This is a genomic window from Pontibacter flavimaris, assembly GCF_001907195.1.
Lineage (GTDB): Bacteria > Bacteroidota > Bacteroidia > Cytophagales > Hymenobacteraceae > Pontibacter > Pontibacter flavimaris.
In genome coordinates this window covers 1-57,506 of the sequence record NZ_LVWA01000002.1, presented here as the reverse complement: position 1 = coordinate 57,506, position 57,506 = coordinate 1, and the positions used below count along the sequence as shown (strand labels likewise).

Genomic DNA, 57,506 nt, shown 5'->3' with positions numbered 1-57,506 from the left:
GACAATGTAGCCTATGGGGTTTTCAGTAAAATCATTAAAGGGCCAGCACCACGAACTGGCCGATCCCTCTTTTCAGCTAACCGTCCTGCAGGCACCTTCTCAGAATGGGGATCAATTTCCTGCCTTTGCCGGCAGGCTGCAGGAGCACGGGCTGTATCCTCTCAGGCCAACAGGCACCACCGTTCTGCAGGTGAACGTAGGCAAAATGTGCAACCAGACCTGCAGGCACTGCCACGTGGACGCCGGCCCGGACCGCAAGGAGATCATGACGCGCGAGACCATGCAGCTCTGTATAGATGCCCTGCAGCACTCCCCGCAGATAACGACGGTAGACCTGACAGGCGGCGCCCCGGAGATGAACCCGGACTTCCGCTGGTTTGTGGAGGAACTCTCCCAACTGGGGCGGCAGGTGATCGTGCGCTGCAACCTGACGATAATTCTGGCCAACAGGAAATACCACGACCTGCCGGATTTCTTCAAAAAATACAAGGTGCATGTGGTGTCGTCTCTACCATACTTCCAGGCCTCCCGCACCGATGCGCAGCGGGGAGAAGGCGTGTTCGATAAATCCGTAAAGGCCCTGCAGCTGCTGAACGGGGTAGGCTATGGCCAGGAGGGCACAGGCCTGCAGCTCGATCTGGTGTACAATCCATCGGGTGCCTTTCTGCCCGGCGGGCAAAAATCGCTGGAGGCGGAGTTTAAGCGGCGTCTGAAGGGTGGCTACAACATCGACTTCAACAACCTGCTCTGCATCACCAACCTGCCGGTAAGCCGCTACCTGGATTACCTGGTGCAAAGCGGGAACTACAGCAGCTACATGCAGAAGCTTGTGGAGGCCTTTAACCCGGCTGCCGCGGCGGGCGTGATGTGCCGCAACACGATCTCGGTGGGGTGGGATGGCTACCTCTATGACTGCGACTTTAACCAGATGCTGGAATTAAAGGTGGAGCAGGGTGCGCCGCAGCATATCCGCAACTTTGACAGAGCATCCCTGGACAAGCGGAGCATCATACTGAACCAGCACTGCTACGGCTGCACGGCCGGGGCGGGCTCCAGTTGCGGCGGCGAGACCGTCAAATAAGTAGCTTTTATACTTTCAGTCTGAAGGGAGCCGGCCGTAACTTCCACATACGTCTGTGCTGCCACACCGGCACCTTTGTCGTTCTGCTTTAGCTTGGTATGTAAAATCTGGCGGCCGTTAATTGTCATACTTTACACGTTTGCGGGAATAAACTTATGGTCGGCTAAGGTACTTTCAGGGTAAGCTTCTAATTTAGTGCCCCAACAAGAACCTTCACCGTTACCCCGTTATCATGTCTGCACCTTTGACTGCGTTAAGTATGAATGCTTTGAAAAAACACCTGCTGCTACCACTCCTCCTGCTCCTCCTGCTGCTGCTACCGGTAAAACGCGCTGCAGCCCAAGTCATGTACGAGGGTGGCTCTAACGTGCAGTTGCTTTACGGCAGGCACCTGAACCAATCCGGCGATCTGGCCACCATCACGTACGAACACTTCGGCATGGTGGGCGCCTTTGAGCATTTTGGGTTTGCTGACCTTTCTAACGATGTGAGCCTGGCTGGGCCGTCGCTGTATGCGGAGTGGTACCCAAAACTAAGCTTAAGCCGTGCCACGAAACGGGAGGTGGCACTGGGGCCAATCAGTGATGTGTTGCTGGGAGGCGGCGTGAACGTGCTGTTCGGCGGCGATGAGGACTTCTTTGTGTACTTGCTGGGGCCGGCCTTTAAGTTTCGCCTGCCGGGGCAGGGGTTGCTGCAGCTGGAGGCTTTCTACTACAAACAAAACGGTTCAGCGTACAAGGGCACCTACCAGCTTACCCCAAGCTGGGACATCCCTCTGCCCGCCTCCGAGAAGGTGCACCTGCGCTTCCGTGGCTTCATGGACTTCATCGGCGACCGTGGCCCGGGCACTACGCAGTACCTGGCGCAGCCGCAGTTGCTGCTGGACCTGGGCAACCTCCGTGGCAAGCCTGGAAAAGTATACGCCGGCTCCGAGTGGCGCTACTGGCACAACGTGGCTGGCCTGGAAGATCTGAACGAGTCTGTTTTGCAGCTGAATGTGCTGTTTCAGATGTAGTAGGGGACAGCCAGGTTTAACCACAAGAAGTTTTGCGCCTACATTTCCACAATGCCATCCTTTCGCTACCCAAGGGTGGCATTGTAGTGAATATACCTTGGTCGCCAGGCGGGGTGTGGTGGTTTATAAGGATGGCCAAACATTAATTTTAAGTGTTTCCTGCAAAACTTTACCAAGAAATATTTTAATTACTGATTACTCACTTGGTTTTCTGCATACTTTCAAATATATTGATTCCTTAAAATGCATACCTGTGGTTGGGCCTGATTCTCTTTTTGCCGTTTGGCTCTGAGGGTGATTCTCTCCCAGGAATACGTTTTAGTCTCATTCTTACATCAACTAAACACTCGGGTTTAAGACCTCACCCTTTCTTATGGCGGAAAATGTATATGACGCAATCGTAGTAGGCTCAGGAATATCTGGTGGCTGGGCTGCCAAGGAGCTTACGCAAAAAGGATTGAAAACGATAATGCTGGAGCGTGGCCGAAACGTCGAGCACATCAAGGACTACAAGAACGCAACAAAGGATCCCTGGGACTTCCCGCACCGCGGGCGCAGAACACAGCAGATGATCGCGGATTACCCCGTGCTGAGCCGTGATTATCCCCTCAACGAAACCAACCTGGAGTACTGGGTAAATGAGAAGGAGAGCCCTTATTCTGAAGTGAAGCGCTTTGACTGGTACCGTGGCTACCAGGTTGGCGGTCGTTCGCTGATGTGGGGTCGCCAGAGCTACCGTCTCGGCGATATCGACTTCGAGGCCAACGCCAAAGATGGCATCGCCGTGGACTGGCCGATCCGCTACAAAGACCTGGCACCGTGGTACAGCTACGTGGAACGCTTTGCCGGCATCAGTGGTGCCAAAGACGGTATTCCGCACCTCCCCGATGGTGATTTTATGCCTCCGATGGAGATGAACTGCGTGGAGAAAGACGTGGCCAGGCGCCTGAAAGACCACTATAAAGGCAACCGCCACATGATCATTGGCCGTGTGGCCAACATCACGCAGCCCCACCACGATCGCACCAATTGCCAGTACCGCAACAAATGCTGGCTGGGCTGCCCGTTCGGTGGCTACTTCAGCACGCAGTCGGCTACGCTGCCGGCGGCCATGGCCACAGGCAACCTAACCCTGCGGCCTTTCTCTATCGTGACCAAGGTGATCTACGACAAAGACACCAAACGCGCGAAAGGGGTGGAGGTGCTGGATGCCGAAACAAACCAGACCTATGAGTACTTTGCCAAGGTTATCTTCCTGAATGCCTCTACGCTTAACACTACCTGGGTGCTGATGAACTCCGCCACCGATGTATGGGATGGCGGCCTGGGCAGCAGCAGCGGCGTGCTGGGCCATAACCTGATGGACCACCACTTCCGCCTCGGAGCTTCCGGGGTGGCAGAAGGCTACGAGGACAAGTATGTGTACGGCCGTCGCCCGAACGGTATTTACATCCCGCGCTTCCGCAACCTCAACGGCGAGAAGCGTGACTACATCCGCGGCTTTGGGTACCAGGGCGGCGCCGGTCGCGAGGGCTGGGGACGCGAGATTGCCGAGCTGACGATCGGTGGCGACTTTAAGGACGCCCTGACCGAGCCTGGGAAGTGGACCATGGGCATCACCGCCTTCGGCGAGATACTGCCTTACCACGAGAACAAGGTGACCCTCGACAAGAACAAAAAAGACAAGTGGGGCCTGCCCGTGCTCGCCATCGACTCAGAGTTGAAAGAGAACGAGATGAAGATGCGCAAGGACATGATGGCAGATGCCAAGGAAATGCTGGAAGCAGCTGGCCTGAAGAACGTGAACTCCTACGATGCCGGCTACGCCATGGGGCAGGGTATCCACGAGATGGGCACGGCGCGTATGGGCCGCGACCCTAAATCCTCCGTGCTGAACGCACACAACCAGGTGTGGGATGCGCCGAACGTGTACGTAACCGACGGGGCGGCCATGACCTCCGGCGGCTGCCAGAACCCATCGCTCACGTACATGGCCCTCACGGCCAGAGCGGTAGACCACGCGGTAGGCGAGCTGAAGCGACAGAACATCTAAATAAGTATAAGCCGAAGTATAAAAGGCTGCTTCTGATAAAGTAAATGGATCAGGAGGCGTCCCTTTTATACTTTGGCCTTGCCTTTTGCCATACTTTTCTTTGTTCCACCTTACCCCAGAAAACTATGTCTGAGAAAGAGAGCAAGTCTTCTCCGAACAGCTCCAGAAGGAATTTCATGAAAGTCGGTGCGCTGGCCGCGGCGGGTTTCTTTATTGTGCCGCGCCACGTGCTGGGCAAGGGCTACATCGCCCCGAGCGACAGGCTGATCGTGGCAGGTATAGGCGCAGGAGGGATGGGCGGCAACGACATCAACGGCGTGTTTAACAGTGGCAAGGCTGATATCGGCTTCCTCTGTGACGTGGACGACCGCCGGGCGCAGAAATCGAGGGAGAAGTTCGCCCAAGCCAAGTACTACAAAGACTGGCGCGAGCTTTTTGAAAAAGAAGGGAAGAACTTTGATGCCGTCACCGTATCCACCCCGGACCACAACCATGCCGTGGTGGCTTTGGCTGCCATGCAGATGGGCAAGCACGTGTACGTGCAGAAACCGCTGACCCACGACATTTATGAGGCCCGCGTACTGACCGATGCTGCCAAGCGCTACAAGGTGGTCACGCAGATGGGCAACCAGGGCTCCTCCGGCGATGGGGTGCGGCAGCTGCGCGAGTGGTACGATTCAAAAGCCATTGGCAATGTGCACACCGTGTACTGCTGGACCAACCGCCCTGTATGGCCGCAGGGCATACCCTGGCCAACCACCAAAACAGAAGTGCCGAAGGAACTGGACTGGGACCTGTGGCTCGGTACCGCCCCGTACACCGATTATGTAGACAAGCTGGTGCCCTTTAACTGGCGCGGCTGGTGGGAGTACGGCACCGGTGCCCTGGGCGACATGGGTTGCCATATCATGGAGCCGGCCTTTAACGTGCTGAACCTGCAGTATGCCAAGGATGTGCAGGCCAGCGTGGGCAGCGTGTATGTGGACGAGTTTAAGCGCGGCTACTTCCCGGAAAGCTGCCCGCCGTCAAGCCACGTCACCCTCACTTTCCCTGAAACGGACAAGACCAAAGGCGATGTGACCGTCTACTGGATGGACGGCGGCATACAGCCGGCGCGTCCGGAGGAACTGGGCCCGGAGGAGGTGTTCGGGGATGGCGGGAATGGGGTGCTGTTTGTCGGCACAAAAGGCAAAATGATGGCTGGCACCTATGGCGAGAACCCACAACTGCTGCCAACTAGCCGCACCGCCGACTTCAAGGTAAAAGACAAGCATAAAATAACCCGCGTGCCGGGTAGCGCAGGCGGCCATTACAACCAGTGGGTAGAGGCCTGCATCGCAGGCTATGGCAATAAGGAGGTGAGCTCGCCTTTCGAGGTTGCCGGGCCGCTCACCGAGGCGCTGCTCATGGCTAACCTGGCCATCCGCGGCATCGACATCCGCACGCCGCGGGCAGATGGCAAGGGCTTCGACTACCCGGGCCGCGACCTGAAGCTGCTCTGGGACAACAACCAGATGCGCGTCACTAACTTTGACGAGGTAAACCAGTACGTGAAGCGGCAGTACCGCCCGGGCTGGACGCTGAGTGTATAAACCCGCAGCTCTGCAAGTATAAATAAAAGAACCAAATCGCTGTAACGACAACACAATGAACAGAAGAGAAGCATTAGGAGCCGTCGGCTGGATACTGGGGGGCGCCCTGATAAGCGCCGACCTGTTGGTGTCCTGCACCGCTAAACCGGTTAAGTATAACGACCTGTTCGACGAGAACCAGGTGGCTTTCCTGAACGAGGTAGGCGAAACCATACTTCCTGAAACCAGCACGCCCGGCGCCAAGGCCGCCGATGTGGGCGGGCTGATGGCCGTGATGGTGCAGGACTGCTACACCAAGGAAGACCAGCAGGTATTCCTGGACGGCATCAAGAAACTGGACGAGGCCAGCGAGGATAAGTTTGGCGACAAGTTCATGAAGCTGACCCCTAAGCAGCGCACCGAACTGCTGACCGCCATCGACGCCGAGGCCAGAAAGTACCAGTCGGAGAAGAAGCCGGAGGACCCGAACCACTACTTCCGTATGATGCGGGAGCTGACCCTGTTTGGTTTCTTCACCTCGGAGGCAGGCGCTACCAAGGCGCTGCGCTACATCGAAACGCCCGGCCGCTACGACGGCTGCGCTCCTTACAAAAAAGGCGACAGAGCCTGGGCCACCTAAGCCGGTCCGGTCTTGTATTCCCCTCCTCGGAGGGGGCAGGGGTGGATTTAGTTTTCGAGGTAAATCTGCCAGATCCAAAGTATAAACCGCTGCCCCGGAGCACGTGCTGAAAAGGCTGAGCCCGGGAACAGCAGCCAAAGTATGACAAAGTATAAATGCGGCCGTATAAGGCTGTATTTATACTTTGTTTATGTGTTTAATCCGCTCCTTGCAACGGGAGCTGAACTTGAGTAAAACTATGTCGAAGAAACTACGCTTAGGGATGATAGGCGGCGGGCAGGGAGCCTTTATAGGCGCTGTGCACCGGATTGCCCTGCAAATGGATGGAGAATATGAGCTGGTCTGCGGCGCCTTCAGCAGTAACCCCGAGAAATCGAAGGCCAGTGGCCGGGAGCTGGGCCTGCAGCCGGAGCGTGTTTATACTTCCTACCACGAGCTTTTTGAGCGGGAACTGCAGCTGCCGGAAGACCAGCGGGTGCAGGTGATCAGCATCGTGACTCCCAACCACGTGCATTTCGAGCCGGCCAAGCTGGCGCTCCAAAACGGTTTCCATGTGGTGCTGGACAAACCCATGACCTTTAGCCTGCAGGAGGCGTTGGAGCTGCGCGAGGTGGCCAAATCCTCCGGCAAACGCTTCTGCCTCACTCATACTTACACCGGCTACCCGATGGTGAAAGAGGCGCGCCAGGTAGTGGCTTCGGGCAAACTGGGTAAGATCCGCAAAGTATACGTAGAGTATCCGCAGGGCTGGCTCAGCCGCTTTGAGGAAGGCGAAGGAAACAAGCAGGCCTCCTGGCGCACCGACCCCAGCCAGAGCGGCGTGGCCGGCGCCATGGGCGACATCGGCACCCACGCCTTTAACCTGGCCGAATACGTGAGCGGCCTTTCCGTAACTAAAATCTGTGCCGACATCAACACCGTGGTTGAAGGCCGGCAGCTCGACGATGACGGGGCGGTACTGCTGAAATTTAATAACGGTGCCAGCGGAGTGCTGATTGCCTCGCAGGTAGCGGCCGGGGAGGAAAACAACGTGAAAGTGCGTGTGTTTGGCGAGCATGGCGGCGTGGAGTGGCAGCAAAGCGATCAGAACACCATGATGCTGAGGTGGCTCGACAAACCGGCTGAAGTATGGCGCACCGGCGGTGGCTACACCAGCTCCTACGCCCAGCACAACACCCGCACGCCTGCCGGACACCCCGAGGGCTATTTAGAAGCTTTTGCGAATTTGTACCGTAACTTTGCCCTCTGCATCAAGGCCGATATGGCGGGCGAGCAACCCAAACCCGAGTGGCTGGATTTTCCGGGCATTGAGGAAGGCGTGCGCGGCATGGCCTTTATCGAGGGCGTGATCGCCTCCGGTAAATCAGACCAGAAGTGGATGGACTTTAGTACAGAAGTATAAGCGGGCTCGTTTAAAGTATACTTTATACTTTAAACGAGCCTCTTTCCCATACTTAAAAACGAAATCATAAACGATGAACACGATAAAAGGACCGGCAGTTTTTATTGCCCAGTTTGTGCAGGACACGGCGCCATTTAACAACCTGAAGGACATCGCAAAGTGGGCGGCAGACCTGGGGTACAAGGGCATCCAGATTCCCACGCACGACCCCCGTTTTATTGACCTGCAGAAAGCCGCCGAAAGCAAGACCTACGCCGACGAGATAAATGGCATTGTGCAGGAGGCGGGTATCCAGATCACGGAGCTGTCGACGCACCTGCAGGGGCAGCTGGTGGCGGTGCACCCGGCCTATGATACCCTGTTCGACGGCTTCGCGCCGGAAGCATACCGCAACAACCCGAAAGCCAGGCAGGAGTGGGCCGTGCAGCAGCTCAAGTATGCCGCCAAAGCCTCCCAGAACCTGGGCCTTAACGCCTGCGCCACCTTTAGCGGTGCCCTCTTGTGGCCCTATGTATACCCCTGGCCGCAGCGCGCCGCCGGCCTGGTAGAGACTGGCTTTGAGGAACTGGGCAAACGCTGGACACCAATCCTGAACGTGTTCCAGGAGTGCGGGGTGGACCTGTGCTACGAAACCCATGCCGGCGAGGACATCCACGACGGCATCACCTACGAGATGTTCCTGGAGGCGGTGAACAACCACCAAAGCGCCTGCCTGCTCTATGATCCGTCGCACTTTATACTTCAGGCCCTGGATTACCTCGAGTTCATCGACATTTACCACGAGCGTATCCGGATGTTCCATGTGAAAGACGCTGAGTTCAATCCTTCGGGAAGGCAGGGCGTGTATGGCGGCTACCAGGGCTGGGTAAACCGTGCCGGCCGTTTCCGCTCGCTGGGCGATGGGCAGGTGGACTTCAATGGCGTGTTCAGCCGCCTCACGCAGTATGATTACAAGGGCTGGGCCGTGCTGGAGTGGGAGTGTGCCCTGAAGCATCCGGAGGACGGGGCCCGTGAAGGAGCTACCTTTATCAAAGACCACATCATCCGGGTAACCGAGCGGGCTTTCGATGACTTTGCCGCTTCCGGCATCGACCAGGGCATGAACAAAAGCATACTTGGCCTTTCCTGAACCAGACGAAACACTAACCATACTTCTAAACCATGAAAAAGAACCTGCTTATACTTGGCTGCCTGGCCTTTGCCTTCGCCTGCGGCGATGCCTCCAACAATAACAATAACAACAACGAGGAAGGCGGCAGCACCACCAGCTACGACGTCGGCGGCGAAATGGACTCTGCGGCCGGAGCGGCCGTCAGTGCCTCTGCCAGGCAATCAGAAGTAGACACGAACCGCATGAACATCGGTACCAACCGCAGCGCCGGAGGCGGCGGGGAGGCTGCCACGGCGGGAAACTTCGAGAAAGGCGCTAAGCTGATTGCAGGTTCCGACTGCCTTGCCTGCCACCAGGAACAGAAGAAACTGGTAGGCCCGGCTTACGCAGAGGTGGCCGAGAAGTATGAATCCAACGACAAGAACGTGGACTACCTGGCCGGTAAGATCATAGAGGGCGGCTCCGGCGTATGGGGGCAGGTACCGATGACACCGCACCCGAACATCCCCAAGGAAGACGCCCAGGAAATGGCCCGCTACATCTTATCGCTAAAAAAATAACCGCACATGCAGAAGAAATACATAGCCGGGCTGGCCCTGCTCACCCTGATGGGCTGCCAGTCAACAGAACAGGAAACGACAAACGCCATGGCCGATAACCCACAGAACCAGGAAACTGCCGCCAATACGGAGGGGGAGTGGATCTCGCTTTTTGACGGGGAAACCACCACCGGCTGGCACACCTACGGTAAAGACGCTGTGGGCAAGGCCTGGATAATTGACGACAGTGCCCTGCACCTGGATGCCTCTAACAAAAAAGACTGGCAGACCAGCGACGGCGGCGACATTGTAACGGAGGAGGAGTTTGACAACTTCCACCTGCAGCTGGAGTGGAAAGTAGCCGAGAACGGCAACAGCGGCATTATCTTTTACGTGAAGGAGGACACCTCCAAGTATAAGTATACCTGGAACACCGGCCTGGAAATGCAGGTGCTCGACAACAACGGCCACCCCGACGCCAAGATCAAGACGCACCGCGCCGGCGACCTCTACGACCTGATCGCCAGCAGCCCGGAGACCGTGAAGCCGGCCGGGGAGTGGAACCAGGTGGAGATCATCAGCGACAACGGCCAGCTGCAGTTCTTCCAGAACGGCGAAAAAGTGCTGGAAACCACCCTGTGGGATGATAACTGGCGCCAGCTGGTGGCCAAGAGCAAGTTTGCCGATATGCCTGACTGGGGCACGTTCAAGTCAGGCAAAATTGCCCTGCAGGACCACGGCGACAACGTGTGGTACCGCAACATCCGCATCAAACGACTCTAATACGCACCCTTCCTACACCCTTAAACAGCAGCTACCATGAATTCGGTGACCCGCTTTAAATTATCTTTCATGATGTTCCTGGAGTTCTTTATCTGGGGCGCATGGTTCGTAACACTTGGCACCTTCCTGTTCAACAACTTGAACGCGACGGAGCTGGAGACGGCGAGTGTTTTCTCTACGCAGTCCTTCGGGGCTATTATCGCTCCGTTCATCATTGGCCTGATCGCCGATAAGTACTTTAACGCCGAGCGCATACTTGGCGTGCTGCATCTGGTAGGTGCTTTCCTGATGTACCAGATGTACAACGCGGACAATGTAGCCGATTTCTACCCTTACGTGCTGGCCTACATGATCGCCTACATGCCCACGCTGGCACTGGTAAACTCGGTGTCGTTCCGGCAGATGAGGAACCCGGAAAAGGAGTTCTCGGTGATCCGCGTGTGGGGCACCATCGGCTGGATTGCGGCGGGTCTTTCGATCAGCTACCTTTTCCACTGGGACTCTGCCGAAGGAATCGGCGAGGGCTCGCTGCGCAACACGTTTATGATGGCAGGTATCGCCTCGCTCATACTTGGCGTGTACAGCTTCATGCTGCCTAAAACACCGCCGGTGAAGAGCCAGGAAAAGAGCAGTTCTATCTCTGAGATCCTGGGGCTGGATGCGATCAGGCTATTGCAGAACAGAAACTTCCTCATCTTTTTTATCGCCTCTATCCTCATCTGTATCCCGCTGGCCTTCTATTACCAGAACGCCAACCCCTTCCTGACCGACATCGGCCTGGAAAACCCGACGGGCAAGATGACGATCGGGCAGATCTCGGAGGCGCTGTTCCTGTTGCTGCTGCCCGTTTTCTTCACTAAGTTTGGCTTTAAGAAAACCATTCTGATCGGGATGCTGGCCTGGACGCTGCGCTACGTGCTATTTGCTTATGGCAACGCCGGGGAGCTTTCGTTTATGCTGATCCTGGGCATCGCGCTACACGGCATCTGCTACGACTACTTCTTTGTGGCGGGGCAGATCTACACCGATGCCAGGGCCGGGGAGAAGTATAAAAGCTCGGCTCAGGGGCTGGTGACGCTGGCGACCTACGGGGTGGGCATGCTGATCGGTTTCTGGGTGGCTGGCTTTATCAGCGAGTACTACCGGGCCGCAGACGTGGAGAACTTCTGGCAAAGCGTTTGGCTGGTGCCGGCTGGCATCGCGGCCGTGGTAGCTTTGCTGTTCATCATCTTCTTCCGCGATGATAAAGAGCCCGCCAACACCACTGCCAAGCCCTACGGTACCGAAACCGAGAGACAGGAATTGACAAGTTTACCATAACCAGAATATATTACGATGTCACAAAATACGAGCCGCAGAAGCTCTATTAAGAAAATCATGGCTGGGACAGCCACTATCACCGCGGCCAGCGTTTTGCCCGCACTTACCGCCTGTGCGCAGGAGCAGAAGGCCGCTGAAACCACGAAAAAATTGAAAGGAAACATTAACCACGCCGTCAGCCGCTGGTGTTTCGGTCACCTCTCGGTGGAGGAGCTTTGTAAAGAGGCCAAGGCGATGGGCATCAAAGGCATCGATTTGGTAGGTCCGGAGGATTGGCCCATGCTGCAGAAGTATGGCCTGGAGTCCTCGATGTGCAACGGTGCTGAAATTAACCTGGTAGACGGCTTTAACGACAGGCAGTTCCACGCGAAACTCATCAAGAGCTACTCCGATATGATTCCGCGGGTGGCGAAGGCCGGGTTCAAGAACCTCATCTGTTTTAGCGGCAACCGCCGTGGCAAAACCGATGAGGAAGGCTGGAACAACTGCGTGGAGGGCCTCAGACAGTTGATGCCGCTGGCCGAGAAGCACAACGTCACGCTGGTGATGGAGCTGCTCAACAGCAAAGTAGACCACAAAGATTACCAGTGCTCTAAAACCGCCTGGGGCGTGGAGCTGGCCAAAAGGCTCGGCTCGGAGAACTTCAAGCTGCTCTACGACATCTACCACATGCAGATAGACGAGGGCGACGTGATCCGCACCATCCGTAACAGCCATCCCTATATTGCCCACTACCACACGGCCGGCGTGCCGGGCCGCAACGAGATAGACGAGACGCAGGAGCTCTACTACCCGGCCATCATGAAGGCTATTGTGGAGACCGGCTTCAAGGGCTTTGTGGCGCAGGAGTTTGTGCCCAAGCGCGATGATAAGCTCGCCTCGCTTCGTCAGTCCATTGAGATCTGCGATGTTTAAGCTACACTCACAAGTATAAATTTATAAGTATAAATTTCCACTAACTGAACGATCCACTCCTAACGAGAAAATTATACATGACAACAAGACGAAGTTTTCTTCAGCAGGCTGGCTTGCTGACAGCAGGTATTCTCATTGCCCCAAGCTGCATGGTAGCCAAGGCAGACACAAAAAACATCGGGATACAGCTCTACACGCTGCGCGAGGAGTTGCCTAAAGATGCCAAAGGCGTGATCGGGAAAGTGGCCCAGGCTGGGTATAGTGAGGTAGAGACCTTCGGGTACTCCAAGGAGCGCGGCTTTTTCGGGATGCAGCCAAAAGAGTTTGCCGCCCTGCTCAAGCAGCATAACCTGACTGCGCCGAGCGGACACTTTGGCCTGGATTCATACATTGGAGAGGGTAACGAGGAAGAGCTGAAGTCTTATATCGATGGGGCCAAGGAGGTAGACATGAAGTACATCATCGCACCATACTTGGGCCAGCAGCTACGCCAGAGCGCCTCCGATTACCAGCGCGTGGCCGAGCGCCTTTCCCAGGCTGGGGAAGCCTGCAAGGCTGCCGGTCTGCAGTTTGCCTACCACAACCACGACTTTGAGTTCCAGAAGTTTGGCGACAAGACCGGCTATGAGATCCTGCTGAGCGAGACCGACCCGGAACTGGTGAAGTTTGAGGTGGACCTGTACTGGGTGGTGCGTGCCGGCCTGGACCCGGTGGAGCTGTTCAAGAAGAACCCCGGCCGCTACGAGCTGTGGCATGTAAAGGACATGGACAAGGCCGATCCGAAACTCAATACCGAGATAGGCTCCGGTTCCATCAACTACAAGCAGATCTTCGAAAGTGCCAAGGTGGCCGGCGTTAAGCATATCATCGTGGAGCAGGAGAACTTTGCCATGGATCCTTTCCAAAGTATAGCCCAAAGTTATACATACGTAAAGGAGAACCTCATCTAGTTCATACTTCATAGCAAAAGATAAAGCCAGGCTATACTTCGTGTATGGCCTGGCTTTTAAGTATAAGTATAAGTATAAGTATAAGTATAAGTACCGGAAAGGTCCCGATCACCTGCAGCACGCCATCCGGCATGGCCCTACCGCCCTGCTAAAATCTCTACGAAAGGCTTTGGACGCATAGCCTTCCTTACCAAATTCCCTTTCCGGCCAGGCACGAAGTATAAGCAGCGGCGGGTGCAAGCCCTGCAAACCATGCTGCAGTGTACATTGGAAGGGATAATACCAATGGGAGTTCATTTGTGCGCATCAGATAGCATGCCAAGTACAGCCAATTCCCTTCTCTGGAGTGGTAGGTTAATGTTTTTCAGATGCGCAAGAGCCACTCCGTGCTGGTATAAGTATAAAAAAGCGCGGCCCGGGATAATCATCCCGGGCCGCGCTCAACGTTTTAACCTTCTGCTGCAGAAGTATAAATATAAGGCAGGCTACGCCTTTTTGCCGATTTTGTGGCCTTTAGTGGCATAAAAGAGGATGAACAGGTAGCAAGGCACCATCACCCAGTAAGCGTCCTGTGCGTTCCAGGAGTCGGCCAGGGCGCCGTAGGCTAGTGGCACAATGGCACCACCTGCAATACCCATCACCAGCAGGGAAGAAGCAGCCTTCGTGAAACGGCCGATGCCCGACAGTGCCAGCGGCCAGATGGCCGGCCACATCAGGGAGTTCGCCAGGCCAAGCAGTGCGATGAAGGCCACGGATACGTAGCCAGATGTCATGATGGCGCCAATGGTGAAGACCACGCCCAGGATAGCGCAGATCTTGAGCGCATCTTCCTGCTTGATGTACTTGGGAATGGTTACGATGCCGATGAGGTAACCTATCACCATGGCAGCCATCGTGCCGCTGGTAAAGAACTTAGCCGTGGTAAGCGGAATACCCTGCGTGGAGCCGTAGCTGATGATCGAGTCGCCGGCCATCACCTCTACGCCCACGTACAGGAAAAGCGTCAGCACACCCAGCATCACGTGCGGGAACTCAAACACGCTCTTTTTGCCGGTTGTGGCGGCGGCCACTGCCTCGTCCTCCTCGTCCGTGTCGATCTCCGGTAGGGACGAGCGGTAGATCCAGATGCTCAGGGCCAGCAGCACGACGATGATGCCGATATAAGGCGGGATCACCTCCAGTGCCATCTCGTCCAGGGCGGCATTGCGTGCGCCGGCTGCCATACCTGCCACTTCTGCGCGAAGCGCATCTGCCCCCTCCAGGCTCAGGAAAAGGCCAAGTATGATCGGAGCCACGGCGCCGGCCACCTTGTTACAGATACCCATGATGCTGATACGCTTGGCAGCACTCTCAGCAGGGCCAACAATAGTGATGTAAGGGTTAGAGGCTGTCTGCAGAATCGCCAGACCGCAGCCAAGCAGGAACAGGCCTATCAGGAACAGCAGGTAAATGCGCGTCATGGCGGCCGGGATGAAGAGCAGCGCTCCCACGGCCATCACTACCAAAGCCACTGACATGCCTTTCTTGAAACCGAATGCGCTCAGCACACGCGGGGAGATCGGGGTCATCACCAGGTAGGCGATGTAGAAGGCGAAGGTAACGAAGAAGGACTGGAACTTGGTGAGCTCGCAGGCGATCTCCAGGTAAGGGATCAGGAGGGAGTTGAGCCAGGTGACGAAGCCGAAGATGAAGAACAGCGCGCCGATGATGATCATGGCACTGCTACTGCCTTGCTGGCCCAGCTCCGGCGTGGGCTGCTGGTGTTTGGTGGACGTGTTAGCCATAGTGTCTTTTACTCTGGTTGGATGTAAGGTATTAGATTGTTTATCGTAGTGATTAAAGTTCTGAATCGTTTGGCCTGAACCGGTCAGAAGTATGCCTGTGCCCCATGTTCGGAGGCATGTAGTTATACTTCAACCAGACTGCCCCTCCCGTTCACACAAGCCTTTCTGATTAGCAAGATACTTTTATTTCTGAAACTATCCTGCCTAATCAGGCGCAGTTTGCCGCAGCCGTGAAAAAAATATTGTTCAGGAGGGTAGGGAGGCGGCCTGTAAAGGAAATTATCCCTCTTTTCCAAGGCCATTACGCGCCTAGCAGGGGAAATTGGAAATCTTCAGGCCAGAGCCACAGCACCAGCAGGCCCCCTGCTAATACAACACCGAAAAGCATGGCTACCTTTCCAAAAACCGTGCGGTTCCCCAGTACTCCGACCAACCCAGCCTTAAAAGCCAGGTTCGAGAGGGCTGCCACTAGTATAAGCTTCCATCCGTCGGCCGGCTCCAGGTCGCCCACCTGCATCAGGCGCGAGGTGGACAGGGTAATGGCGTCCACGTCGGTGAGGCCGGAAATAATGGCCACAAAGTATAGACCGCCACTGCCTAACTGGTCCTTGGCAAAGGCCGTTGCCAGCATAACGGCAGCGTAGATCGCCCCAAACACGAGGGCCGTCTTCAGCTGGGCCGGGTTGCCCTGCTCCGGCATCGTGTCGTGGTCGCCGCCCTTGAACAGGTACATCACCACGCCGAGCACCAGCATCAGCAGGAAAACAGCTGCAAGGGGTGGGGCCACGGTAGGCAAGGTATCTGGCGCCACAACGGCCACCTCAGTTATAACGCGTAGGAGAGAGACGGCAGAGGCAATGAAAATAACCAGGGCGGCAAGCATACTGCTGGTGTCGTTGCCTTTGGTGCGGCGGGCGTAGCTCACGGTGGTAGCCGTGCTGGAAATCAGGCCTCCGAGTATACCACCCAGCACCGTGCCCGATTTCTGTCCGAATACCTTGTAGGCAAAGTAGCCCAACAGTCCCAGCCCCACGATAAGCACGACCATGAGCCAGATATTGTAGGGGTTGAGTACGTTGTAGGGGCCGTAGGTACGGTCGGGGAGGACGGGGAGCACGACCAGCGAGATCACCACGAATTGCATGATCGCTTGCAGGTCGCTCTGCCCGATTTTAGCTACAATGCCATGGAGTGTCTCCTTGAGGTGGAGCAGCACCGCCACGGTGGCCCCGATGGCCACGGCCACGGTGGTTTGCCCCAGCACCAGGTAGGCGCCTACCACGAACATGAGCAGGGCGGCTGCCTCCGTCGTCAGGCCGATGTCAAAATCGGGGGTTTTGCTGCGCATGATGTTGGCGACGGCCATAAGAGCGGCCAGGCCCAGAATCCCGGCTGCTATAATCCAGCCTCCAAAGTCCTGCGCCAGGAAACCGGAAATGGTGCCAAACAGCGTGATAAGCGGAAAGGTGCGGATGCCTGCCAGTTGCGACTGATCGTGCTGCCGCTGCAGCCCCACCAGCAGCCCCAGACCCAGCGATATGGCAAGTGTCTCGAATATCTCTAGCTCCATTTCTGTTGATATGAAGGAGGAAGGTACAGCCTTAAAGTATAAAAGTATAGCCGTGGCTATACTTTTATACTTTAAGAACCGGTATAGTTAGTTACAGTTGGCTTTCCTGCAGCAGGGTGCTGCTCAGGCGTTTTAGCTCAATCTCTGCCGCCTTGGCCTGGTACTGTATGTCGATGAGGCGGTTAGAGGCCACCAGCTCGTTGCGCTGTGCCTCGCGTAGCTCAATCGCTGTCAGGATACCCAGCCTGTAGCGCTCCAGGGCAATCTCGGCGTTCTCCTGGGCCAGTTTCAGGTTGCTTTCCTCCAGCTCCAGCAGTTGCAGGCGGTTGGTGTACTGGCTGTAGGCCCGGGCCAGGTCAGATTGCAGGCGGTTCTCCTCGCGCTGCAGCTCCAGGTTGGCCGTCTCCAGGTTGATGCGCGCGTTCTGTGCCTGGCGGTTGATGTTGAAGCCGTTAAAGATCGGCACGCTCAGGCTTAGGCCATAGTTGTAGCCACGGTTCTGGTTAAACCTGGCCTGGAACTCGTTGAGTGGCTCTGCCTCGGAGCGGCTGAAGTTATAGGCGCTCAGCACGCTCACCGTCGGGAAGCGGCTGGCACGCACCGACCGGATGTCCAGGTTTGCCAGCTGACGCTCCAGTTGCAGGCGCTGCAGCAGCGGGTTGGCAGCGTTCAGGCTGTTGGCTGCCACGCTGTAGTTCACCGTTGGGTCCACCAGAATGCTGTCCGTCACCACAAAATCGATGTCGGGGTTGCGGCCCAGCAGCTGGTTCAGGTTGATCTTGGCGTTTTGCAGCACCTCCTCCTGCAGCAGCAGCTCCGAGCGGTCGGCGTTGTAGTCCACCTGGGCGCGCAGAATCTCCACCTTGGCACTCACGCCCACATCAAACTGGGCCTGCGCAATCTCCACGCGCGCCTCCGAAATGGCAATGGCATCCTGTATCGCTTTGATCTTGGACGCCTGGCGGGCTACCTCAAAGTAACTGGCCGTGATAACGGCAAGGGTATTCTCTATCGTCTGCTTGGTAAACAGCTCCCCGGACTTTTCGATGGCCTTGAGCCGCTCCAGGTTGATAAACATGCCCAGCCCGTCAAAAATCACCCAGTTCAGGTTGATTCCATAACTCATGTTGTTGGAGCTGGCTCCGTCCCGTACGCGGTCCGGGCCGGTCTGGAACTCCTGCCGCGAGTTGTTCTCGCTGAAGGTGCGGGAGGCCCTGCCATCCACATTGGGCAGGAAGCCGGCGTTGCCCAGCGTTGCGTTGTTCTCCGAGATGGCTTCCTGCCTGCCGGCAATCCGGATATCATAGTTGTTTTGTAGTCCGATGCGGATGGCCTGCTCCAGCGAAAGCTGCTCCTGGCTCTGGGCCAGGCTTGGTAGTAGTAGTGCTAATCCGACCAGGAAAAGCGCCGCGGCTCTGTATGAAAACATTTATACTTGGTCTATCGCGTTAAAATCCTTTGGCTAAAATACTTAAATAATGGGTTGGCATACTTACACATACTCTGGCTTCTTGGCCTGTGCTTTTTCCTCCTCCAGTTCCTCGATCACATTGGCCTCGGCAGAAGAGAAATAGGAGTACACCGCAGGAATCACGTAGAGCGTAAGTCCGGTGGCCAGAATCAGGCCCCCCACCACGGCAATACCCATGGGTACGCGGCTCTCCGCACCGGTGCCGAGTGCCAAGGCAATAGGCAGGGTGCCCAGAATCGTGGAGAGCGAGGTCATCAGGATCGGGCGGAAGCGGGATACGGCGGCATCCGTGGCAGCCTCCATCTTCGTGAGGCCCTCTTCCTTGCGCTGGTTGGCAAACTCCACCAGTAGGATACCGTTCTTGGTCACCAAACCCACCAGCATGATCATACCGATCTGGCTGAAGATGTTCAGGGTCTGGTCGAAGTACCAGAGGCTGAGTAAGGCGCCGGAAAGGGCGAGCGGCACGGTAAACATGATGATGACCGGGTCGCGGAAGCTCTCGAACTGCGCGGCAAGCGCCAGGTAAATCAGGCCCAGTGCCAGCGAGAAGGCAAATAGTAAACTGCCGGAGCTTTCGGAGAAATCCCTGGACTGGCCGGTAAGTGTTGTCTGGAACGTCTCATCGAGCACTTCGTCGGCAATGGCATCCATCACCTCCAAACCGTCGCCAATGGTCTTTCCTTTGGTCAGGGTGGCGCTAAAGGTAGCAGCCGCAAAGCGGTTAAAGCGGTATACCTGCGGCGAGGCGCTCTCTTCCTTCAACTCGATCAGGTTGTCAAGCTGAATCAGCTCGCCGGTGCTGCTCTTAACGTAGAGGCTGCGCAGGTCCAGCGGTTCGCTGCGGTTCTCGCGGGCTACCTGCCCCAGGATCTGGTACTGTTTTCCGCCTTTCACAAAGTAGCCGAAGCGGGAGCCACTCAGGCCAAGCTGGATGGTCTGGGCGATATCACGCACAGTTACGCCCAGGCTCTGGGCTTTCTCGCGGTCAATCTCCACGCGCAGCTCCGGTTTGTTGAACTTCAGGTTCACGTCCACAAAACTGAAAGTGGGGTCCTGCTGGGCCTTCTCCAGGAACGGCGGGATGATCTCGCGCAGCTTGTCCATGTTCTGCGATTGCACCACGAACTGTACCGGCTGCCCGGCACCGCGCCCGCCACCCAGGCCCTTGTCGCCGGAGGCAAAGGCCCTGGCGCCCGGTATCTGGTTGATCAGGGAAGGCATGCTTTCTACAATCTCCTGCTGTGTCTGGCTACGTTCGTCTGCAGGAACCAGGCGGAGGCGGATAAAGCCAGAGTTTGCGTTACGCGTCATGGAGGTGATACTGGAGATGCCTTGCACCGAGTCGTTTACCAGGGCGGTCAGCTCGTTCATGTACTCGTCCATAAACTCGAAGGAAGCACCCTCCGGGCCAGTGGCGTTGATACGAAGGCCGGCGCGGTCTTCATCCGGCGATAATTCAGACTGCAGGGTAGACATTTGCCACCAGATTGCACCGGCAGAGGCCACGATAAGTATAAAGGCTACCCAGCGCACGCGCATAAAGCTTTCCAGGCTGCGGCGGTAGCCACCGGTGAGGGACTCGAAGAAGGGTTCGGTTTTACGGTAAAACCAGTTGGGTCTTTCCCTGTGCTTGAGGATGCGCGAGGACATCATCGGCGTGAGCGTCAGTGAGACGAAGGAGGAGATGATCACCGAGCCGGCCACCACAATACCGAATTCACGGAACAGGCGGCCGGTGGTATCCTCCAGGAAAGCTACCGGCATGAACACGGCCGCCAGGGCAACAGTGGTAGAGATAATGGCAAAGTAAATTTCCTTGGCGCCGTTCTTGGCGGCCTGCATGGGCTTCTCGCCTTTCTCAATGCGGGTATAGATGTTCTCCAGCATCACGATGGCGTCGTCCACTACCAGACCAATAGCCAGCACGATGCCCAGCAGGGTGAGCACGTTGATGGAGAAGTCCATCACATACATGATGAAGAAGGTGCCGATAAGGGAGACCGGTATGGCGACGACCGGGATTAGGGTGGAGCGCCAGTCGCGCAGGAACAGGAAGATAACGATCACTACCAGGCCAAAGGCCACGATAATGGTCTCCTGCACCTCGGCAATGGAGGCCCGGACGTACTGCGAGTTGTCGAAGCCGATGGTGAGCTGGAGGTCTTCCGGGATGTCTTTTTTGATGTGCTCCAGGCGTCTGTAAAACTCGTCGGCGATCTCGATCTGGTTCGAGCCCGGCTGCGGCACCAGCACTACCCCGATCATTGGGATGCCGTTGTAGCGGAGCACCGTTTTTTCGTTTTCAGGGGCAAGTTGGGCATAGCCGATGTCGCGGAAGCGGATCAGGCGGTCGGCATCCTGGCGCACGATCAGGTTATTAAACTCTTCAGGGGTGGAAATGCGGCCCATGGTGCGTACCGAAAGCTCGGTGGTGGCGCCCTCTATACTTCCCGATGGCAGCTCCACGTTTTGGCGCGCCAGGGCATTTTGTACTTCCAGCGGGGTTACGCGCAGGGCGGCAAGCTTATCGGGGTCCATCCACAGGCGCATCGAGTAACGTTTATCCCCCCAGATCATGATCTCACTCACGCCCGGGATGGTCTGCAGCTGCTCCTTGAACACGTTCATGCCTATATCGGAGAGTTCCAGCAGGGTGCGGTTCTCGCTTCGGATACCCAGGAAGATGATGGGGTTGGCGTCGGCGTCGGCCTTGGCTACGGTTGGAGGCTCGGCGTCCTCGGGCAACCGTCGCTGCGCCCTGGCCACGCGGTCGCGCACGTCGTTGGCAGCCGTTTCCAGGTCCACGTCCAGGTTAAACTCTACGGTAATGTTGCTGCTGCCCTCGCTGCTGGTGGAGGTAAGCGTTCGGATACCGGCGATACCGTTGATGGACTCCTCCAGTGGCTCGGTTATCTCAGACTCGATGGTCTCGGCGTTGGCGCCTACGTAACTCGTCCGTACGTTCACAATGGGCGGGTCTACGCTGGGATACTCCCGCACCCCCAGGTAGGTGATGCCTATAAACCCGAACACCATGATCGCGATGCTCATCACGATGGCCAGCACGGGGCGTTTTATACTTATATTGGATAAACTTGCCATATAGATCTGTGGTGGGAATTGGAGCTGACGGTCAGGTGGGTTAGCTGCTCAGCAAAGCACTCCCGGTCTGCCTTTCCTCTCCTGTTAATGATGCGTACTTAAGTTCGTTTTCCTGACTTCTTGTCTCTTTTTCGGCCGTTTCCCGCCAAAGGCAGGGGTGAACAGCTACAGGGGTGTCAGTCTATACTTATCTTCTACTGCAGTTGCCGGGCCCGGATTTGGCCTATAGCCCTAACCTTAAACGGTTCTAGTTATACTATTGGCGTTCCTGCACGGCAGATTATTCAGCCACAGCTGTATCCGGCGCGGGAGCCTCCATCGCTTCATCAGCTGTCAGCACCTTGCGTACGTTCAGGTTGGAGCCGTCTCGGAGCTGCAGGATACCGGAGCGGATGATCGTGTCGCCGGGGGCCACGCCTTCCGTGATCTGGATCATCGTTTCGGAGCGCTGCCCGATCTTCACCATCTTCGAAATAGCCTTTCCGTTTTTGGACAGGTAAACTTTGTGTCCGGTGGCTTCCGGTATAATGGCCTCCGTAGGGATCAGGATGGCGTCATCCGAGTCCTGCAAAGACAGGCTCACGCTCACAAAGGCACCCGGCTTTACTTCCTCCTTCTTGTTATCATAAAGGGCGCGCACCTGCAGGGTGCGTGTGGCGGGGTCAATGCCTGGCTGCACGGCGTAAACGGATGCCTCGTATACTTGCGGCATTCCCTCCACTGTGAAGGTGATCCTGTCGCCGGCCTCTACCTGCTGGCTGTAGCGGCCTGGTATGGCAAAGTCTATCTTTACGGGGCTAATGTCGACGATGCGGGCAATGGGCGTGGTGGCCGACACATAGCTACCCTCGCTCACCTGGCGCAAACCGATCACCCCATCGAAAGGGGCGCGCATGTAGGCTTTGGCCAGGGTGGCTTTCAGCGCCTGGATGTCGGCGGTGGCCGTGGCCAGCTGGTTGCTTACCTGGTCGTACTCCTGCGCACTGATGTATTCTTTCTCCAGCAGGGTGCGCTGGCGTTCTTCCATATCGCGGTACAGCTTCTGGTTAGACTCCAGCTTCTGCAGCTGCGCGCGCATCTCGGCGTCGTTCACCGTTAGCAGCAGCTGGCCTTTCTTGACATGGGTGCCCTCCTTAAAGTTGATTCCAGTTACTCGCCCGGAAATCTCGCTGCGCAGTTCTACCTCCTCGTTGGGCAGCACCGTGCCCGTGGTGGAGATCCTGTTCTGAAAAGCTCCCGGCGAAACAACGTATACATCCACGGTTACCTTACGGGCCATGGGGCCGCCAGCGCCGCCGCCTGCCGCTGCCTGCATTTCCGGCTCGGCTGAAAGCTGCCTGTAAGCAAAATAACCAACCGCTGTAACGGCAACGAGAATCAGGATAGTTTTTAGTGTTTTGTTCATTTGTGTCTTAACACAGGTTTAGTTAGGGGAGTGCCCGTAATACATGAATAAAGCAGGGTTTTCCGGTCTTAGGGTATAATTCAGCCTAAATATACAGCTTACATTGCCTACAATAAAAGTTGACGTAACTTAAACGCTACAAACCGGCACATTTTAAAGACACAAAACGACACCCAAGGTTTAAACAGCAGCGACTGAAAATGACAAAAAAAGATAGCAAGGAGAATTTTTTCCAGAATGTATACGAGGTGGTGCAGCTCATCCCGCGCGGGCGGGTAACCTCCTACGGGGCCATAGCCAGCTATTTGGGGGCAAAAGGCTCGGCCAGAATGGTGGGATGGGCCCTGATCGCCTCCCAGCCCATGACCAGGATTCCGGCGCACCGGGTGGTGAACCGCATCGGCCTGCTTACCGGCAGCCAGCACTTTGACACGCCCCACACCATGCAGGAGCGGCTGGAGCAGGAGGGGGTGCGCGTGGAGAACGACCAGGTGGTGAACTTTGAAAAATTGTTTTGGGATCCCTCCAAAGAATTGCTCTGACCGACCTCCCGTATCCGAGGATTTTATACTTTGCTCACTCAAATTCCATAGCCCCGCATGTTCCGACACCGAGGGAAAAGCCGTACCCTGAAACACAACCTGAAGCTGGCCTCGCTACTCTCCGGGGTAGCGGGTATTGTGAACGTATCCGGGGTGTTTGCCCTGCACCAGCTCACTACCAACGTAACCGGCCACTTTGCCTTTTTTGCCGATGAGGTGGGCCGACGCAACTTTGCTTCGGCCGGGGGCTACCTGCTGTTTATACTTGCCTTTTTATTTGGAGCGATGGTGTCGGCGGGGATGCTGGAGCTCATGCTGCGGCGCGACAAGCAGCTGGTGTACCTGCCCCCGATTGGCCTGGAGCTGCTGGTGCTGGTAGGTGTGGCGCTGCTGCACCCGGAGCTTATACTGCAGTATCCTATCACCATTGCCTGCTGCCTTTTGTTTGCCATGGGCCTGCAGAACGCGCTGGTAACCCGCATCTCCAACTCCGTGGTGCGCACTACCCACCTCACGGGTCTTTTCACCGATCTGGGCATCGAGATCGCGCAGTTATACTTTTACCGCAGGCAAGAGCAGTGGCAGAAGCTGACGGCCTCTATCAAGCTGCGCCTTACCATCATCAGCTTCTTTTTTATGGGTTGTATTGTGGGTGGCTTTGCTTTTTCTGTTTATGCCATGAAAGCCCTGTTACTGGCGGCTGCCCTCCTGATAGCCGGCCTGGTGTATGATAGCGTCAAGTATAAAGTGGTGAGGCTGAAGCGCAAGTACAGGGGGTAAGGCTATACTGCCGAGCAAGTATAAAGCGGGCCGGAAACGCACTCGGAGAGGTGTCAGGCACTCCGAGAGCTTGCTGGCAGGTAGCAAAGGTAAGGCCAGCCACGTCTATCCTATACCTTTGGGGAGGAGGTGAGGGTGGATGTGGCTGGCCTTGAGTCTTTCAGAAGCTGGCGGTATGCTGCGGGGCGTAATAGTCCTGGGACTGGATCCGGTAATTGCCCTCTTCATCGAGGGTGCGCACCAATTTCAGCAGCATGCCCTCAGGCAGGAACACGTAAACATACTCCACGTTGTTCGGGCCGCCCCTCTTCAGGCCGTCAGGGTGGGTTAGGGTGATGGAGTGAAATTCCGGGTGCCACTGGCCCACCAGCAACACCGTGTTCCCATTCCGCTTGTCTGCCTGTATCAACTCAAACCGCTCCTTGGCGGCAGAGTATCCCAGAAAGCACTCCTGCCGTTTTTGGCTGCCGTCCGGCTGCCTGACGTAGGTTTGCTCGTGCAGGAAACTGCCCTGGTGGGCCGGGCTAACGGTTGCCTTACCTGACGACTGGTAGTAGGCGTTGCGGTCGGGCTGCCAGGCGTAGTGGCTCACCAGCCAGTTGCCGGATAAACGGCCGAGCAGCTTGTGCGCCTCCTCGGAAGTTAATGATGCGCTTGTCTGTTCCTGTGCCCGAGTTGCGGGGGCGGCCGCTGCCAGCAGCACCGCCGCCAGCAGGGTAAGCATTACTTTTTTCATAGCTTTATCTTTATATTGGTGTCGGGTTGCGCGGTTGCTCCGCCTCCGGTAAGTGGCTGAACAACAGTATAAAGATAAGCCAGAAGGCAGGATAGTTGCCTGGGTTTTAGACAAAGAGCTGAATAGCCTATACTTAGGCCGGAATTCTTTGTGTCAGTAGGTCGGGCGTGGGTGAAAGTACCGATGAACCGGGTTGAAAATAGGGTAGTGGGCGTGCCTGCCGGAAGGCGGAAGACAACGTTTATGGCTTCACAGCAAGTGTTACAGCGCTGTAGCCACCGAAGAGCCCCATTCCGTCCTTGATGTTGTTGGCAACGGGTCCGGGGAGGGTGGCAAAGTTATCCCGGTAGGATTGCTTGTCGAGCGTGCGCACATAGTCGTAGTACGTACGGGTGATGTGTGCGACACGGACGAAGGTAGTGGCTTCGGGGCTATTGTCCAGGCGCAGGCGCAAGGGCACCTCTTTCCCTTCAAAGAGCTTGTCGCTGAAAAAGTAGCGGTCTCCCATCGTAAACTCGGCTTCAAAGGGGGCGGCGATCTTTAACCCAACTGATCTGTTGTAGGCGTGGCCATCCACGTAACTGGAATCGGGTGTGTAGGCCTGGACGAAGTAGTAGTTGTCCTGCGCGGGGGGATCGGTTAAGACAAAGGAGGCGCTGACGGAAGGGCCCTGCCATTCGGTGGCAGCCTCGGTTGCGGCCGTTAGTCGGCCGATAACAGGCTTGGCAGGGATGTAGGTGGCCGCGGTGGCAGCCGGGAAGCCCGGCGCTTGTACCTGTAGCTGGTAGTGCTGCAGCATCTGCGGCGCCTGGGTTGTGCTATAAATCCCATTCCCCTGGTGCTCTAACGTGTACAGGAGCTGGTTGGCCTGGTATACTTGTATGGTGGCAGTTGCAACCGGTCCGTGCGACCCGCCCGAGAAGGCGCTTTGGCTGGCGCTTACATCCACTGTAAACAGACTATCGGGATTGATGACGGCGTTTACCACCAGTGCCGACTCAGGTGCCGGAAGTTCTGCCTCGACTACCGTTTCACAACCGGGAAGTATAAAGAGCAGGCACAGAAGTGATAAAGGATAGGTTAGCTTCTTCATCAGGATCATAATTTAAAATTTGAAACCATAGCTGACGGAGGGCAGCACCGGAAACAGCGATACCTGGTACAGGTGCCGGGAGCCACTGCCCTCGGAACTGCTGGCACCGGGCTGACTGAGGTGCATGAAGTATGGGTTTTTACGGTTGTAGGCGTTGTACACGGATATGTTCCAGCTGCGCTCTCCCCACTTTTTCTTCCTGGTGTGCGTCAGGCTCAGGTCCAGGCGATGGTAGGCAGGCATGCGGTAGTTGTTGCGCTCTCCCATGTAATCGACTGTCTCCACCGAGGGGCTCCAGCCGGAGGGGTCGTACACAGGCTCATTGTAGGCTTTGTAGCTGGCTGCCGGCAACGTGGTAACGTAGCCGGTGCGGTATGTCCAGCTCCCGCCTATGCTTAGTTTTTCGGTAAGCTGATGGTTGGCTACCAGCGAGATGCTGTGGCGGCTGTCGTAGGTGTAAGGGTACTTCTGGTTAAAGTTAAGGCTGTCCATCTGCCGCCACGACCACGCTAACGTATAACCGAGCCATCCGGTGGTTTTGCCCTGTCGCTTGCGTAGCAGCCATTCCGAGCCATAACTCCAGCCTTTGCCACTTACTACGCGCGTTTCGTAAGGGGACGATACGAAGTTCGCGAAGTTGGTTTCCGGGCCGCTGCGGAAGAACTCGCCTATAAAGTCAGCCCCATCCTTAAACTCAGCCACATCCTGCATGGCTTTATAGTATACATCCGATGTCAGTTCCCACTGTTGCCCGAGCACGGTGGCTGCACCAAGCGTTGCCTGCCAGGAGCGCTGCGGTTTTACCTTCTCGGTGGCAGGCACCCAGATATCGGTGGGCGTGCCGGTGGAGGTGTTGCTGAGCAAGTGCAGGTACTGCGCCATAGTGGCAAAAGATGCGCGTATACTTACACCGCTGGCCGAAGTATACCCCAGTGCCATGCGCGGCTGCAGCGAAGTATAGATTTTCCCGTTCACGGCAAAGCCTGAGAAATGCAGGCCCAGGGTGGCCTGCAGGCGTTCGCTCAGCTGTATGCGGTCATCGGCATAAGTATAAAACTCGTGCGCCCGGATCGTGGAGAAGGAGTCGGTGGTGAGGGTGATGGTATCCGTGTGGAGCGTGGTTACCTCTGGCCGGAAAGTATGGAAGGTATAGCTGCCACCAAACCTGACGCTGTGCCGGGCGTGGGGCAGGTAGTCAAAATCCACGCGGCCTCCCCAGTCGCTGATGCCGGAGCTGTAATCCACCGACCGGCTCAGTCTCCGGCTCTCCACCTCCGACTGCTGCGCAAAACGATACCTGCTGTACGTAAGCGTGGTGTTGCTGAAGAGCTTTGGGCCGAAGAGGTGGTTCCAGCGGAGGGCACTGGTGATGTTTCCCCAGCGCATGGTATACTTTTGCTCCTCGGAATCAGGGGAACTACGGAACTCCTGCTTATCCGAAAAGCTGTCCTGCCCGCTGTACACGCTCAGGTACAGCCTGTTGGAGGGCGAGAAAGTATGGTTGATTTTGGCGTTGAGATCGTAGAAGCTATAGTGGCTGATGTCCTCCCCACTCATGGTTGCGGCAGCGGCTGCCAATGCATCCAGGTACGTGCGTCGTGCCGCCAGCAGGAAAGAGGTTTTCTCATTTTTGATAGGTCCTTCCAGCATCAGCTTGGAGGAAATCAACCCCACAGCGCCCTCGCCGGCAAACTGCTGGTTATTGCCCTCCTTCAGCTGCACATCCACCACCGATGATAACCTGCCGCCATAAGGAGCCGGGAAGCCGCCCTTTATCACTTCCACCGACCTGACCGCATCCGGGTTAAACACCGAGAACATGCCCAGCAGGTGCGCTACATTGTATACCGGCACCCCATCCTGCAGGATCAGGTTCTGGTCGGGGCTGCCGCCGCGCACGATCAGGTCGGAGGAGCCTTCGCGGCCGCCAAGTATACCGGGCATCAGCTGCAAGGCTTTTACCGCATCGGCCTCTCCCATCAGGCGCGGTAGCTGCTTTAACTCGGCACTGCGCATGGTAATGCGGTTGGCCTGCTGCAGGTCGGTGGCTTTTTCGGCGGTTATACTTACTTCTGAGATTTGGTTGGCAAGAGGCTGGAGCTGCAGCTGTATACTGGTATCCGCAGAAACAGCGGGAAGAGAGACATGCAGCGGCGCATACCCCAGGTAACGCACCTGCTGCTGCAGCGGCACCAGGTCGGTGGAGTAGGAGAAGGCGAGGTGATACTTTTCGGACAGCTCCCCGAGCACCTGCTGGAGGAGGACGTTGCGCCGGTGGAGGGAGACTTTCTGCTCCAGCAAACCTGCCTGCGCCAGCGCAGCGAGGGCCAGGGTCAGGCAGGCGATGCCCAGACATAGTACACGTTTGTTCATAGGGGAGGTGGTTAAAGTATCAGCGGCAGCCGTTGCCCGCCAAAGTATAAGTATGGTCGTTTTGCCTGGTAATCTCTACTTGCAGCGATGCCTCCAGTACCTGCAGCACCTCCTGCAGCTCTGCCTCCCGGAAGGTGCCCGTGAAGCGGCAGTTGCCCAGATCCGGCCCTTGCAGTCGCAGGGTTACCCCGTAGTAACGCTCCAGCGCTGGCAGCAGCTCCTTCAGCGATTCCCCGTCAAATTTCAGGCTACCGCTTTTCCAGGCCCAGGTGTTCTCATCTTCAGATTCATACTTTGTGATGCGCTGGCTCTGCCTGTCAAGTATGGCCTCAAAGCCTGGCGTAACGATCGCCTGTGTTGTGGTTTTAGTTGAGGTAAAGGCTACCCTGCCTGTGGCTACCGCCAGCTCTACCGTTTGCTCCCGCGGATAGGCCCGGAGGTTAAAGGAGGTTCCCACTACCTGGGTTCTGCTATCGCCGGCCTTGATGACGAAGGGCTGCTGCGGGTTGTGCGTTACCTCAAAGAAAGCCTCCCCCTCCAGGTGCACCTCCCGCTGCGTACCATCAAAATCCGGGTCATAGGCCAGTATACTTCCTTTGTTCAACCACACCTGGCTGCTATCAGGTAATGTAACCGTCATCCTCGTGTCGCCCGACTCCACCACCTGCAGCCCATAGTATGGCATAAAGTATAACCTGGCCAGCCAGGCGATGCCAACAAGTAGAACCACGGCAGCGGCCACACGCCAAAGCTGCCGGTACAGCGGAACTACCTTTGCCTGCTGCGGCTTCAGTTGCGCATTTACCTTGGCCCAGGCGGCATCGGTGTCTACGGCTGCGGCAGGAGCAGGGGCAGTAGCTAGCCACAGCTGTTGTTGCGCTTCGAACTGCTGCTGGTGCTCCGGGTTTTGCGCCAGCCACTGGCGTAGCGCCTCCTCCTCGGCAGGCGTGGCCTTATCTCCAAAGACTTTGGCGGCTATGTCCCAGTAGTGGCTATCCATGTTTTCGGGTGTAGGTGACGGTTATAAGGTTGTGCATAGTCTGGCGGCGTTTTTATCCGTGTTCAGAAGTATGACAGTTGAAAGGGCGGGTACCGCTATCCCATCAGGAAAAAAATCTAAAAATAATTTCGAGGCAGCCCAAAAGCAGCCCCAGGAGCGCCTTCCGAAGTATGGCCAGGGCTTTTTTGATGTGGTTGTCCACGGTGTTGGGGGAGATATCGAGGAAATCGGCGATCTCTTTATGCGTCATTTCCTCATGGCGGCTTAGCAGGAAAACCTTGCGGCACATGGGCGGCAGCGCCTCGATGGCCTGCTGCACCTGCCGCTGCAGTTCCTGCAGGGCCAGGTCCTGGTCTGCTGCAACCGCCTGGTTCTGCTCCTGCTGGTAGAGCTGCGCCAGCTCCGAGCGGCGTTTGTGGGTGGTGGCGTGGTTCAATGCTTTATTGAGGCAGGCGCGATGTAAGTAGGCTTCCAGGTTCTCCACTGTCTGCCACTGCCCGCTGTTCCAGAAGCTGATGAAGACCTCCTGCACCAGATCCTCGGCTACGGCGGCATCAGCCGTGATGCACTGCACCCGCCGGCACAGGCGCCCGTAGTGGCGCCGGAACAGGTCCTCGTATTGCCGGAGCTTTTCGGGTTGGTTGGACATACGTGCGGGTGAACTCCGGCTAAAAGTATAAAATCCTTCTGATAAAGTATAAAGCCAGGGCAAGGTATGGCCACGGAATCCGGAAAAATAAACCATTCCCGCCCCAAACGCTGTTAGGCAGGCGGAAGCCGCCACTAAAGGCACAGGGCTGGCTATCGGTCTAAAACTATGCGGCCCACGGTAGTGGCTTGCACCAGAAAGTATAACTTTGTAGTATGGAGATAAAGTTGAGCACGGCCAATGCCCTGGAGACCGGCGCCACCTGGAGCCTGCCCGAGGTACGCAACGTCACGCAGAACCGCCTGCTGCTGCACCTGGCCTTCTGGACGGTGTATGTGGTTTTCTTCGGGCTGCTGTACGGCAGTTACATCGATGATTATTACAACGCCTTCATGATAGAGCTGGTGGAACTGCCCTTCAAGATGGGGCTGGTATACTTTAACATGTACTACCTGCTGCCGCGCTACCTGCTGCAGAAGCGCTACCTGGAGTTTTTTGTGTACCTGCTGCTGCTCATGGGGGCCATTGGCGCGCTCATGCAGTTCGTGCTGCTGCCTTTCCTTATCCACCCGATCTTCTGCCCCACCACCTGCACCGAGGATAACCTGACCTTCTACCGCTTCGTCAAGAACATCGTCAACATCAACTACGTGGTGGCCATTACGGCCGTGATCGCGCTGCTCAAGAACTGGTACAGCCACCAGCGGGCGGCCCGCGACCTGACGCAGGACAAGCTGGAGGCGGAGCTCAAATTCCTGAAAGGGCAGATACACCCGCACTTTCTGTTCAACACGCTCAACAGCCTGTACGCGCTCACGCTCAAGAAATCAGACAACGCGCCGGAGGTAGTGCTCAAACTGTCGGGCCTGATGGACTACATGCTGCACGATGCCAACGCGGCCACCATGCCGCTGGAGAAGGAGCTGGAGTACATCAAAAACTACATTGCCCTGGAGCAGGTGCGCTACGGGGAGCGGGTGGAGGTGCAGTTCTCGGCCACCGGAAGTATAGCCGGCAAGCAGATTGCGCCCATGCTGCTTTTGCCCTTTGTGGAGAACGCCTTCAAGCATGGCGTTAGCACCGAAACCAAAGATGCCTGGATCAGGATTGACGTGAAGGTGACGGACGAGCAACTGGTGCTGTTGGTGGAAAACTGCAAGTGCACCGACAAAGCCAGCAGCAGCTCCCGCGACATGGCCTCGGGCATCGGCCTGAAGAACCTGCAGCGCCGCCTGGAGCTACTCTACGAAGGCCGCTACGAGCTGGAGGTGGAGGAGGAGGAAGACAGCTACTCGGCCCGGCTGGAGATTTCGTTTGAGTAAAATTGAAACCTGCCGCAAGATTTCATCTTGTAGCTTTTGATGGGGCAAGCTTTCAGTTTGCGTGAGTATAAACGTTCTTTCTGACGGCCAGTGCAAGCTGAAAGCTTGCTGTCATGGGAAACCACGAGTTGAAAACTCGCGGTAGGCTACTGGTCCTGGAGTTTGTCTGCTTACTATAGCCCTCAATGAGAGAGTTTATGTACCAAACGTTCCTTTGTGAAGATATCTAAACTATGAATAAACTACGCTGCATGATCGTGGATGATGAGCCGCTGGCGCTGGATGTGCTGGAGACCTTTATTCAGCGGCTGGATAACCTGGAACTGGTGTGCCGCTGCAACAACGCCGTGGAGGCGTACAATTGCCTGCAGACCGAGCACATCGACCTGCTGTTCCTTGATATCCAGATGCCCAAGCTCACGGGTATTGATTTCCTGAAGTCGCTGGCAAGCCCGCCAAAGGTGATCTTTACCACCGCCTACCGCGATTACGCCGTGGAGGGATTTGAACTGAATGCCGTGGATTACCTGCTCAAGCCCATCGCCTTCGATCGTTTCCTGAAGGCCGTTTCCAAAGTGACTGCCCCGGAGCCGCAGGCAATACAGGCAGCACCCGCTCCTGTGCAAATCGCCCCTACGGTGCAAGGCTACCAAGAGGCTTTTATTTACCTGAAAGCCGACAAGAAAATGGTGAAGGTGATGCTCTCCGACATCCTCTTCATCGAGAGCCTGAAAGACTACATCCGGGTGAAAACGGAGACGAAGGAGATCATCTCGTATCAGAAGATATCCTTTCTGGAGGAGAAGCTGCCCACCGACAAGTTCCTGCGCATCCACCGCTCCTTTATCGTGGCCCTCGACAAGATACAAGCCTTCTCCGCCTCCGCCGTAGACATTGGCCAGACCGAAATCCCAATCGGCCGCTTCTATAAAAACGAAGTGCTGCAGGTGCTCAATCAGAACAACCTGTTGGAGAGTTAGCTTAAGTTAGAAAGTTTAGAGGTTAGAAGGTTAGAAAGTGATGCCTATGCGGAAAGTATAGCAATTTGCTGGGGTAAATCGTTGTTTATCTGCATACGGATGAGATGATAGGTAAATGGCAGAGGATTTATGCTACTCATTACTCTTTACCTTTTTAAACCTTTAACTTTCTAACCTTCTAACTTCTAAACTTTCTAACTCTCCAGTGTATATCTCCAAAAAGAAGCTGTTTTACCCGATCAGCAAGGGCCTGCGGAAGTACCTGCGGATCTATGACCGCGAAACGAAGCTGCCGGTGCTCTACGAGGGCCTGCTGCACTACTCCGATTCCTTCCCATACTTTGATAAACAGGGCCACGACACGCTGTGGGAGTCGGTGATGTATGACCAGCAGACGCAGCAGGAACTCAACAAGGGCCTGACGATGATCTACGCGCTGCTGAAAACCGATGGCGACATGTCGGTGATGGAGCACCTGTACGTGTCGCGGATCGATTACTGCACGTTCGGCAACTCCAACCCGTTCCGGGTGCAGATCATGAACCAGCTCAACGACAACTACGACTACTTTTACGTGAAGCGCGCCGACGCCTCGCGCGTTTACGGGCTGGAGCTGGAGCACATCCTCTCGCCGAGCCGCATTAACTACCTGGTGGATGGCGACACCCTGATTGAGGAGCACATTGCAGGCATCCCCGGCGATGTGTTCATCAAGGAGTACGTGAAGCGGCCCAACACCAACAAAGTGCGCATTGCCAAGGAGTTCGTGAAGTTTAACGAGCGGTGCTTTGTGCGCCTGCTGGGCGATATGCGCTCCTACAACTATGTGGTGGATGTCACCCCGGATTTCGAGGACGAGCAGTACCGCGTGCGCCCCATCGACTTCGACCAGCAATCGTACGAGGGGAAGAAGACGATGTACCTGCCCCAGTTCTTCAAAGACAACAACGTGATCGTGGACCTGGTGCTCAAGCTGCTGAAGCCGGATGTGGTGCGGCAGTACCAGAACGAGGAGCGCACGCTCATGTTCCGTCGCCTCAAGTCAGCTCGCTACCGCCTCAAAGACCTCATCGACTGCATGCGCCAGGACACCATCTCTACGCCCGATAAAATAGAGCAGCTACGGCAGGAACTGGCGCAGCACCACAACTCCAAAGAGTTTCTAAAGTGCCAGTGCATGGGCGACCTCGTGCGGCTCAACCTGAAATTTATACTTACCAGGGCGCATAAGGTGGTGGGGTTTTAGTTATTGGTGATTTATACTTTAAAAAAACCTAAGTTGCGATTTACTCATGCAGTGCAGGTGTAAATCGCAACTTGAGTTTTATCCTTTGCCGGATCCAATCGCCCCTGCTTGGGGTAGTTACTGTAAGGCCACAAGTATAAAACGATTTTGCCTTTGCTCTTCGGGATTTGTAATCCCGAAGCATTTAATGCGAGGATTTGCAATCCGGCTTTTAGCCGCAGCGCAACAGCAGGCAAAGTATAAAATCGGATTGCAAATCCTTACAATAACGTACTTGCAGATTGCAGATCCGAAAGAGCGGAGTTTAAGTTGTTAGTTAATAGTTGAGTGAACTTGGCTTCGAAGTAAGACTTGTTTCAGCCTAATCCAACCAGGTCATCCCCCTACCCCCTTCAAAGGGGGACATCCGTACATGTACAAAAAAACAATCCATACTTGTAAGATAGCCACAACGAAGTATAAACTATCAAACTAAGATGACAGAAAAGTCCCCCTTCGAAGGGGGCTGGGGGATGATAATCGTTTGCTGCAATTTGCCCTCTGCGTAAAGGAAGGGGAGCGGTAGTTGGTGCCGGCAAAGTATAAATCAACAACCGATTAACGATCAACAATCAACCAAACTACAGCCGTTCCAGGTCCTTCCGCGTCCGGTCGCTATCCTCCAGGTTACCGGTGTTCAGGGTGCTGGCCGGTTCGAACAGCAGTACCTCGGCCTCTTGGTTCGCCACAGGCTTATGCTCCACGCCGCGCGGCACGATCATGAACTCCCCCGGTTCCAGCGTCACCACCTTATCCCGCAGGTGCATCTCAAAGGCGCCTTTTACCACCAGAAAAAACTCATCCTCGTGCGCGTGGTGGTGCCACTCGAACGGCCCCAGGAACCTGGCCAGTTTCACCTGCTGCCCGTTCAGCTCGCCCACCACGCGCGGGTTCCAGTGGTCGGAGAACTGGCTGAACTTGTCGGCCAGGTTTACTTTCGTTACGTCCTTTTCCATGCTTCTATACTTTATCCGAACTAATTCTAAATAACGATGTGTTTTTATTTGGACTGGTTCTAAATAGTGTTTAGATTTGCACTACTATCGCAGAGCCGCTTAGCTAAGATACACCACATGATGCATACAGCCACGCAATTACCCGAGATTTATACTTCTGAGGCAGGAGCCGTTTACCAGTGCGACCGCCACAACCGTTTAATGCTGAGTTTTGCAGGCAAGCTTACCGTGCTCAAACTGGATGCTTTCCTGCGTCTGAAGCACGCGGTGGATCGTATCGACCTGGAGGCGATGGCGAGCAATCCGGACCGCTCCTTCGACTTCAGCATCATCACCCTCTGCGGCTGCGACCGCTGCTTCGTGCTGACACTGCCCGAGCTGCACGCCCTGAAGGAGCTGCTGGCCGGAGCCAAATTTGTGCTGGAGCTGAACCGGATGCTGCACGAGTGCCTGGCACTAACCACTGTATAAAATATTAGAGCCTTTATAGTTTGAAACATAGCGCACGGCCCCAGGGTCGTGCTCTTTTTATTTAGACTCCTTCCGAATTTCAGGGGTTTGTTGCGCAGGCAAAACAAAAGCGCTTACCTTGAGGTATTAAGGAGGAGGTGTGCATTACACCGCATTGTCCAATCACTACCCAAACACCCGGAAATTATGAAAGACCTACTAAGACTGAGAACCTCGCTGAGCGAGACGATAGAGCAAATACTGAACGACCAGATAAAGATGGAGGCGGAGGCCTCGGCCATGTACCTGGCCATGAGCAGTTGGTGCGACCGTAACGGCTTTGATTTCAGCGCCGGTTATTTTAAGAAGCAGTCGGATGAGGAGCGCGAGCACATGCTGCGCCTGTTTAAATTTGTATCCGACATGGGCGGGCGCGCCGTGTCTCCGAGCATCTCTGTCCCCCAGGTGGAGTTCGAGTCCTTCAGAAACGTGTTTGAGCAGGCGCTGCAGCAGGAGATCGCCGTAACGCAGTCGTTTAACCGCATGGCCGACAAGTGCCAGAAAGAGAAGGACTACGTGACGTTCACGTTCCTGCAGTGGTTCCTCAAAGAGCAGATCGAGGAGGAGTATGTGGCCCGCCGTGCGCTGGAGCTGTTCGAAGTAATTGGCGAGGACGGAACCGGCCAGTACGAGATCGACAAGCGCGTGCCCAAGATCACGTATGAAGATACCTACGAGGGATAACCACTGTCTTGAAAGTATAACTGAAGTAAAAGCAGCGCGGCCCCGGAAATACTCCGGGGCCGCGCTGCTTTTATGGTGCTCTTCTGTTACGAGGACGGTTTAAGGATGTGTTGCTCAAAAGCCTCTTTTGCCTTGCGCTCGTCGGTGTAGGGCGTCCAGGCGTTGGCGGGTTGCATGCAGGTAACGGGGGCGTAGTCGCAGCGGTCGGTGCAGTCGGTTTTTACCACTTCCACCTGCCCTTTCAGGCCCATCTCCTTTATCATCTCCCTGAAAAGCTTGCTCAGTTCCTTGCCGCCTTTCTTTTTGCACTTGCTGCCCGTGCACACATAAATCACTTTATCGGGTGTCTCAAAACTCTTGCTCATGTACTTTCTACGGTGTTATTACCTGTAAAAGCCTGATTCGGGCAGATAAGTTTCGGGAGAGTGTAAGGTCCGGCTCTGTTTTCGGTTGAACCGTTGTGCGAGTGTGACTTTCTAATTCCCCAACTCTCTAACTCTCTGACTTCTGACATTCCTTCAGCCAGGTTTTGGCGCTGTCCATGTCCCCGAAGATGCGCATCTGGAAGAGGCCGTTGGTGCGGCTTTCCATCTCGGCGGCAGAGGCGGCCGCAAAAGACTCCTGGTTGGTTACATGGGCATAGCAGCGCAGGCCGGCCGCAGCCGCCTGGGGCATCCATACCTGCTCGATCCAGTCCACGGCCTCGTCCCAGCGCCCCACCAGTTCCTGGTTGTCGTTCAGGCCGTAAGGGGTTTGGTGGGTTTGGAAGGCCTCCAGCACCGCTATAGAACCCAGCTTCACGTTCTCGGGACTCACGTACCCTATCCAGTTGTTGTAGATCCAGTTGTTGGCTGCATCATACGCAATGGTCAGGAAGGTCTTGCCTGTGGCGGATGTTAGTTCTGCGATTTTTGTCATCTGTCTGCACTTTCGCCTGTGTAACTATACGCAGGGCGCGGCGTGTGGTAAAGCTAAGATTTTTAGGCTGATTGGCCAACTCTACCCGGCAGCGTCTGTTGTGAACGGCCCAAGGCAGGGGTTCGCAAATGTTTCATAGCGGTAGGGGTGCTAAAGTGGCCAAAATTGCTAAATTTACTGAATATAGAGATTTTCTGTTATATGTGCAAACGTCAACCTGCCGATTAAACTATAGGCTATGCTGTTAGTCTATTTATTCATACTTCACTAACCTTATTAAATCTGACATGAACCTTACAAAAACCAAAGCCGCCCGGCGCCTGGCTGCACACCTGCTGTGCCTGCTGCTGTTAGGCGGCGGGGCTGCCCCTGCTGCACTGGCGCAGGATCCTAACACCGGCTACCAGCGCCCACCCGAAACCATCGCAGCCATCATTGAGGCACCGAATACCCCGGCCGTAAGTATAAGTGCCAAAGGCGATTGGATGCTGCTGCTCGAGAGCCCGGGCTACCCCAGTATAGAGGAGGTGTCGGCACCGGAGAGCCGCCTGGCCGGCATACGCATTAACCCCGCCACCAACGGCCCGAGCCGCGGCTACTACTACAATGGCCTGAAGCTAAAGAAGGTGAGCAACGCCGACGAGTTTGCGATTAAAGGCTTGCCGCAGAACGCGCAGCTCGCCAACGTTACCTGGTCGCCGGACGAGAAATATGTGGCCTTCACCAACACCAAAGCCAATGGCATAGAGCTCTGGATTGCCGACCTGGGAGCTAGAGAGGCGAAGAAGCTAACAGAGGCTGTGATAAACGATGCCTACAGCGGCAGTCCGTTCGAGTGGCTGTCGGACAGTAGAACGCTGGTGGTGAAGTTTGTGGATGCGCAGCGCGGCGAAATGCCGAAGGCCTCGCATGTGCCAGCCGGACCCACCATCCAGCAAAACATCGGCAAGGCCAAACCATCCCGCACCTACCAGGATTTGCTGAAGAACCGCAACGACGAGCAATTATTTGATTACTACATGCAGACGCAGCTCAAGCTGGTTTCTGTGGACGGAAAGCAGGAGCCGATAGGGGAGGCAGGCATCATCAAAAGTATAGATACCTCGCCGGACGGGCAGTACCTGCTGGTGCAGACCATCCAGAAACCTTACTCATACCTGGTGCCGCATTACTATTTTCCTTACAAGGTGGAAGTATGGAGCCGCAACGGACAGAAAGTGAAGGAGCTGGCGCAGCTGCCACTGGCCGAGGATATTCCGATTGCCTTTGACGCCGTGGCCAAAGGCCCGCGCAACTATAACTGGCGACCAGATAAACCGGCCACGTTGTATTGGGCCGAGGCGCAGGACGGCGGCGATGCGAACAAAGAGGCTGCCGTGCGCGACCATGTGTACATGCTGGATGCTCCTTTCAGCGGAAAGCCAACGCAGCTGGCCGCTACCAAATACCGGTACCGTGGCGTGATGTGGGGTGAGGATATGGCCCTTGTGAGCGAGCGCTGGTGGAAAACTCGCCAGGAGCGCAGCACGCTGGTGAATCCTTCCAAACCGGCGGCCAAAGCCACTGTGCTGATCGAGCGCTCTTACGAGGACAACTACAACGACCCGGGCTCGCCGGTGTTCACCAAGAACAAGTATGGCCGCAGCGTGCTGCTGACGGATAAGAAAAAGCAAAACATCTACATGATCTCCGAGGGCGGCTCGCCGGAGGGGAATCGTCCGTTTGTGAGCGAGTTTAATTTGAAGTCGAAGAAGGCGGATATTCTCTGGAGATCGGAAGCGCCATACTATGAGCGCCCGGTGGATATCATCGACCTGAAGGACAAGAAGATCATCACCAGAAGGGAGTCTGAAAACGACCCGCCTAACTACTTTGTGCGCGACATCGACGGCAAGAAGCTGACGCAGGTAACCAACTTCCCGCACCCTACGCCGCAACTGGAGGGCGTGCAGAAGCAAATGCTGCAGTATAAGCGAGAGGACGGTGTGAACCTGACGGCCATTTTATACTTGCCGAAAGACTACAAAAAAGGCGATGCACCGCTGCCGATGCTGCTGTGGGCCTACCCGCGCGAGTTCAAGGATGCCTCTGCCGCCGGTCAGGTGAAAAGCTCGCCTTATGAGTTCACGCGCATCAGCTGGGGTTCGCCGCTGTTCTGGGTAACGCAGGGCTACGCCATCCTCGACCGCACGGATATTCCGATTGTGGGCGAGGGCGACGCCCAGCCAAACGACACCTACGTGCAGCAGCTGGTGTCCAGCGCCAAGGCCGCTATTGATGAAGTGGTGAAGATGGGCGTGGCCGACCCGAAGCGAGTGGCCGTGGGTGGCCACTCGTACGGCGCGTTTATGACCGGTAACCTGCTGGCGCACTCCGACCTGTTTGCCGCGGGTATCGCGCGCAGCGGGGCCTACAACCGCACCCTGACGCCGTTCGGGTTCCAGGCCGAGGAACGCACGTACTGGGATGCCCCCGAAGTATACTTCCAGATGTCGCCGTTCTCCTTTGCCAACAAGGTAAACGAGCCGATCCTGCTCATTCATGGCGAGGCCGATAATAACTCGGGTACCTTCCCGGTGCAGAGCGAGCGCTTCTACAACGCCCTGAAAGGCCACGGCGCCACCGCCCGCCTCGTGTTCCTGCCCGCCGAGAGCCACGGCTACCGCGCCAAGGAGTCGGTGCTGCACATGCTCTGGGAGATGGACCAGTGGCTGGAGAAGTACGTGAAAAACCGCCAGGTGCAGTAAGCAGCTGGTTTATTCTTATACAAACGCCCCGGTTATACTTTATAGCCGGGGCGTTTTTGTTTATGCCATAAGCCATAAAGTGCCTATGAAAGTATGGCGGAAGCAAGTAGGAAGTATGGCTCAAGTATAAGAGCAGGTATAAAGTATAAAGTGGCAAGGCAAGTATAAATACAGCTCAAATCAGTAAGTATGATTGAAGTATGAAGTATAGGGCTGGCTTTTCCGCGTTTGTATGCTGTTTATCCGGCTACGTAGTACCGGGTCCAACCACCCCTTGCCCTTCCCCCGGAACAAGTCCGGGATCCTAGACTTAACCAAGGAGGGGAGCCCTGTAATTACTGTTGCCAAAGTATGAGTTTCATTTCCACAGCTATCGCACGGACAGGTCGCGACCTGTCCCTACACGAACCCCACCCCAGCCCTCCCCTAAAAACAGGGGAGGGAGCTCTGTTCAAGCTTAGTCAGCGGGAGCTATCGACCTGATTCCAGCCTTTGGGTTGAGCGCCTATGCGAGTTTTTCCGGTGACGAGCGATAGCGAGGCAGCCCGAGGCACGAGGGCAGGAAAAGCTCCCAGCGCGATGCCCAAAGGCGAGGCCTCCCGGCCTTGAGGGAGCCAAAGCTCGAAATGATACGATACGTTTGTAAGACTGAGGATCAGCGGCAGCTAGCAAGTATAGCTGGTGTCAAAAAGCAGGAAGCAGCGGCTAAGAAAGTATAAATCAAGTATAGCCAAAGTATAGCCGAAGTATGAAGTATGACTCAAGGATTAAAAGGCACAAGCGGACGCTTGCGCCAGCGCAAGTATGAAAGTATAGCTCAAGTATAAAGTATGGCTTTTCAAGCCAGTCGGGTTGCAAACCCGACGCCATAGTAGGATACAAGTCTGAAGACTTGCACCATGGAAAAAAGCAGGCATAAAAGTTTAGATGAAGTATAAATCGGGAGGAAAAGTATAACCTAAGTTCAAAATCCTGTCCATCCTTCCACCCTGAAAATCCTGATGCAGACAAGTATAAGTTTCGCCCTGCACCACCAGGTATAAATAAAACAGCGCTGCAAAACTGCAGCGCTGTTTCCTCTATCAACAAAAGTATAAAACTTACTCGTTCACGATCTTTATAGTGTGCGGCACAATCTGGCGGGGCCAGTCGGAAGCATCCACCGGCTCCTGCTCAATCTTCTCCACCACATCCATGCCTTCCACTACCTCGCCGAAAACAGTGTACTCAGTGTCCAGCCCCGGCTCGCCGCCGATGGACAGGTAGACTTTCTCCTGCTCCGGAGTATAGTCAATGCCGTGTTTTTGCTCAAAGGCCAGCAGTTCCTCCTTCGACACCGGCGCCCCGGTTACGATGTAGAAGTTGTGGGAGGAGGATTCCTTGTCGGGATTGCGCTCGTCGCCGTAGCGGGCCATGGCCAGGGCGCCGCGCTTGTGGATGTGTTTGGGGTTAAACTCCTGCGGAATCTTGTAGGCACCCTGCTTCATCTCGCGCTCATCAGAATCGCCGCCCTGCACGGCAAAGCCCTTCACCACGCGGTAAAACTCGCCCTGGTCGTAGAAGCCGGCTTTGGTGAGGCGCACGAAGTTGGCGCGGTGCAGCGGTGTGTCCTTGTAGAGGCGCACCTTTATACTTCCGTGGCGGGTGGTGATCACGGCCAGGCTGTCGGGGTTGCTGCGGCCAAACTCCTCCAGCTTGGCCACTACGTTCTCGGAGGTTAGCGGCTCCAGGGTCTGCTCCGCTTCGGTTGTGGCTTCCGTGGCCTCGCCGTTGGTTTCGTCAGCAGTTTTGTTGCAACTGAACAGGGGCAGCAGGCAGGCGGCCAGCAGCAGTGGGCGGCCAAGGCAGGATAAGAACTTCTTTCTCATAGTGCTCATACTTTTCTGGTTTACTTAAAGGTAATCGTTTTTAGCTATATAGTGTTACAGGGAGCGATGTTTTCTCGGGGAGATTCAATTCGATTTTTTGTAATTTTCTAATAAGTTAGAATTGATGTTGTCCCGCTTAAATACAAACCCGTATAGAGGTGGTTGCACAGGCAATAACAGAGGGTATAGGTTGTGCAGCAGCAGGTAAAATGTCTCGGGAAAATAATGCAAATAAGGGCTGGCAGGAAAATGCGCTGACAGCCTTATAACGCAAATTCTATATAGTGTGGAAAAATATTTTTATAAAATTATTTGCGCATAATATCCAATATCAATACTTTAGAAACCATGTTCTATTAAATAATTTTTATCTCACCTTAATTTTTTCTCACATGAAAAACAAATTACATTTCAAAAGTGTAATGCGCTCCGTTATGCTGGGAGCGGCAGCAGTAACTTTCTCCTGCACCTTTACCGCCTGCGACAATGAGTCCGGCGAGGGGGCAGAACCAGTGGCCGAGTTTCAGGCCGAAAGCCAGAATGGTGCAATTATCGCTGGCAAGTACATTGTTGTATATAAGAATGGTACCAACCTCCGCGCAAGCGAGGGTGCCACTTACGAGCAGCGTGTAGAAATGGTGCGTGACTTCAGCAAAAACATCATGGCGGAGAACGGCATCAGCAACTTTAAAGTGGAGCAGGCTTACGGCCAGGCTATAAAAGGTGTTGCCGTGGAAATGTCTGCCGAGGAGGCCTCTAAGCTGCGCCAGGACCCGCGCGTGGATTACGTGGAGCCAGACAGAATCGTGATGCTGGCTAAGCCAGGCACAGGTGGCGGTGGCGGTTCTGCCGGCCAGACGGTGCCTTACGGCATTACGCGTGTGGGCAGCGGAAGCGGCGCCGGTAAAACGGCCTGGGTAATCGACACAGGCATCGACCTGGACCACCCAGACTTGAACGTGGACGTGGCCCGAAGCGTAACGATGTTCACCTCTGGCAGAGATGCCGGTTCAGCTGACGACGGTAACGGACACGGCACGCACGTAGCCGGCACGATCGCTGCTAAAAACAACACGGTAGGTGTGCTGGGTGTGGCCTACGACGCGACGGTGGTAGCCGTTAAGGTGCTCGACTCGCGCGGTAGCGGTTCTTACTCCGGTGTGATCGCCGGTGTGGATTACGTGGCTGCCAACGGCAAGTCCGGCGACGCGGCGAACATGAGCCTTGGCGGACCTGTTTCGCAGGCCCTGGACGACGCTGTGGTGGCTGCCGCCTCCAAAGGCATTAAGTTTGCCCTGGCTGCCGGAAACGAGAGCACAAACGCCAACAACTCATCCCCGGCCCGTGCCAACCATGCCAACATCTACACGGTGTCTGCCATGGATGCCAACGATCGCTTTGCCTCGTTCTCTAACTATGGCAACCCGCCGGTGGACTTCTGCGCACCAGGTGTGAGCATCAACTCTACCTGGAAAGGTGGCGCCTACAATACTATCAGCGGCACGTCTATGGCGTCTCCGCACGTGGCTGGCCTGCTATTGCTGGGCAACATCGCCACGGATGGTTATGTTAACGGCGACCCGGACGGTACCGCAGATCCAATTGCACACCGCTAGGCAAGTATAAGTTTAAAGTGAGTTATTTAAAGGGCGGCCTCAGGCCGCCCTTTTCTTGTTTACAGCCTTTTGCGCATGACGTAATCATTCATCCAGTAAGGGCCGATCGGGATGTCCTCCTCGTGGTGCACCTGGTAACCGCAGCGCTCATAAAAGCCTTGGGCCGGGTTGTGGCGGTTCACGTTCAGGTCCAGGATGGCGGCGCCCAGTTGCTGCACCTGCTGCTCCACGGCCTGCAGCAGCAGTTTGCCCAAGCCCTTGCCCTGCGTCTGGGGCAGCAGGTAAATCTTGTTGAGCTTGTATACTTTCCCGGACTCGTCTTTCACAGAGAAGGACGCAAAGCCCACAGGCTCCGCAGATTCCTCTACGATCAGAAACGTCTGCCCCTCCTGCATCTGCCGTTCCAGTGCCTCCCTGCTATAGATTTCCCCAAACATATAGTCTATCTGCTCTTTGGAGAGGATGCTGCCGTAGGTGGGCTCCCAGGTGGCCGCTGCCAGTTGCATCAGGGTGGGGAGGTCGGAGGCGGTGGCCTGGCGGATAAGGTGGCTTGTGCTCATACGTCTGCATTTAATCGCTGCCTGCAAGATAGGCGCTGCACGTATAAATGGCAATGCGCGCCATGCTTTCAACTCTTCCCGGAAACCCTATCTTTGTTAGTACAAGCGCGTATCAACTCAAAAATGCAGCACGTATGAAAGCAGTGTACTTAGAGGATATCAACAAGCCATTCACGATAATAGATACAGAGAAGCCCACGGCTGGTCCCGGCGAGGTGGTGGTGCTGGTAAAGGCGGCCTCCCTGAACCGCCGCGACGTATGGATCCAGAAGGGACGCTACTTCATCAAGAAATACCCCGCCATACTTGGCTCCGATTGCGCCGGGGTGGTGGCAGAACTGGGCGAGGGCGTAGATGCGATGTGGCAGGGCCAGGAAGTATTCGTGGATCCCTCCGTCGATTGGGGCGACAACCCACGGGCGCATTCAGAGAAGTTCAGGATACTGGGCATGCCGGAACAAGGGGCCTTTGCCGAGTATGTGAAAGTACCCGCCGCCAACCTGTATCAGAAGCCGCTGCACCTGAGCTTTGAGGAGGCTGCCGCCCTGCCGCTGGCCGGCGTAACAGCGTACCGCGCGCTGTTCACCAAATGCCAGCTGCAGCCCGGCGAGCGGGTGCTGGTAACGGGGGCAGGAGGCGGCGTGGCCCTGCTGGCCATACAGTTTGCACTTGCCGCCGGCGCCGAAGTATGGGTCACGTCAGGGACGGAGGAGAAAATCAGCCTGGCTATGGATTTAGGCGCAGCCGGAGGTATAAACTATAAAACAGAGAACTGGGGCAAGGTGCTGAAGGAGCAAACCGGCGGCTTTGACGTGCTGATCGACAGTGCAGCCGGGGAGGGTTTTGTGCAGCTGGTGAAGCTGGCCAGGCCGGGCGGGCGCATCGGTATCTACGGCGGCACCACCGGCTTGATCGGGCAAATCAACCCGGCAGAGATTTTCTGGAAGCAGCTCTCCATCTTCGGCAGCACCATGGGCACCGCCCAGGACTTCGCCGACATGGTGAAGCTGGTAGAGGAGAAGGAGATCCGGCCGGTGGTGGACATTGTGTACCTGCTTGAGAAAGCCGAGGAGGCCATGCGCTACATGGAGGCCGGCAAGCAGTTCGGCAAGATCGTGCTGCAGGTGGGGTAGATGGCTATGGGTTGTTTTTAAAGTATACCCCAAGTCCTTCTTTTCGGGAGGACTTTCTTTTTGCTATATTTAGAGTATGAAGAAATTCTCCCTCATCGGCCTTGTGCTGTTATTGCTAAGTATAAATGCTATGGCACAGACTTCTGCCCACAAGGTGCTGCGGCAACAAACCGAGAAACAGCTGCACGACATCATCAGCCGCTCGCCGGCCGTTACCGGGCTCGTGGCGGTAGACCTTACTTCAGGCGATACGTTCGCTTTTAACCCGGATGTGGTGTTCCCGCAGGCCAGTGCCATCAAGATTCCCATCCTGATGAACGTGTACCAACAGGCGCACGAGGGAAGGTTCTCGCTTACTGATATAAGGAAAGTTTCCCCTGCGGATGTGGTGGGAGGAACCGGCGTCCTGAAAGACCTGAAAACAATGCCGTCTACGAGTATTTATGACCTGGGCGTGCTGATGATCACGCTGAGTGATAATACCGCCACCAACTCCCTCATCGACCTGGTAAGCATGAAGGAGATTAACGCCATGCTGCGCGGGCTAGGGGCGAAGCAGACGCTGGTGCAGCGGAAAATGATCAACGCCGCCGCCTCCGGCAGGGGCGAGGAGAATTTGTCTACCCCGGCCGATGCGGCCAGGATACTGCAGCTGCTCTACAAGGGCGAATTCATCAGCAAAGCCACTTCCAAGGAAATCATCTCTATACTTAAGAGAACGGACCGCCAGACGAGCAGGCTGGCCGCCGGCATCCCCGATGCGGTGCCGATTGCCTTTAAGCCGGGTGTGCTGAACGGCGTATCGACGGAGTGGGCAATCGTGCTGCTGCCTGAGCGGCCTTATGCCGTGGCCGTGATGGAAAGCTATAAAGTGAAGGGGCAAGCGGAAGAAACGGTGGAACAGCTGTCAGAGGTGCTTTACCAGTATTTCTGGCGTATGGGCAACGCCACCCGCTACGGCACCTACGTAGATCCGAAGCTGATTAAATAAGAGGCCGACTTTATACTTTAGTCATACTTTATACTTGGGTTGTGATGATGAAACGCTTTACTTTCCTGCTGTTTATACTTAGTGCCGTATACTGCCAGCCCATACTCGCCCAGAAGCAGCAAAGCCCGCTGGCCGGTAAAATTATTTGCCTGGATGCCGGGCATGGCGGAACAGCTGCGACGGACAGTTACCGCGCCGGGCCCGCTGGCGAGCGCGAAGAGTGGATAAATCTGCGGGTGGCGCTGCTGCTGCAGAAAATGCTCGAAAAGAAGGGGGCTAAAGTACTCATGACACGTACTGCCGACGATGACATTCCGCTGGCGGAACGGGCCAAACTGGCTATGGAGAACCGGGCCGACGTGTTTCTCTCGGTGCACCACAACGCCACGGCAGACCCAAATGTAAACTTCCCGATCATCTACTTTCATGGGAACGCCTCAGAGAACGAAGCGAGCGTGGCTTTAGGCAAGGATGTGGCCCAAGCGCTCAGCCAGCACCTGTATCAGGGCAGCACACCGGTAAGCCTGGTATCGGACCACACCATATTTGCCACCGCGGGCACCAAAGTGCTGCGCGATACCTACGGGATTCCCGGTGTGATTGCGGAGGCATCGTTCTTTACCAACGCAGCTGAGGAGAGGCGGCTGAAGAAGAAAAAGTATAACCGCCGGGAGGCGCAGGCTTACGTGGCGGCGCTGGAGGAGTTTTTAGGCGAGCCTGTTCCGGCTATACTTCCTAAAAACTCCGTGGTAAATCTTCCGTCCTTCCGGGCTTTCCAGGAGGCCGAGCGTATGAGCAAAACCGCCCGGCTCTGGCACCAGGATTATGTAAAAGGCCTGGAACTGATGGAGCATCAGGACACAACCTCCTGGCAGCAAGCCTATGAGTTGTTCACGCGCTCGGCCCGCTCGTTCCCGGATTCGTACGTGGCCGCGCAATGCCATGTCTACAGGGCCATACTTTTGGAGCAACTGGGTAAACCTGATGAGGCACTTGTGGAAGCTACCAGGGCAAGGGAGCACTATGTGCGGACAAGCATAGAATAATTCAGCATCATACTTTACGAATCATACTTTAAACCAAATGTTGATGAAACTACACACAGCGTTGTGGAGGGGTATAACTATAAAGGCGGGCACCGTCGGTTTATACTTCCTAAGTGCCTGCGCCGGGCCAGCGTTCCAGATCCTGGAAAAACCGATTGTTTTTGATGAGGAGCGCCAGCAGCTTTCGCTGGAGTACTTGGAGGCCCGGTATAATATGAAGCAGGACGCGCCTTACATCCAACCTAAAATGATCGTGCTCCACTGGACGGCCATCCCCACGCTCGAAAGGTCCTTTGCGGCCATGAACCCGACCCTGCTGCCTGGTGCCCGTACCGAGATCGGCTCCGCCAGTAGCCTGAACGTGTCGGCCCAGTTCCTGGTAGACCGCGACGGCACTGTGTACCGCCAGCTTCCGGACACAGCCTTTGCCCGCCACGTCATCGGCCTGAACCACTGTGCCATTGGCGTAGAGAACGTAGGAGGCGGCAAGGAAGGCATGACCAAAGCACAGCTAAAAGCCAACGAGGACCTGGTGCGTTACCTGAAAAGCAAGTATGACATCGAGTACCTGATCGGGCACTACGAGTACCAGGACTTTGAGGGCCACCCGCTCTGGAAGGAGGTGGATGCCGGTTACAGAACCAAAAAGGTAGATCCAGGCGAAGATTTCATGCAAAAGATACGGGAAAGGGTAAAAGATTTGGGGCTGAAAGGTTCTCCTAAGTCTTGAGTTGGGGAGGGGCTGCGTTTGCTTTTTGTAATGGCGGGTCCAACCACCCCAGCACAGAATCACCCCTCCCCAACCCTCCCCTAAGAACAGGGGAGGGAGCTGTTCGTTATGTGGGCCAACCACCCCTACCCCTCCTTGGCTAAGGAGGGGAGCCCGTAACTACTTTGGCTAAAGTTTAAGTTTTATAGCTGCTGGTATTGCGCGGACAGGTCGCGACCTGTCCCTACAAGTATAAACCTACCCCTAGCCCCTCCGAGGAGGGGAATTTTCAGCAGGCGATTACATCCCCCTGCCCCCTTCCAAGGAGGACTTATACTTGTTCTATAGCAATGGCAGCGGCTATCGAACTGATCCCAGCCTTTGGGTTGAGCGCCTTGTGAGATTCCGGTGCCCGTAAGGGCATTGCGACGTTAGGAGCAAAGGAAGGGAACACAGCGCGATGCCCGAAGGCGAGGCCTCTCGGGCTTGAGAGCACCAAAGTCAGAAATGCAATGATAGGCTTGTAAGCCTACAGGATCAGCGGCAGCTAGTAGAGGCACAAGCGGACGCTTGCGCCAGCAAAGTATAAAAGCATAGCACTAAGTATAAACTGACAAGTATAAGTATAGCTTCCGCGGATCGGGAGATTCGCAGCAGAATTGGTTCCGGATAAGAATGTCCGGAACAGCGAAAATTGCCAAGGCCTTTGCCATGCTTTTGGATTGCAAATCGGAGAGAGCAGTAAGTAAAGTATAATTGAAGTATAAAGTATGGCCAAAGTATAAGTCTGGCAGCGATTATAGTATGACTGCTGAGGCACGTATAAAAAAGGGAGGCGGACCATTCGGCCCGCCTCCCTTTTTTATACGTATTATACTTCCTGCTTATTGGTTCTCCTGCTCCAGTAGGTTCAGCAGGAAGGCATACTGCAGGGCAGTCTCCTTGTAGCGCTGGAAACGGCCGGAGGCACCGCCGTGGCCGGCTTCCATGTTGGTGTGCAGCAGCAGCATGTTATCATCGGTCTTCATCTCGCGCAGCTTGGCTACCCACTTGGCGGGCTCCCAGTACTGCACCTGCGAGTCGTGCAGGCCGGTGGTCACGAGCATGTTCGGGTATGCCTTGGCCTCTACGTTGTCGTAAGGCGAGTAAGAGAGCATGTAGTCATAGTACTGCTTCTCGGCCGGGTTACCCCATTCGTCAAACTCGCCGGTGGTCAGCGGAATGCTGGTGTCGAGCATCGTGGTGACCACGTCCACAAACGGCACGGCTGCGATCACCCCTTTGTAGAGCTCGGGGCGCATGTTCACCACGGCACCCATCAGCAGGCCGCCGGCGCTGCCGCCCATGGCAAATAGTTTCTCCGGATTGGTGTACTGCTGCTCGATCAGGAACTCAGAGGCGTCGATAAAGTCGGTGAAAGTGTTCTTCTTCTTCAGCAGCTTGCCGTCCTCGTACCATTTCCGGCCCATTTCCTGGCCCCCGCGGATGTGAGCGATAGCGTATACAAAGCCGCGGTCCAGCAGGCTCAGGCGCACCGAGCTGAAGCTGGGGTTCATGCTGTTGCCATAAGAGCCGTAAGCATAAAGCAGCGTCGGGTTGTCGCCGTTCAGGTCAAGGCCTTTGCGGTACACCAGCGACACCGGGATCTTGGTGCCATCGTCGGCGGTGGCGTAGATACGCTTGGCCTCATAGTTGTTCGGGTCGAAATCGCCTACCACCTCATCGCGCTTCAGCAGCTCACGCTCCTTTGTCTGCATGTTGTAGTCGTAGGTGGAGTAGGGCGTGGTAAGCGAGGTATAGCCGAAGCGCAGCTCCTTGCTGTCGAAATCCGGGTTGTTGCCGATATAGGCGGTGTAGGCCTCTTCCTCAAAATCGATGTAATAATCGGTTTTGGGGTCTTTCCAGCTTCTGATGCGGATGTTGGTAAGGCCGTTTTTGCGCTCCTGCAGCGCCAGGTAATCCTTAAAGATTTCGATGCCCTCCAGCAGCACATCCTCGCGGTGCGGCAGCAGCTCTTTCCAGTTCTCCTTGCCCGGCTTGCTTACCGGCGTCTGCATCAGCTTAAAGTTGGTGGCGCCATCCTTGTTGGTGACGATGTAGAAGTTGTCGCCGAAGTGGTCCACGCTGTACTCCAGGCCACGCTCCCGCGGCTGTATCACCTTAAACTTGCCGTTGGGGTTGTTAGCATCCAGGTAGCGGTATTCCTGCGCCATGGTGCTGTGGCTGCCGATCATGATATACTTATCGGACTTGGTCTTGAACACGTACGTGCTGAAGGTTTCGTCGGCCTCGTGGAATATCTCCTGGTCTTTTTCAGCCGGGGTTCCCAGCGTGTGGCGGAAGATCTTGAAAGACCGCAGCGCCGGATCCTTCACTGAGTAGTAAACGGTCTTATTATCGTTGGCCCACACAGCGCCGCCGGTGGTGTTCGGGATGGCGTCTGGCAGCAGCTCGCCGGTCTGCAGGTTCTTAAAGCGGATGGTGTACTGTCGGCGGCTCACGGTGTCCTCGCCGAAGGCCAGCAGCTGGTTGTTCGGGCTCACGCTCAGGCCGGCGGCGGCGTAGTAACTCTTATCCTCAGCGCGCTCGTTGGCGTTCAGCATCACCTGCTCCTTTGCCTCCATGCTGCCCTGCTTGCGGGCATAAATCGGGTACTCCTTGCCTTCCTCGTAGCGCACAAAGTACCAGTAGCCGTTGTCCTTGTAGGGCACCGACTCGTCCGTCTGCTTGATGCGGCCCACGATCTCGTCGTAGAGCTGCTGCTGCAGTTCCTCGGTGTGGCCCAGCATTTTCTGGGTGTAGGCGTTCTCCGCGTTCAGGTAGTCGATCACCTCCTGGTCCTCGCGGTCGTTGAGCCAGTAGTAGTTGTCGATGCGGGTGTGGCCGTGCGTGGTGAGCTCCTTGGGCTCTTTCTTGGCTACCGGCGGCTGCGGCGCGCTGGGCTCAGCGGCTGTGGCCTCGGTAGAGGCCTGCGCAGTGGCAGCAGTGGTGGCGTTGCCCGTGTTGCTGGACGAGCAGCTAGAGCCCGCCACTAGGCAGGCGACAAGAAGCGATGCCGAGGCGGCCGCTTTGGACTTGGGGTATTTCATAGGATGGTTCGTTTTTTATACTTGTCCGGGAGCAGGCGTGCAGGTGCTGCTACGGGTGTCTAAATTTATATAAAATCCCCGGCAAACAAAACACGTTAAAAGTTATGCATGCAGCGCTCTTCTTCGTACCTTGAGCCATCCACAGACCTTAAGACAAAGTATAGCATATGGCCACACAACAAGAATTCGAGAACGCTGTAGCAAAATCAAAAACCCTAACCGAGCGCCCCAGCAACGACGTGCTGCTGAAACTTTACGCCCTGTACAAGCAGGCCACCGAGGGCGACGTGAACACCGAGCGCCCCGGCGGCTTCGATTTTAAGAACATCGCCAAGTGGGATGCCTGGAAGAAGCAGGAGGGCAAGAGCCAGGACGCCGCCCGCCAGGAGTACGTGCAGTATGTGCATGAGTTGGTGGGGTAAGGGCACGGAAGTATAAAACCAAAAAAGGGAGCCTCTGGGGCTCCCTTTCCTATTTTCGCTCTTTCCAGGCGTGGCTGCAGTTATAACAAGTATAGCGCCTGCTCATAAACGGCATCGGGATGCCGAGCTCCCCTACGTTATCAGAGCCGCAGTTGGGGCAGACGAGGGACCGTGGCTGCTCCTGCACAGGCGGAGCCATGTCTATACTGTCGTAGTCGAACTGGCTGGAGCCTTCCTGTATGCGGGCAAGTATGGCCTTGGCCTCCATCACGTCGCCCTCGGTCACTTTCAGCTTCACGCCCCCCACGGCCACAGAGTAAAAAGGGTGCACGCCCACGATGTGCTCATCCCCCAGAAAGCAAAGTATACCCTCTGCCTCCAGGCGGCCCTTGAGGATGTGTGCCTCCGTGAGTTCGTTAAACGTGGCGATGGTTACCAGGCGCTCAGCCATACAGTATGGGTTATTTTTTAGGGGGAAGGTCGAAAGCCTCGGCGTTGTGCTCGAAGTGCCCTTTGTGGGAACCGTCGCAGAAGGGCTTGTTCTTGGACAGGCCGCAGCGGCAGATGGAAACGAGCGTGCGCCCGCCCAGGCCATAGGTGTTCCCGTCTTTGTCTACAATCTCAAAATCCTCGCCCTCCACACGGAGCGATCCGTTGCTGTTTACCGTTATTCTCGTTTTTGACATGGTGTTAGGTTGTTTCGTACCCCAATATACTCTATTTCCGGGGATATTACTGCATTAACGCCGCGGCGGCCATGGTTGGTATAAAAACAACAGCGGCCCCAGGCGAATGCCCGGAGCCGCTGCCGTTAATGTAGCTTCTTTCGGTACTAGTTGCTGTACAGGTACTTGAATGTTTCGCTCTTGCCGTTCGGCGATTCCACGGTCTGCGTCAGCGGGTAGCCGCGCTCATCGTAGGTGTAGGTATAGCTGTACTTGTAGGTCTTCTTGCTGTTGTGCACCACGGTAGAGGAGGCCACCAGGTTGTTCGGGCTGCTGGCAGCGCCGGGTTCCGCTAAAGTATGGAACGGGTTCACACTGGAGTCGTAAGAGTTAGTGGTGGTAGAGAACAGCTTCGCCTCGCTCTTGTCGTCGATCACGTACTGCTTCTCCTGGATGTAGTTGCCGTTTGGCAGTACCTCAAACCTGGTGTAGGACTTCAGCTTGCCTTCCCCTTCTCCGTCCTTTCCTTCGAAGATCGATTTTTTCTCAAGCTTGTTGTCTGTGTTGTACTCGTAGGTGGCGTAGGCGGTGTACTCCAGCTTGCTTCCGCTGTAGTAGGCCATGCTGCTCTTGGTGAGCTGGCCGCTGGTGTTGTAGGTAAAGCCCTGCTCCGAAAGAAGGGTCTTGCTGCTGCCGGCGTACGTGCTGCTTTTCAGAACGCGCCCCTTAGCGTCGCGCTCATACTTCTCGAAGCTCTCCAGGTTGCCTGTCTCCACGTCGTAGTGGTTTACCTGGCTCAGCTGCTTGCCTGCAAAGTTGTAAGAGGTTACCTCAGCAGAGTCTGCCATGATGTGGGAGATGACTCCCTGCTCCAGCTCCGGCTGGATCGAGTCGTTTTCCTGCTTCTCGCAAGAGCTAAACGCTACCACGCCTAGCATCAGCAGGGCAGGCATAAATTTGTTTCTCAGGTTCATTGGGCTAAAAGTTGATTATGATGAAACAACACTTGGCGGAAGCCTTCGTTCCGCAAGTCCCACAGAGAACGCAATCCTTTTTTAAAAAATTGCACTTGTCCTGAAGAAATATTCTATAGCCTGTTTGGTTGGGTGCTGCTTATGTGATGTAAGTTATTGTAAAACAGTGTTATTGTAGTCCGGTTTGCGGCTAATCGGTTAGCTGAAAAAAGTTTAAATTATTTAATAAATATGATATTTAGAATATTTTATACTTATACTTTTCTCAGTTAAGGCTGGCTGAGCGGGCAATGTTCAGCAGCTCGTCGCCGGCGTCGATGTTGTGGCGGAGCTCCTCTTTCAGGTTCACGGTTACGCGCAGCGCCTTCAGGCCCTGCACGCCCTGCAGGTCCTCCACCTCCAGGTGCTCCACCTCCCCTTCGGTATACCCCTCTGAGCGCAGGAAGTCCAGGTAGCGCAGGTACTCCTGCATGGCCTTCTGCTGGGTGTACACAATGGCGATCTTGCCCGGCTGCGTCAGGCGCTCCTCGGTGCCGAGAATGTAGGCCTTGTCGATACGCTTCTTGATGATCTCGTAGCTGATGTTGTTGGCGCCGTCCACGTCAAATTTCTTCTCATCGAGCCTGTAGCGGATGGAGATCGGGTCGGCGTGCACCAGGATCAGCTGCGTTATCTCGAGCGGCAGTTTCAGGCCGGCGCGCAGCTTCTGTATGCGGCGGGCAATCTCGCAGGTCAGCATGAGCTGCCACAGGCGCATGTTCTTTAGGTAGATCGGCTGGAAGTCGCCGGAGTTCAGCAGCGAGGCCCCGATATAGATGTTATACTCCACGCCATCGGTTTTATACTTCTCGAAGTAGTGCGGGAAGATCTGCTGCGCCTTCTCCTCCTCCCGGTCCAGGAAGCCGGAGATGGTCTCGTTGATCATGAACAGGCTTTCCTCGTAGGCACGGCGCTTGTTGTAGACAGCCTTGTAGGGGTTGTTGATGGCCGAGCGGTAGGCCTGCACGGTCGGTTCCGCCGACGGCTCCTTCCGCAGGAAATAGTCAAACAGCGGCTCGATCTCCGAGCGCAGGAAATCAAGTATAAGCACCTCGTCGCCAGAGCTTAGCTCGTGCAGAATGCTGAGCGAGAGATTGTCTATCTTAAACATCAGCTCATCAAGTATGGCCAGCGGCATCCTGTCCTTCACGGCAAGTATAACCTCTTTGGCCAGCACCAGTTGCTCCAGCAGGTCGCCCTGGATGGCCTTGTTGCGCTCGGAGGCGGAGCTGCGGATGTCGGAGGAGCCGTAGAGCGGATAGATGTCGCGGAAGATGATGGGTTCGATCTCCGGGCTGTTGTTGCGCTCCATTTTCTCCAGCAGGTTAATGGCCGCCTGCGTAAAGCGCCACTCCACGATCGGGTGTATGGCGGTATACTTTTCCTTGATGATGCTCTGGATGCTGCTGCGCAGTTCCTCCAGGCTCCGGTTCATGGCCAGGGCAAACAGGGGCAGTATCTCCTTTAGCTTGATGGTGGAGAGGGTGTTCAGCTCGCCGGGGATGGGCGAGGCGAGCTCCATCAGGCCAATGGTGCTGCCCTCATACTCCAGCGGCGCGATGATGAGGTTGCGGATACCCATCTCCAGCAGTTTCTGCTCCATGCGGGTGGGGTGGTGCAGCACCTTCAGGTCCTCTACCACCACGGTGTTGCCGTGCTTCATCACAGGCTCATAGATAGAGCCCTTCAGGTCGCTGAGCGACAGCTCACAGTCCTGGGTAAGTATGAGGCCGCTCCAGATGCGGCGGGCGTAGCTGGTGTCGAACTCGCGCAGGTTGGGGCAGGAGGCAAAGCCCAGCCGTATGCCTGGCAGGCCAAAGAGCACGCGCAGCTTTTGCTGCAGGCTCGTGAAGCCTTCCCGGGTGCTCACGGAGTCCTTGTCGAGCAGGTCGTAGCGGAGCGAGGAGATGGTTTGCTCCATGGTTACGTCCGTAAAGTCGAAGATGGCGAACCCGCTGAACTCGAAATTATCGGGCGGCAGCAGCTCCATCCACCTGTCCAGGTTGTTGTAGCGGTTGATGAGGTAGTTAATCTGCTGGGCCTTCAGCGGCTTCACCTCGCCCTTGGCCTTCACCTCCATAAACTTCAGGTCCACATCCACCTTGTAATGGCGCGGCAGGCCCGTAAACTTGTCGTGCGTGGTGAACACAAAGGGCTCATCCACTATGAAGTTAGCCTTGTAGAACTTGGCAAGTATAATGGTGTAGGCCCGCAGCGTGAGCCTGGAAAGCAGCGTCTTGCGGTCCAGTTCCAGCCTTTCCGCCGAGTCGGTGCCCTCCAGCAGGCCCAGTTCCTCCAGCCGGGGCGTGGCGTAAAAGCTCTGAAACCTGAACGGCACCGACACGGCCTTGATGTCGTTCTCCCACAGCGCCCCCGGAAAAATGTCGCCCATCAGCACGTCCAGCGTATCCATATGCTTGTCCACCAACGAGACATCCTCGATGGAACCCATGAGCGCAGGCGTGCCGCGCAGCAGCGCTATCAGCTCCTGCAGGCGGCCGGCGTTGCAATTGGGGTCGTTCTCCAGCTTGTCCTCCCAGTAAGAGAGAAGCGGCGCCAGGCTGAGCGTGGTCTCAAACGGGAAGTCGTTTACGCTCAGCTTCACATGGTCGTTGCTGCTTACGGAGACCACCGTCTCGTGGAAGTTGCCTTTTGGGTTTTTAGTCATATAATGTGCTGGGGACAAAAAGTATGGCTATACTTTTGGATACCTACAAGATTTAAACGTGGTTTGAGGATATAAGTATGAAACAGCCGGGAGCGTCAGAGGTTATGTTTTTGTTACCGGGCCATCGCCAATGCCCAACAGGCGGCAGGAAAATTTATCCGCCCGGGAATATAATTCTGGCACAATATTTACGGCAGAGGCTTGTTAAAGTTTATAAGGAAACCCTAACTACTATGAAAAGACCTTTGAAATGGATGCTGACAGCTGTTCTGGCCGTCATGACAGTGGGAATGGCGCAGGCGCAGGCACAACTGGAGCGCGACCTGACCGATCTGCGCGCCTGGATGCAACAGCGCAGCACGCAGGCCGACAGCACCCTGGCCGCCGAATGGCCCACCGTAAAGAAAGAGTTTAAGGAGCTGACCTACAGCCTGGACAGCAACAGCAAAAAGCTTTCTGAGAAGTCCAGGAACGAGTATAACGGGTACAAGCGGGAGTATGAGGCCTGGGAGGAGCGGCACGAGGGCGAACTGGTGAACCTGGACGGGCGCGAGCTGGAGCGGTGGGAGCGCGAGATGACCGGCACCACCAACATCAGCAAAATCAAGCCCGTGCACCTGCGCGATGCCTTTAACAGGGCCCTGGAGCATACCCGCGGCTACCGCCAGGACTGGAGCGTGCAGGACTGGGCCTACGCCGAGTTTGTGGTGGGGGAGCTGAACAGCCGCAAGGCTGAGGTACTGGACCTGCTGAGCACCGGCGACAAGATAAAGATAGCGGCCCTGCAGGTAGAGTTTACCACGCTGCAGAAAAGCCGGCAGGCCAAAGACGCGTACGACGAGCGGAAAAAGGAGCGGCGCTAAAAGTATGAAAGTATAAAAACAGCAGCCCCGGCTTCCGTATAGAAGTCGGGGCTGTTTGTTTCTGATTAGTTTGATTTACATAGCATTCGGACCCTTCTTGCCTCCGGACTGGTCTTTCTGGTCGCTTCGGCCCTGGCTAGAGCCCTTGTCTTTCTGCTGGTCGCTCTGGCTGCGGGTACCTTCCTGGCCCTGCTTCTTCGCCTCTGGTTTCTGCGACTTGTTTTTGTCTTGATCTTGTCCTTTTGTCATGACTTTCAAGTATTTAGTTATACTTTGAGTTTACGAGCAGGAAAATTATGGGTTGAGGGAATGGTCGGTTCTCCTAAGTTAAATTAAAAGTATGGCACGGCATCCTACAAGCATCGGGAACAAATGCAGGTGTATGCCACCGGATAGTATGCCGAACTTACCAGCCAAATGTTGATAACCCGGTGGGCAATTTGTAGATAATGCTGCGCTAAATTCTGTTACTTTTGTAACCCTTAAGTTTTAATCAACACTTTACCATGCATATCGCGATAGTTGGCAACATTGGCGCCGGCAAAACCACGCTGGCTACCAAGCTGGCCCAACACTTTAACTGGGATTTATACCTCGAGGCGGTGGACAACAACCCCTACCTGAAGGATTTCTACGAGGACATGGAGCGCTGGGCCTTCCACCTGCAGGTTTACTTCCTCAACAGCCGCTTTAACCAGGTGCAGCAGATACAGGCCGTCGAGAAGAACGTGATCCAGGACCGCACCATCTACGAGGATGCCCACATCTTCGCCAAAAACCTGCACCAGTCCGGCCTGATGAGCACGCGCGACTATGAGAACTACCACGCGCTGTTCCAGTCCATGATCAGCATGGTGAAGGCCCCCGACCTGATGATCTACCTGAAGGCCGACCTGCCGAAGCTGATAGGTCAGATAGAGAAGCGCAACCGCGACTACGAAAGCAGCATCAGCATTAACTACCTGCGCAACCTGAACGAGCATTACAACAGCTGGATGGGCAACTATGATCTGGGCAAGCTACTGGTGGTAGACGTCAATAACCTTGATTTTGTGGCAAACCCAGAGGACCTGGGAAGCATCATCGAGCGGATACAGCGCGAGCTGTTCGGGCTATTTTAGAGGCTTGGTTTATACTTTTATACTTCTGAAGGAGGGAGCAGCTGCGGTTGCTTCCTTTTTTGTTTTTAGCAGCGCCGTGTCGAACCACGCCTGCTTTCACCCCTCCCCAACCCTCCCCTAAAATCAGGGGAGGGGGCGATACTTACCACTTTCCCTGTCATCCCGAATAAAATGAGGGTTCTAGCTGGAATTCAAAAGAGATCTCTCCCAAAGGTCGAGATGACAGTAAGGTCGTAGCTATCGAACTGATACCCAGTCCTTGGGTTGAGCGCCTATGCGAGTTTTTCCGGTGACGAGCCGGAGGCGAGGCAGCCCGAGGCACGAGGGTAGGAAAAGCTCCCAGCGCGATGCTCGAGAGAGTTTACCCCGAAGGATTTCGGGGAGCCCTCTCGGGCTGGAGAGCACCAAAGCAGGAAATGCAACAGTAGGCTTGTGGGAACTAGAGGATCAGC

General features: G+C 55.7%; 51 protein-coding genes (1 of these 51 running past the window's edge). 29 read left to right on the top strand and 22 right to left on the bottom strand.

Features of this window, described 5'->3' with window-relative positions; all coding sequences use genetic code 11:
* Both A3841_RS00250 and arsS read left to right on the top strand, forming a co-directional pair.
* Positions 1–10, top strand: partial view of an arsenosugar biosynthesis-associated peroxidase-like protein gene (locus A3841_RS00250; protein WP_073850301.1) — the final stretch only. 326 nt of this gene lie to the left of the window's left edge; 10 of the gene's 336 nt are visible here — the last part of the coding sequence; its start codon lies off the left edge, out of view; the stop codon is at positions 8–10.
* A gap of 3 nt (positions 11–13) precedes the next feature.
* Complete coding sequence (gene arsS / locus A3841_RS00245) at positions 14–1,081, top strand: arsenosugar biosynthesis radical SAM (seleno)protein ArsS (protein ID WP_073850300.1); 1,068 nt, start codon at positions 14–16, stop codon at positions 1,079–1,081.
* Here arsS and A3841_RS19935 read toward each other — a convergent pair.
* Entirely contained in the window at positions 1,027–1,209 is a 183-nt protein-coding gene (locus A3841_RS19935; RefSeq protein WP_139307845.1) for a hypothetical protein, read from the bottom strand. The genes arsS and A3841_RS19935 overlap by 55 nt on opposite strands.
* Before the next feature lie 131 nt (positions 1,210–1,340).
* Here A3841_RS19935 and A3841_RS00240 point away from each other — a divergent pair, with 131 nt between their 5' ends.
* The 11 genes from A3841_RS00240 to A3841_RS00190 all read left to right on the top strand — a co-directional run bounded on the left by A3841_RS00240 (position 1,341) and on the right by A3841_RS00190 (position 13,380).
* Positions 1,341–2,096, top strand: a complete 756-nt coding sequence (locus tag A3841_RS00240; RefSeq protein WP_073850299.1) for a hypothetical protein — start codon at positions 1,341–1,343, stop codon at positions 2,094–2,096.
* 373 nt (positions 2,097–2,469) lie between these two features.
* Positions 2,470–4,149 carry a GMC oxidoreductase gene (locus A3841_RS00235; RefSeq protein ID WP_073850298.1) on the top strand — a complete coding sequence of 560 codons (1,680 nt, stop codon included), beginning with the start codon at positions 2,470–2,472 and terminating at the stop codon, positions 4,147–4,149.
* Between the two features lie 125 nt (positions 4,150–4,274).
* A complete protein-coding gene (locus A3841_RS00230) occupies positions 4,275–5,741 on the top strand; it encodes a Gfo/Idh/MocA family protein (protein ID WP_073850297.1) in 1,467 nt (488 codons plus the stop codon).
* Positions 5,742–5,796: 55 nt separating this feature from the next.
* Positions 5,797–6,360 (top strand): gluconate 2-dehydrogenase subunit 3 family protein, encoded by a 564-nt coding sequence (locus A3841_RS00225; protein WP_073850296.1) that lies wholly within the window; start codon positions 5,797–5,799, stop codon positions 6,358–6,360.
* A 238-nt stretch (positions 6,361–6,598) separates the two neighbouring features.
* Positions 6,599–7,762, top strand: a complete 1,164-nt coding sequence (locus tag A3841_RS00220; RefSeq protein ID WP_073850295.1) for a Gfo/Idh/MocA family protein — start codon at positions 6,599–6,601, stop codon at positions 7,760–7,762.
* Positions 7,763–7,835: 73 nt separating this feature from the next.
* Positions 7,836–8,891 carry a sugar phosphate isomerase/epimerase family protein gene (locus tag A3841_RS00215; RefSeq protein WP_073850294.1) on the top strand — a complete coding sequence of 352 codons (1,056 nt, stop codon included), beginning with the start codon at positions 7,836–7,838 and terminating at the stop codon, positions 8,889–8,891.
* A 32-nt stretch (positions 8,892–8,923) separates the two neighbouring features.
* Positions 8,924–9,433, top strand: coding sequence for a c-type cytochrome (locus A3841_RS00210; RefSeq protein WP_073850293.1), 510 nt, complete (start codon positions 8,924–8,926; stop codon positions 9,431–9,433).
* Between the two features lie 6 nt (positions 9,434–9,439).
* The gene (locus tag A3841_RS00205; protein WP_073850292.1) at positions 9,440–10,195 is read left to right on the top strand and encodes a 3-keto-disaccharide hydrolase; all 756 of its coding nucleotides are present in this window, start codon (positions 9,440–9,442) and stop codon (positions 10,193–10,195) included.
* 36 nt (positions 10,196–10,231) lie between these two features.
* The gene (locus A3841_RS00200) at positions 10,232–11,515 is read left to right on the top strand and encodes a nucleoside permease (RefSeq protein WP_083610080.1); all 1,284 of its coding nucleotides are present in this window, start codon (positions 10,232–10,234) and stop codon (positions 11,513–11,515) included.
* 57 nt (positions 11,516–11,572) lie between these two features.
* Complete coding sequence (locus tag A3841_RS00195) at positions 11,573–12,430, top strand: hydroxypyruvate isomerase family protein (RefSeq protein ID WP_235861227.1); 858 nt, start codon at positions 11,573–11,575, stop codon at positions 12,428–12,430.
* A 77-nt stretch (positions 12,431–12,507) separates the two neighbouring features.
* A complete protein-coding gene (locus A3841_RS00190; protein ID WP_073850290.1) occupies positions 12,508–13,380 on the top strand; it encodes a sugar phosphate isomerase/epimerase family protein in 873 nt (290 codons plus the stop codon).
* Between the two features lie 485 nt (positions 13,381–13,865).
* Here A3841_RS00190 and A3841_RS00185 read toward each other — a convergent pair whose 3' ends face one another.
* From A3841_RS00185 to A3841_RS00165, 5 genes are all read right to left on the bottom strand, one after another.
* Positions 13,866–15,164, bottom strand: a complete 1,299-nt coding sequence (locus A3841_RS00185; protein ID WP_073850289.1) for a sugar MFS transporter — start codon at positions 15,162–15,164, stop codon at positions 13,866–13,868.
* A 301-nt stretch (positions 15,165–15,465) separates the two neighbouring features.
* Positions 15,466–16,734 (bottom strand): MgtC/SapB family protein, encoded by a 1,269-nt coding sequence (locus A3841_RS00180; protein ID WP_073850288.1) that lies wholly within the window; start codon positions 16,732–16,734, stop codon positions 15,466–15,468.
* A 91-nt stretch (positions 16,735–16,825) separates the two neighbouring features.
* Complete coding sequence (locus A3841_RS00175) at positions 16,826–18,163, bottom strand: TolC family protein (protein ID WP_073850287.1); 1,338 nt, start codon at positions 18,161–18,163, stop codon at positions 16,826–16,828.
* 63 nt (positions 18,164–18,226) lie between these two features.
* Complete coding sequence (locus A3841_RS00170) at positions 18,227–21,310, bottom strand: efflux RND transporter permease subunit (protein WP_073850286.1); 3,084 nt, start codon at positions 21,308–21,310, stop codon at positions 18,227–18,229.
* 280 nt (positions 21,311–21,590) lie between these two features.
* A complete protein-coding gene (locus A3841_RS00165) occupies positions 21,591–22,715 on the bottom strand; it encodes an efflux RND transporter periplasmic adaptor subunit (RefSeq protein ID WP_073850285.1) in 1,125 nt (374 codons plus the stop codon).
* A 200-nt stretch (positions 22,716–22,915) separates the two neighbouring features.
* Here A3841_RS00165 and A3841_RS00160 point away from each other — a divergent pair, with 200 nt between their 5' ends.
* On the top strand, positions 22,916–23,257 hold the full coding sequence (locus A3841_RS00160; protein ID WP_073850284.1) for an MGMT family protein: 342 nt from the start codon (positions 22,916–22,918) through the stop codon (positions 23,255–23,257).
* A 57-nt stretch (positions 23,258–23,314) separates the two neighbouring features.
* Positions 23,315–24,037, top strand: coding sequence for a YoaK family protein (locus tag A3841_RS00155; protein ID WP_073850283.1), 723 nt, complete (start codon positions 23,315–23,317; stop codon positions 24,035–24,037).
* A 160-nt stretch (positions 24,038–24,197) separates the two neighbouring features.
* Here the strand turns inward: A3841_RS00155 and A3841_RS00150 are convergent, their stop codons facing one another.
* The 5 genes from A3841_RS00150 to A3841_RS00130 all read right to left on the bottom strand — a co-directional run bounded on the left by A3841_RS00150 (position 24,198) and on the right by A3841_RS00130 (position 29,888).
* A complete protein-coding gene (locus A3841_RS00150; RefSeq protein WP_073850282.1) occupies positions 24,198–24,773 on the bottom strand; it encodes a DUF1579 family protein in 576 nt (191 codons plus the stop codon).
* A 241-nt stretch (positions 24,774–25,014) separates the two neighbouring features.
* Positions 25,015–25,866, bottom strand: a complete 852-nt coding sequence (locus A3841_RS00145) for a DUF4249 domain-containing protein (protein ID WP_206073051.1) — start codon at positions 25,864–25,866, stop codon at positions 25,015–25,017.
* A 12-nt stretch (positions 25,867–25,878) separates the two neighbouring features.
* Positions 25,879–28,239 (bottom strand): TonB-dependent receptor plug domain-containing protein, encoded by a 2,361-nt coding sequence (locus tag A3841_RS00140; RefSeq protein ID WP_073850280.1) that lies wholly within the window; start codon positions 28,237–28,239, stop codon positions 25,879–25,881.
* Positions 28,240–28,258: 19 nt separating this feature from the next.
* Entirely contained in the window at positions 28,259–29,239 is a 981-nt protein-coding gene (locus A3841_RS00135; RefSeq protein ID WP_073850279.1) for a FecR family protein, read from the bottom strand.
* A gap of 103 nt (positions 29,240–29,342) precedes the next feature.
* A complete protein-coding gene (locus tag A3841_RS00130) occupies positions 29,343–29,888 on the bottom strand; it encodes an RNA polymerase sigma-70 factor (protein WP_073850278.1) in 546 nt (181 codons plus the stop codon).
* Positions 29,889–30,103: 215 nt separating this feature from the next.
* On the opposite strand from A3841_RS00130, the gene A3841_RS00125 reads away from it, so the two are divergent.
* From A3841_RS00125 to A3841_RS00115, 3 genes are all read left to right on the top strand, one after another.
* Entirely contained in the window at positions 30,104–31,210 is a 1,107-nt protein-coding gene (locus A3841_RS00125; protein ID WP_073850277.1) for a sensor histidine kinase, read from the top strand.
* Positions 31,211–31,443: 233 nt separating this feature from the next.
* The gene (locus A3841_RS00120) at positions 31,444–32,190 is read left to right on the top strand and encodes a LytR/AlgR family response regulator transcription factor (RefSeq protein WP_073850276.1); all 747 of its coding nucleotides are present in this window, start codon (positions 31,444–31,446) and stop codon (positions 32,188–32,190) included.
* 205 nt (positions 32,191–32,395) lie between these two features.
* Positions 32,396–33,436 carry a hypothetical protein gene (locus tag A3841_RS00115; protein WP_073850275.1) on the top strand — a complete coding sequence of 347 codons (1,041 nt, stop codon included), beginning with the start codon at positions 32,396–32,398 and terminating at the stop codon, positions 33,434–33,436.
* Between the two features lie 620 nt (positions 33,437–34,056).
* On the opposite strand, the gene A3841_RS00105 is transcribed toward A3841_RS00115, so the two are convergent.
* Entirely contained in the window at positions 34,057–34,431 is a 375-nt protein-coding gene (locus A3841_RS00105) for a cupin domain-containing protein (protein ID WP_073850273.1), read from the bottom strand.
* Between the two features lie 117 nt (positions 34,432–34,548).
* Here A3841_RS00105 and A3841_RS00100 point away from each other — a divergent pair, with 117 nt between their 5' ends.
* Both A3841_RS00100 and A3841_RS00095 read left to right on the top strand, forming a co-directional pair.
* Positions 34,549–34,902 carry a hypothetical protein gene (locus A3841_RS00100; RefSeq protein WP_083610076.1) on the top strand — a complete coding sequence of 118 codons (354 nt, stop codon included), beginning with the start codon at positions 34,549–34,551 and terminating at the stop codon, positions 34,900–34,902.
* 186 nt (positions 34,903–35,088) lie between these two features.
* A complete protein-coding gene (locus tag A3841_RS00095; RefSeq protein ID WP_073850272.1) occupies positions 35,089–35,625 on the top strand; it encodes a ferritin in 537 nt (178 codons plus the stop codon).
* A gap of 86 nt (positions 35,626–35,711) precedes the next feature.
* On the opposite strand, the gene A3841_RS00090 is transcribed toward A3841_RS00095, so the two are convergent.
* A complete protein-coding gene (locus A3841_RS00090; RefSeq protein WP_073850271.1) occupies positions 35,712–35,990 on the bottom strand; it encodes a (2Fe-2S) ferredoxin domain-containing protein in 279 nt (92 codons plus the stop codon).
* 127 nt (positions 35,991–36,117) lie between these two features.
* Positions 36,118–36,543: a hypothetical protein gene (locus A3841_RS00085; RefSeq protein WP_073850270.1), complete on the bottom strand. Its 426-nt coding sequence runs from the start codon at positions 36,541–36,543 to the stop codon at positions 36,118–36,120.
* 287 nt (positions 36,544–36,830) lie between these two features.
* Between A3841_RS00085 and A3841_RS00080 the strand changes: the two genes are divergently transcribed.
* Positions 36,831–39,290, top strand: coding sequence for a S9 family peptidase (locus A3841_RS00080; RefSeq protein ID WP_073850269.1), 2,460 nt, complete (start codon positions 36,831–36,833; stop codon positions 39,288–39,290).
* Positions 39,291–40,390: 1,100 nt separating this feature from the next.
* Here A3841_RS00080 and A3841_RS00075 read toward each other — a convergent pair.
* Positions 40,391–41,167 carry a peptidylprolyl isomerase gene (locus A3841_RS00075; RefSeq protein WP_073850268.1) on the bottom strand — a complete coding sequence of 259 codons (777 nt, stop codon included), beginning with the start codon at positions 41,165–41,167 and terminating at the stop codon, positions 40,391–40,393.
* A 383-nt stretch (positions 41,168–41,550) separates the two neighbouring features.
* Here A3841_RS00075 and A3841_RS00070 point away from each other — a divergent pair, with 383 nt between their 5' ends.
* Entirely contained in the window at positions 41,551–42,774 is a 1,224-nt protein-coding gene (locus A3841_RS00070) for a S8 family serine peptidase (protein ID WP_073850267.1), read from the top strand.
* A 59-nt stretch (positions 42,775–42,833) separates the two neighbouring features.
* Here A3841_RS00070 and A3841_RS00065 read toward each other — a convergent pair whose 3' ends face one another.
* Positions 42,834–43,334, bottom strand: a complete 501-nt coding sequence (locus tag A3841_RS00065; protein WP_073850266.1) for a GNAT family N-acetyltransferase — start codon at positions 43,332–43,334, stop codon at positions 42,834–42,836.
* A 134-nt stretch (positions 43,335–43,468) separates the two neighbouring features.
* On the opposite strand from A3841_RS00065, the gene A3841_RS00060 reads away from it, so the two are divergent.
* From A3841_RS00060 to A3841_RS00045, 4 genes are all read left to right on the top strand, one after another.
* Positions 43,469–44,467 carry a zinc-binding dehydrogenase gene (locus A3841_RS00060; RefSeq protein ID WP_073850265.1) on the top strand — a complete coding sequence of 333 codons (999 nt, stop codon included), beginning with the start codon at positions 43,469–43,471 and terminating at the stop codon, positions 44,465–44,467.
* 76 nt (positions 44,468–44,543) lie between these two features.
* On the top strand, positions 44,544–45,458 hold the full coding sequence (locus tag A3841_RS00055; RefSeq protein WP_073850264.1) for a serine hydrolase: 915 nt from the start codon (positions 44,544–44,546) through the stop codon (positions 45,456–45,458).
* A 44-nt stretch (positions 45,459–45,502) separates the two neighbouring features.
* A complete protein-coding gene (locus A3841_RS00050; RefSeq protein WP_235861225.1) occupies positions 45,503–46,504 on the top strand; it encodes an N-acetylmuramoyl-L-alanine amidase family protein in 1,002 nt (333 codons plus the stop codon).
* Between the two features lie 43 nt (positions 46,505–46,547).
* Positions 46,548–47,234: an N-acetylmuramoyl-L-alanine amidase gene (locus tag A3841_RS00045; protein ID WP_073850263.1), complete on the top strand. Its 687-nt coding sequence runs from the start codon at positions 46,548–46,550 to the stop codon at positions 47,232–47,234.
* Between the two features lie 863 nt (positions 47,235–48,097).
* Here A3841_RS00045 and A3841_RS00040 read toward each other — a convergent pair.
* Entirely contained in the window at positions 48,098–50,302 is a 2,205-nt protein-coding gene (locus A3841_RS00040; RefSeq protein WP_073850262.1) for a S9 family peptidase, read from the bottom strand.
* A gap of 167 nt (positions 50,303–50,469) precedes the next feature.
* Between A3841_RS00040 and A3841_RS00035 the strand changes: the two genes are divergently transcribed.
* On the top strand, positions 50,470–50,724 hold the full coding sequence (locus A3841_RS00035; protein WP_073850261.1) for an acyl-CoA-binding protein: 255 nt from the start codon (positions 50,470–50,472) through the stop codon (positions 50,722–50,724).
* Positions 50,725–50,773: 49 nt separating this feature from the next.
* Here A3841_RS00035 and A3841_RS00030 read toward each other — a convergent pair whose 3' ends face one another.
* The 4 genes from A3841_RS00030 to A3841_RS00015 all read right to left on the bottom strand — a co-directional run bounded on the left by A3841_RS00030 (position 50,774) and on the right by A3841_RS00015 (position 55,070).
* Positions 50,774–51,175 (bottom strand): putative signal transducing protein, encoded by a 402-nt coding sequence (locus A3841_RS00030; protein WP_073850260.1) that lies wholly within the window; start codon positions 51,173–51,175, stop codon positions 50,774–50,776.
* 10 nt (positions 51,176–51,185) lie between these two features.
* Positions 51,186–51,410, bottom strand: a complete 225-nt coding sequence (locus A3841_RS00025) for a CDGSH iron-sulfur domain-containing protein (RefSeq protein WP_073850259.1) — start codon at positions 51,408–51,410, stop codon at positions 51,186–51,188.
* A 146-nt stretch (positions 51,411–51,556) separates the two neighbouring features.
* Complete coding sequence (locus tag A3841_RS00020) at positions 51,557–52,363, bottom strand: hypothetical protein (RefSeq protein WP_073850258.1); 807 nt, start codon at positions 52,361–52,363, stop codon at positions 51,557–51,559.
* 265 nt (positions 52,364–52,628) lie between these two features.
* On the bottom strand, positions 52,629–55,070 hold the full coding sequence (locus tag A3841_RS00015) for a GAF domain-containing protein (RefSeq protein WP_073850257.1): 2,442 nt from the start codon (positions 55,068–55,070) through the stop codon (positions 52,629–52,631).
* A 233-nt stretch (positions 55,071–55,303) separates the two neighbouring features.
* On the opposite strand from A3841_RS00015, the gene A3841_RS00010 reads away from it, so the two are divergent.
* On the top strand, positions 55,304–55,933 hold the full coding sequence (locus tag A3841_RS00010; protein ID WP_073850256.1) for a hypothetical protein: 630 nt from the start codon (positions 55,304–55,306) through the stop codon (positions 55,931–55,933).
* Positions 55,934–56,008: 75 nt separating this feature from the next.
* Here the strand turns inward: A3841_RS00010 and A3841_RS20140 are convergent, their stop codons facing one another.
* Positions 56,009–56,182: a hypothetical protein gene (locus tag A3841_RS20140; RefSeq protein WP_170866118.1), complete on the bottom strand. Its 174-nt coding sequence runs from the start codon at positions 56,180–56,182 to the stop codon at positions 56,009–56,011.
* Between the two features lie 257 nt (positions 56,183–56,439).
* On the opposite strand from A3841_RS20140, the gene A3841_RS00005 reads away from it, so the two are divergent.
* On the top strand, positions 56,440–57,054 hold the full coding sequence (locus tag A3841_RS00005; protein WP_073850255.1) for a deoxynucleoside kinase: 615 nt from the start codon (positions 56,440–56,442) through the stop codon (positions 57,052–57,054).
* The last annotated feature ends 452 nt before the right edge of the window (positions 57,055–57,506 follow it).

Coding starts and splice junctions, on each gene's coding strand:
- A3841_RS00040 (WP_073850262.1), bottom strand. CDS start 50,302: ATGAAATACCCCAAGTCCAAAGCGGCCGCCTCGGCATCGCTTCTTGTC.
- A3841_RS00175 (WP_073850287.1), bottom strand. CDS start 18,163: ATGTTTTCATACAGAGCCGCGGCGCTTTTCCTGGTCGGATTAGCACTA.
- A3841_RS00045 (WP_073850263.1), top strand. CDS start 46,548: ATGAAACTACACACAGCGTTGTGGAGGGGTATAACTATAAAGGCGGGC.
- A3841_RS00190 (WP_073850290.1), top strand. CDS start 12,508: ATGACAACAAGACGAAGTTTTCTTCAGCAGGCTGGCTTGCTGACAGCA.
- A3841_RS00140 (WP_073850280.1), bottom strand. CDS start 28,239: ATGAACAAACGTGTACTATGTCTGGGCATCGCCTGCCTGACCCTGGCC.
- A3841_RS00090 (WP_073850271.1), bottom strand. CDS start 35,990: ATGAGCAAGAGTTTTGAGACACCCGATAAAGTGATTTATGTGTGCACG.
- A3841_RS00215 (WP_073850294.1), top strand. CDS start 7,836: ATGAACACGATAAAAGGACCGGCAGTTTTTATTGCCCAGTTTGTGCAG.
- A3841_RS00220 (WP_073850295.1), top strand. CDS start 6,599: ATGTCGAAGAAACTACGCTTAGGGATGATAGGCGGCGGGCAGGGAGCC.
- A3841_RS00170 (WP_073850286.1), bottom strand. CDS start 21,310: ATGGCAAGTTTATCCAATATAAGTATAAAACGCCCCGTGCTGGCCATC.
- A3841_RS00095 (WP_073850272.1), top strand. CDS start 35,089: ATGAAAGACCTACTAAGACTGAGAACCTCGCTGAGCGAGACGATAGAG.
- A3841_RS00135 (WP_073850279.1), bottom strand. CDS start 29,239: ATGGATAGCCACTACTGGGACATAGCCGCCAAAGTCTTTGGAGATAAG.
- A3841_RS00100 (WP_083610076.1), top strand. CDS start 34,549: ATGATGCATACAGCCACGCAATTACCCGAGATTTATACTTCTGAGGCA.
- A3841_RS00180 (WP_073850288.1), bottom strand. CDS start 16,734: ATGGAGCTAGAGATATTCGAGACACTTGCCATATCGCTGGGTCTGGGG.
- A3841_RS00035 (WP_073850261.1), top strand. CDS start 50,470: ATGGCCACACAACAAGAATTCGAGAACGCTGTAGCAAAATCAAAAACC.
- A3841_RS00075 (WP_073850268.1), bottom strand. CDS start 41,167: ATGAGCACTATGAGAAAGAAGTTCTTATCCTGCCTTGGCCGCCCACTG.
- A3841_RS19935 (WP_139307845.1), bottom strand. CDS start 1,209: ATGACAATTAACGGCCGCCAGATTTTACATACCAAGCTAAAGCAGAAC.
- A3841_RS00105 (WP_073850273.1), bottom strand. CDS start 34,431: ATGGAAAAGGACGTAACGAAAGTAAACCTGGCCGACAAGTTCAGCCAG.
- A3841_RS00195 (WP_235861227.1), top strand. CDS start 11,573: ATGGCTGGGACAGCCACTATCACCGCGGCCAGCGTTTTGCCCGCACTT.
- A3841_RS00030 (WP_073850260.1), bottom strand. CDS start 51,175: ATGGCTGAGCGCCTGGTAACCATCGCCACGTTTAACGAACTCACGGAG.
- A3841_RS20140 (WP_170866118.1), bottom strand. CDS start 56,182: ATGACAAAAGGACAAGATCAAGACAAAAACAAGTCGCAGAAACCAGAG.
- A3841_RS00150 (WP_073850282.1), bottom strand. CDS start 24,773: ATGAAAAAAGTAATGCTTACCCTGCTGGCGGCGGTGCTGCTGGCAGCG.
- A3841_RS00015 (WP_073850257.1), bottom strand. CDS start 55,070: ATGACTAAAAACCCAAAAGGCAACTTCCACGAGACGGTGGTCTCCGTA.
- A3841_RS00065 (WP_073850266.1), bottom strand. CDS start 43,334: ATGAGCACAAGCCACCTTATCCGCCAGGCCACCGCCTCCGACCTCCCC.
- A3841_RS00225 (WP_073850296.1), top strand. CDS start 5,797: ATGAACAGAAGAGAAGCATTAGGAGCCGTCGGCTGGATACTGGGGGGC.
- A3841_RS00060 (WP_073850265.1), top strand. CDS start 43,469: ATGAAAGCAGTGTACTTAGAGGATATCAACAAGCCATTCACGATAATA.
- A3841_RS00145 (WP_206073051.1), bottom strand. CDS start 25,866: ATGAAGAAGCTAACCTATCCTTTATCACTTCTGTGCCTGCTCTTTATA.
- A3841_RS00085 (WP_073850270.1), bottom strand. CDS start 36,543: ATGACAAAAATCGCAGAACTAACATCCGCCACAGGCAAGACCTTCCTG.
- A3841_RS00120 (WP_073850276.1), top strand. CDS start 31,444: ATGAATAAACTACGCTGCATGATCGTGGATGATGAGCCGCTGGCGCTG.
- arsS (WP_073850300.1), top strand. CDS start 14: ATGGGGTTTTCAGTAAAATCATTAAAGGGCCAGCACCACGAACTGGCC.
- A3841_RS00010 (WP_073850256.1), top strand. CDS start 55,304: ATGAAAAGACCTTTGAAATGGATGCTGACAGCTGTTCTGGCCGTCATG.
- A3841_RS00005 (WP_073850255.1), top strand. CDS start 56,440: ATGCATATCGCGATAGTTGGCAACATTGGCGCCGGCAAAACCACGCTG.
- A3841_RS00185 (WP_073850289.1), bottom strand. CDS start 15,164: ATGGCTAACACGTCCACCAAACACCAGCAGCCCACGCCGGAGCTGGGC.
- A3841_RS00155 (WP_073850283.1), top strand. CDS start 23,315: ATGTTCCGACACCGAGGGAAAAGCCGTACCCTGAAACACAACCTGAAG.
- A3841_RS00205 (WP_073850292.1), top strand. CDS start 9,440: ATGCAGAAGAAATACATAGCCGGGCTGGCCCTGCTCACCCTGATGGGC.
- A3841_RS00240 (WP_073850299.1), top strand. CDS start 1,341: ATGAATGCTTTGAAAAAACACCTGCTGCTACCACTCCTCCTGCTCCTC.
- A3841_RS00130 (WP_073850278.1), bottom strand. CDS start 29,888: ATGTCCAACCAACCCGAAAAGCTCCGGCAATACGAGGACCTGTTCCGG.
- A3841_RS00165 (WP_073850285.1), bottom strand. CDS start 22,715: ATGAACAAAACACTAAAAACTATCCTGATTCTCGTTGCCGTTACAGCG.
- A3841_RS00210 (WP_073850293.1), top strand. CDS start 8,924: ATGAAAAAGAACCTGCTTATACTTGGCTGCCTGGCCTTTGCCTTCGCC.
- A3841_RS00230 (WP_073850297.1), top strand. CDS start 4,275: ATGTCTGAGAAAGAGAGCAAGTCTTCTCCGAACAGCTCCAGAAGGAAT.
- A3841_RS00070 (WP_073850267.1), top strand. CDS start 41,551: ATGAAAAACAAATTACATTTCAAAAGTGTAATGCGCTCCGTTATGCTG.
- A3841_RS00125 (WP_073850277.1), top strand. CDS start 30,104: ATGGAGATAAAGTTGAGCACGGCCAATGCCCTGGAGACCGGCGCCACC.
- A3841_RS00160 (WP_073850284.1), top strand. CDS start 22,916: ATGACAAAAAAAGATAGCAAGGAGAATTTTTTCCAGAATGTATACGAG.
- A3841_RS00055 (WP_073850264.1), top strand. CDS start 44,544: ATGAAGAAATTCTCCCTCATCGGCCTTGTGCTGTTATTGCTAAGTATA.
- A3841_RS00020 (WP_073850258.1), bottom strand. CDS start 52,363: ATGAACCTGAGAAACAAATTTATGCCTGCCCTGCTGATGCTAGGCGTG.
- A3841_RS00200 (WP_083610080.1), top strand. CDS start 10,232: ATGAATTCGGTGACCCGCTTTAAATTATCTTTCATGATGTTCCTGGAG.
- A3841_RS00080 (WP_073850269.1), top strand. CDS start 36,831: ATGAACCTTACAAAAACCAAAGCCGCCCGGCGCCTGGCTGCACACCTG.
- A3841_RS00235 (WP_073850298.1), top strand. CDS start 2,470: ATGGCGGAAAATGTATATGACGCAATCGTAGTAGGCTCAGGAATATCT.
- A3841_RS00025 (WP_073850259.1), bottom strand. CDS start 51,410: ATGTCAAAAACGAGAATAACGGTAAACAGCAACGGATCGCTCCGTGTG.
- A3841_RS00050 (WP_235861225.1), top strand. CDS start 45,503: ATGATGAAACGCTTTACTTTCCTGCTGTTTATACTTAGTGCCGTATAC.